Origin of the sequence: Erythrobacter sp. R86502 (assembly GCF_042466465.1) — a bacterium.
In the GTDB taxonomy this organism is placed as follows: domain Bacteria; phylum Pseudomonadota; class Alphaproteobacteria; order Sphingomonadales; family Sphingomonadaceae; genus Erythrobacter.
The window spans coordinates 115,344-173,014 of the sequence record NZ_JAXHCJ010000001.1 but is presented as its reverse complement, the minus strand read 5'-3'; the positions used below and the strand labels follow the sequence as shown (position 1 = coordinate 173,014).

Below are 57,671 nucleotides of genomic sequence, written 5' to 3'. Positions count from 1 at the left end.
GTGCAGCGCAGGTGTTTCGGTCTTGAGCGCGATCAACCTGGCGATAAGGTCTGCATGCTTACCCTCGCGCCACACGATCGGATCACGTTCAAAGAACTTGAGCATCCGGTCATTGTCGGCTTCCTGTCCATTGTAGATCAGCGGCAGGCCGAGACCCGTGAAGGACAGCGCCATTGCCGCTTCATACGCCGGGCCGTAAATCTCGGCCGCCACCCCGTCCCACGAATTCTGGTCGTGGTTTTCGGTATAGACCATGCGCATTGCTGCGTGCGGCCAGGTTTCGGACTGTCCGGCGTAATAGCCGCGCATCGCGCCTGCCCCGCTGCCGTCTTTGACCAACCGCTGCATCGCCTCCTTCCAACCCCAGCCATAGGTCGCATCGAAGGCGCGGTGATGCAGATCGCGCTGTTCCCATTCGGCAAGCATGAAGACAGGCTTCACCTTGTTCAGTTCGGCGCGCGCGGTGTTCCAGAAATCGGTAGGGACATAGCCCGCCACATCGGCGCGGTATCCATCCACCCCGAATTCGCGCACCCAGTAGACGAGGCTTTCGGTCATGTATTGGCGCAAGGCAGGCTGGCTGTAATCCAAGTCGGCCACATCCGACCAGTCGGTGCCCGCCGGGCTCATCAGCGCGCCTTCGGGCGTACGGGTGTACCATTCGGGATGGGTTGTGGTGAGCGGATTGTCATAGGCCGAATGGTTCGCGACCCAGTCGAGGATGACCTTCAGCCCTAGTCGGTGCGCTTCGTCGACGAAGGCGCGAAAGTCCGCTTCGGTGCCGAATTCGGGATTGACGCCGCGATAGTCGCGCACGGCATAGGGGCTTCCCAGACTGCCCTTTCGGTTTATCTCTCCGATGGGGTGGATCGGCATCAGCCAGATGATATCCACACCCATCGCGGCAAGCCGTGGCAGTTGCTTTTGTGCGGCGGCGAATGTGCCTTCGGCGGTGAATTGGCGGGTGTTGAGCTGATAGAGCACCGCGTCCGCTGTCCATTCGGCGTTCTGCACTTCGATCACATTGCGCGGGGTGTAGTCCGGCGCGGTATGGTCCGCCTCGGCCAACGCGGGCGCGGCGGCGAAGCTGGCGGCCAGCAGGACAGCAGACAGGCGCATCATGCCTGCTCCGCCCGCAGCGCATTTGCGCTTGCCGCCTCGTCATCCTTTACCAGCAAGGTCGCTGCTGCTGCCAGCACGAAGCTGATCGCTGCAATCACCATCGCGTAGATCGCCTGCCCCCCGAACAGGTTGGTGACGAGAAAGCCCAGCAGCGTGGCCGCGAGCAGTTGCGGCACCACGATGAAAATGTTGAACACGCCCATGTAGATACCCATTTTTTCGGCCGGGACGCAGCCCGCAAGGATCGCATAGGGCAGCGACACGATCGATGCCCAGGCGATGCCCAGCCCGATCTGGCTGACCCACAGCAGCGCCGGGTCGCGGATCAGCAGCATCGCGGCAAAGCCTGCTGCGCCAAGGCACAGGTTTACAGCGTGGAGCCGCGTGCGGTCGATTTTTGCGGCCACCACAACAAACCCAAGCGCCGCAGCCGCAGCAAGACCGTTGCGCACCGATCCCATCAGGCTCCACCAATCGGCCCCGTCCTGATAGGCGGCGCTGGCAGCATCGGTGGCGCCGTAGTGATATTCGGTCACGCCCGGCGTCCCGTAAATCCACAGCGCGAACATCGCGAACCAACTGAAGAACTGCACCACGGCCAGCTGGCGCATGGTGCGGGGCATCGCGTAAAGATCGCTTACCACTTCCATGAAGCCGCTGTCGTTGCGCCCCTGCTGGCGCAGGCGAGCGGCAAAAAGCTGGATCAGGCCGAACCCTGCAACCAGTGCGGCCAGCACGTAGAGTTCCTGTGCAACTTCGATTTCGCCGAGAAATGCAGGGCGGTTATCGCCGCGGGCACCGGCGACGATTACCGCTATCACCGCGCCGGCAATAATCCACGTCGCACTGCCGCGGGCGAATTGCGCGGCGCTGCGCAGTTGCCGCGCGCCGGCGCCTTGCGCCGTGCGTCCGCTGGCAGCTTCAAACCCGGCAAGCTGTTCGGGCGAATATTCTTTCGTCGAAAACACCGTCCAGGCGACCGCGGCCAGAAGCGCCGCCCCGCCGATATAGAACGCCCAGCGCACCGTTTCGGGAATCTCTCCCGCAGGCGCGACATTGCTCAGGCCCATCCAGTTGGTCATCACCCACGGCAAGGCACCTGCCAGCACCGCACCAGTGCCGATGAAGAAACTTTGCATCGCATAGCCCATGGTGCGCTGACGATCAGGCAGATTGTCACCCACAAAGGCGCGGAATGGCTCCATCGTGACATTGAGCGAGGCGTCCATGATCCACAGCATCCCCGCTGCCACCCACAGCGCGGGCGCATTGGGCATAACGAATAGCGCAAGGGTCGCGAGCAGCGCGCCGACGAGGAAATAGGGTCGCCGCCGACCATAGCGCGGGCTCCACGTCTTGTCGGACAAGTGCCCGATGATCGGCTGCACGATCAGCCCGGTCATCGGCGCAGCAATCCACAGGATCGCCAATTCCCCCACATCTGCGCCAAGCGTCTGGAAGATACGGCTGACGTTGCCGTTCTGAAGCTCAAACCCGATCTGGATTCCCAGGAAGCCGAAGCTCATATTCCAGATCTGGCCTGCGTTCAGCGCAGGCTTATGGGCGGCGTGGGTCATCTTTGTATCATCCCTCTCCCCCGCGTATCACCTGTCGAGGCACAGCGCGGCTTTCGGCGCGGTACAGGCGTACGGATCTTTTGCCCGATCACGGCCCTAGCTGCGCAATGCCACAGTCTGGACAGCTTGCAAAAATTTGCAAGAAACTTTCCCAAAATCTCCGTGAAAATTGCGGATGGTTTCCATTTCGCGTTCAAATCTGCCCCACTATCAACATCTTGTTCCGTTCTTTCCTGTGGTAGTTTGCTTTCTACAAAGATTTGCAAAACGCTTTGCTTGATGGCAGAAACGGCGTGAGAGGGAGTTGGGAAATGACGCAAATCTTCGTGGGGATAACGGCTGCGCTATGGGCCAGCACAGCCTGCGCCTCAACGGTGCATGCAAGCGGGCCAGTCGCAGCCGACACAGCCGTTTTCCCGGCACAACCTGCACCCATCCTTGAACGCGAGCGGGAAGATGAAATCATCTATTTTGTCCTGCCCGATCGTTTCGCCAATGGCGACCCGTCCAATGACCGCGGCGGCCTGAAGGGCGGCCCGCTTCAGCATGGTTTCGATCCCACCCACAAGGGTTTCTACCACGGCGGCGACCTCAAGGGTCTGACCGCCCGGCTCGATTACATTCAGGGCATGGGCGTGACCGCGATCTGGTTTGCGCCGATCTTCAAGAACAAGCCTGTTCAGGGCAAGCCGGGTGAGGAAAGCTCGGGTTATCACGGGTATTGGGTGACCGATTTCACGCAGGTCGACCCGCATTTCGGCACCAATGCCGAATTCAAGGCCTTCGTCGATGCCGCGCACGCACGCGGGATGAAGGTCTACATGGACATCATCACCAACCATACAGCCGATGTGATCGACTATGTGGAGGGTGAAGCCACTGGCTACACCTATCGCAGCAAGGGCGCATATCCCTATTCGCGGCGCGGCGGGCCAGATGGCGCGCCGATCAACGAAGGCTTTGCAGGCGACGACAACGCCGATCCTGCCAACTGGGCCAAGCTGACCGATCCGACCTTTGCCTACACCCCCATGGTGCCCGAGGCCGAGCGTAACGTTAAGGTGCCCGCGTGGCTGAACGATGTGACGCTGTACCACAACCGCGGCAATTCGCACTGGGTGGGCGAAAGCAGCGTCTATGGCGACTTTTCGGGGCTGGACGATCTGGCGACCGAGAATCCCCGTGTGGTCAGCGGGATGATCGACATCTTTGGCCAGTGGATCGACGATTACGGTATCGACGGCTTCCGCATCGACACCGCCAAGCATGTAAACCCCGAATTCTGGCAGGCTTTTGTGCCCTCCATGCTCACCCGTGCCCGAGCCAAGGGGATCGATCACTTCCACATTTTCGGAGAGATCGCCTATCAGGAACCCACCGCCACGCTCGCCGCGCAGGTCATGACGCAAAGCGGTCTGCCCTATGCGCTCGACATGGGCTTTGCCGTCGCGGCACAGATGGTCGCCAGCGGCAAATCGTCCCCGCGGCTGATGGCTGAATTCCTGCAACAGGACGCGATCTATCCGGGCGGCGCGAAAACTGCGCTGGGGCTGCCGACCTTCCTTGGCAACCACGATTTCGGCCGGTTTGCGATGTTCGTACGCGACATGAGCGGTTCGGAAGAGCCTGATACGCTGCTTGCGCGGGTCAAGCTGGGCCATGCGATGATGTTCCTGCTGCGAGGCGTGCCCACGGTATATTACGGGGACGAACAGGGCTTCATTTCCGACGGCAATGACCAGCTGGCGCGTGAGGACATGTTCCCGAGCCGTGTGGACGCCTATAATGACAACACGCTTGTCGGATCGCGCGTGACCACCGCGCAGGACAATTTCGACACCGCGCATCCGCTCTACCGTCTGATTGCCGACCTTTCGGCTGCCCGTACCGCCAGCCCGGCGTTGCGCCGTGGCCTGACCGACGTGCGCGCCTTTGCCGAAGATGCGCCCGGCCTTCTTGCCGCAGAACGGCATGATCCCGAAACCGGACAGCGTGTGCTTGTCCTGTTCAACACCAGCGCTTCGGCGCTTTCGCAGGCTGTCGAGGTAAGCTACCGCACCACTGGTGTAGCGCCGTTGCTGGGTCAATGCCCGGCTGCGCTTGCTGCACCCGGTTCGGTTCGGGTCACGCTGCCCGCATTCGGTTTTGCCGCCTGCATTTTGGAGACTGACGACTAATGGCAACAGCCCCGTCCGTTGCTGGCCCGGCCGCGCAGGCCGCTGCGGCCACAGCCGAACCGCTGACATGGTGGCGCGGTGCGGTCATCTACCAGATCTACCCGCGGTCATTCCGCGATACCAACGGCGATGGCATCGGCGACCTTGCCGGCATTGCCGATGCGTTGGACTATATCGCCGATCTGGGCGTTGACGGCATCTGGATTTCGCCGTTCTTCACCTCGCCGATGAAGGATTTCGGGTATGATGTGGCCGATTATTGCGGGATCGATCCCAGTTTCGGCACCTTTGCCGATTTCGACCGGATCATAGAAAAGGCGCACGCGCTGGGCCTGAAGGTCATCATCGATCAGGTCTATTCGCACACGTCGGACGAACATGCGTGGTTTCAGCAAAGCCGCGCTGACCGCACCAATCCCAAGGCAGACTGGTACGTGTGGGCTGACCCCAAGTCTGATGGGTCGCCGCCATCCAACTGGCAATCGGTGTTCGGCGGCTCTGCGTGGCAGTGGGATGGTCCGCGCAAGCAGTATTACCTGCACAATTTCCTGACCAGCCAGCCCGATCTCAACGTCCACAACCGCGCCGTGCAGGACGCGCTGCTGGATGCGGCGCGGTTCTGGCTGGACCGGGGCGTGGACGGCTTCCGGCTCGATGCACTGAACTTCTCGATGCATGACCCCGATCTGCGCGACAATCCGCCTTCGGGCGTGACGATGGACGCGGTGACGCGGCCATTCGATATGCAGGTGAAGCAATACAACCAGTCGCACCCCGACATTGTCGCCTTCCTCGAACGTATTCGCGCAACGATCGACGAATATGCGGGCCGCTTTACCGTCGCCGAAGTCGGCGGGCCGGAGCCGCTGGCTGAAATGAAGGCCTTTACCGAAGGTGGCAAGCGGCTGGATTCGGCGTACAATTTCGACTTTCTCTACGCGCCCCGCCTGACCGCTCCGCTGGTCCGCGCCAGCCTTTCGCAATGGGATGGCACGCCGGGTGAAGGTTGGCCAAGCTGGGCGTTCTCGAACCACGATGCCCCGCGTGCGGTGACGCGCTGGACGCTGGATGGCGACATGGCGCGCATGGCACGCCTGAACCTGCTGCTGCTGCTGGCCCTTCGCGGCAATCCGATCATCTATCAGGGTGAAGAACTGGGGTTGCCGCAGGGCGAGGTCGCGTTCGAAGATCTGCTTGATCCCGAAGCGATTGCCAACTGGCCGCACACGCTGGGCCGTGATGGCGCACGCACCCCGATGCCGTGGGAAGCCCATGCGCCGCAAGCAGGCTTTTCCAGCGCAAACCGCACCTGGCTCAAGCTCGATCCGGTGCACGCCGGTTTCGCGGTCGACCGGCAGAACGAAGACCCCGCCTCCACCCTCGCGTACACGCGCCAATTGCTCGCGCTGCGGCGGGACTATCCGGCGCTGGTACATGGCGACATTACGCTTCTGGATTCGGCCGATGATGTTCTGGCCTTCCTTCGTCATGGCGAAAGCGAAAGCGTGCTGTGCGTGTTCAATCTTGGTGAAGCGCCGGGCCATTGGTCTGCGCCCGACGGGATCGGCACCTTGCGCCTGATTGCCACGCAGGACGCTGTGGGCGGCGATAGCGCGCCCCCCGAAGCCTTGGTGCCGGGCAGCGGGTTCTGGGCTAGTGTGACAGCTGGCTGAGCGCAGATGCCCGAAACCACCATTTCCGCGCGCCGCAGCGCCACGCTGGAAGACATCGCGCGTGAAGCGGGGGTTTCGATTTCGACCGTCAGCCGCGCACTGAACGACAGCCCTTCGGTCAAACGCCGGACCAAGCAGCAGATCTGGCAAATTGCGCGCGCGCATGATTATGAATTCCGCCCGTCGATGCCCAGCGGTCCGATTGGCGCCGATGCCACGATTGCGGTGGTCGTGCCCGCCCCGCAAGCGCGTGACAGCCGGGTGTCGGACCCCTTCTTCCTTGAACTCCTTGCGGGCATTGCCGAGGCAGCACGCGAACGGAACGCCGATCTCATCATCAGCCACCTGAGCCCGCGTGCTAGCGGTGATCTTGATTATGCCATGTCCACCAGCCGGGCGACGGGCGTCATTTTCATCGGACAGTCCTCTCTCCACCGCGAATTCAACGCGCTGGCTGATCGCGACAACCGGTTTGTTGTCTGGGGCGCTGAATTTCCCGATGCGCAATATTGCGTGATCGGATCGGACAATGTCGCAGGTGGGCGGCGTGCCACCGCCCATCTTGCGCGGCTGGGCCGGCAACGCATCCTGTTCCTTGGCGATACCGAAGCGCCCGAAGCCGAACAGCGTTTTCGCGGCTACCGGCAGGCGCACGATCAGGCCGGGCTTACGCTTGACGATGATCTTATCGTGCCAGCCCATTTCGAGGTTCACTCTGCCGAAGCTGCGATGCGCAGCGCGATTGCGCGGGGGCTGCGCTTCGACGCGGTTTTCGCCGCAAGCGATCTTATCGCCATCGGCGCGATCCGGGCGTTGACCCGTTCGGGAATGCGGGTGCCCGATGATGTCTCGGTGGTCGGATACGACAATATCCCCGCCGCACGCCTCGTCACTCCGCAGCTCACCACCATCGACCAGGACGCCAATCTGGCAGGCCGGATGCTGGTGTCCAAACTGATCGACAAGGGCGATGGTCCGGCAATCTCGCAGCGGCTTGAAACCAGCTTGCTGATCCGCGAAAGTTGCGGCGGATGACCAGCGCACCTGCCCCCCTGAACACGATCGTGATCGTGGGCGGTGGCTCGGCCGGCTGGATGACCGCAGCGGCGTTGTCGCACGCCGTTGGCAACACGTGCAAGATCACGCTGATCGAGAGCGAGGCGATCGGTACGGTCGGCGTTGGTGAAGCAACGATCCCGCCGATCCGGCATTTCAACCAACGGCTGGGGATCGACGAGACGACGTTCGTGCGCGAGACGCAGGGCAGTTACAAGCTGGGGATTGAGTTCGTTGACTGGGGGAAGCTGGGGCACAGCTACTTTCACCCCTTCGGCCAGTACGGCGCCGAGTTCGATCAGGTTCCCTTCTACCACCACTGGATGCGCGAACATCTGGCCGGGCGCACCGATGGGCCGATCGATGACTTTTCGATGTGCTGGGCCATGGCAAAGGCGGGCAAGTTCGCCCACCCCTCCCCCGACAGGCGCCTGATCCAGTCGACGTTCGATTATGCCTACCACTTCGATGCCGGGCTGTACGCCGCTTTCCTGCGACGCTTTGCCGAAGCGCGGGGTGTGACACGGATCGAGGGAAAGGTTGTTGATACCGCGTTGCGGGCCGAGGACGGGTTCATCCAAGCTGTCGCACTCGACAACGGCATGCGGATCGAGGGTGAGCTTTTCATAGATTGCTCGGGCTTCCGCGGCTTGTTGATCGAAGAGGCTCTGGGCGCAGGCTACGACAACTGGCAGCACTGGCTCCCCTGCGACCGTGCGGTGGCCGTCCCTTGCGAGCGCGGCGACTTTACCCCCTACACCCGCTCCACCGCGCGCGAGGCCGGGTGGCAATGGCGCATCCCTCTTCAGCACCGCACCGGCAACGGCTATGTCCATTGCAGCGAGTTCATCTCGGAAGACGAGGCCGCTGCGACCCTCCTTTCCAACCTCGACGGCAAGGCCCTCGCCGATCCGCGCACCTTGCGCTTTGTCACCGGAAAGCGCCGCAAGTTCTGGGACAGGAACTGCGTGGCCATCGGCCTTTCGGCAGGCTTCATGGAGCCGCTGGAATCGACCTCGCTCCATTTGATCCAATACGCCATCTTACGGCTTATCGCGCTGCTGCCCGATAACAGCATGTCGCCCTTGCTGGCACGTGAATACAACGCGCAGACCACGCTCGAATACGAGCGCATCCGTGATTTCCTGATCCTGCATTACAAGGCGACCGAACGGCAGGATTCCGATCTGTGGCGCTATTGCGCGGCGATGCCGGTTCCTGACAGCCTGCAATACAAGATCGACCACTTCCGCACCAACGGGATGCTGGTGGCCGACGAACGCGAACTGTTCGCCAATCCCAGCTGGATAGCGGTTTATCTGGGTCAGGGCATGCTGCCGGCCCGCGCCCCGGCGCTGGCTCATATGCGGGAGGGCGTGCCGGTGGCTGAGCGGCTGGCGCAAATCCGTACCGCCATGCAAGAGGCGGTCGCCGCCATGCCATCGCATGATGCGTTCATTGCCCGGCACTGCGCCGCGCCGCCCATCGCTGCCTGAGCGTTCTGCTCCCGTCTCCCCCGCGTGTTGGAGACACTTGAGACACTGTCCAGGAACGAAAAACATTCCGGCCCTGCGCGCGGGCCGTGAAAATGATGGCCGGCGTGCGATGAAGGCGTTGTCATGCACGTCTGACTGACAGCGCGGCGCGTTGTAGGAAAGCGGCCGCATCCCCGCCTCCCAACAGAAAGGGCTCGCCATTGCTGGCGAGCCCCTCCTTGCTACCCCCAGTGCGACCCGAGGGCGTTAGCCGATCAGAATGCCTTGCGCAGCGTGAACTGGAAGGTGCGGCCGTACTGTTCGTAACGGCTCGGGAAAGCCCCGATCGTTTCGGTGTCAGCCGCGTTGCGCAGCGCGTTCTGGGTCACGAAGGGTTCATCGGTCAGGTTGAACACTTCGGCCAGGATCTGCACACCATTGAGGAAGCTGCCTTCCTTTTCGAAGGTGTAACCAAGCTGGGCGTCAAGGATCGTCTCGCTCTGCGCTTCAGCCCCTTCGAGCCCGCCCGAGAAGTTGGGCACTTCCGACAGGAACGCACCGCGGTAGCGCGCAGCCAACTTGGCGCGGAAGCCGCTCTTTTCGTAGAAGATATCGCCCGACCAGGTCAGATCCGAATAGCCCGGAATGGCGATCGGATTGGTGCCCGGAGGGGTGATTTCCGCGTCCGAATAAGTGATCGAGTAGAACCCGCCGAACCCGTCCAGCGTGTCGCTGAAGTCGCCGAAGTTCACGCGCACCGTGCCTTCAATCCCGGTGATCTTGCCATCCGAGAAGTTCACGGGGCCGTTAAACTGGCCGATCGCCAATTCGGGGTTGGTTGCAAGAATGCCGCCGAAGCCCGCATTGTTGATCTGCTGCGTCAGATCGAAGGTTTCCCCCAGATTGACGATCCAGTCCGACAGATCCTTGTGGAACGCAGCAACGATAATCGCGGTGCCGGGCGAGAAGTACTTCTCGAAGGAGATGTCATAGGACGTCGAACGGTAGGGCTGCAGGAACGGGTTGCCGCCGCCAAGGTTGAAGCAAACCTGCGCAGGCGGGTTGAACGCACCCGGAACCGCCGCATCGGGGATCTGGTCGTTGTTGGTGTCCTGACAGACCAGATTGTTCACCGACAGGTTCTGGTTTGCTGCCAGCTGATCGAGCCGCGCGCGGGTGATCGTCTTGGCAAAGGCCACGCGGATGAAGGTGTCGGGCATGACCTCAAAGCTGAGGTTCGCGCTCGGCAACCAGTTGTCGTAGCTGGTGCTGACATCGTTGACCGCGCCGCCGCTGAGTGTGCCGGTCGAGCTTTGCGACGTATCGACATAACGCAGACCAACGTTGCCGCGCACCGGCACGGGGCCCAGATCGCCGTCAATATTGGCCTGGATGTAGAAGTTGTGAATCTTCTCCTTCACCATCCATTCGGTATCGTCGGTTGCGCGTTCCTGCACATAGGTGCCGTCGGTCAGCAGCGATGACGGGTCATAGGCCACGATATCGAGCCCGATGCTGCCGGAATTGCTGGCGCCGATCACGATGTCACCCGGAATCGGACGGGCACCGCCTGCAAAGCCGTTGCCTGCACGCAGGAATATCCCGTTGTTGTCGAAATCCTTCTCGCGGTTGGTGTAGAGCCAGCCGGCAACGATACGGTCGATGAACCCGCCGTCGAATTCCCAGAAGGTTTCGGCACGCAGCTGGTGCAGTTCGTCGTTCGTTTCCGGCACGCGCAGGAAGCCGACCTGACCCCAGCCGCCCGGATCGACCAGCAACAGATTGCTGGGATCGGTGTAATCGAGCTGGCTGTCGATCGTGTAGGCACCGTCCTGCGGGAAGGTGAAGGTCAGCGTATCGGCAGGACCGCTGCCGCCAGGGCCGGTGCTGGCATAGGATTCGTAGTCGACATCATTGCGGTTCAGCGTCGAATAGCCGTAGTCGACGACGAAGCCGAGATTGTCGGTCGCCTTCCATTCGAGATTGCCGCCGATGGCGAAGATTTCCGAATCCGCGCCTTCGGTGTCGGTACGCAGGATCGGGTAGACGTTGGAATAGGTCGCGCTGTCGGCAAAAGGCCCACTGCCCGTGACCTGTTCGACCTGCGCGCCGCCATTGGCGCTCCACGATGCGATCGGGGTTTCAGTGCCGCGGAAGATGCCTTCATCTTCGGTCTTGGTGTAGAAGGAATCGATCGTCAGCGAGAAGCTGTCGGTGGGCTCGAACTGCAGGCTGCCAGCGACCGAGGTGCGCTTGAATTCGCGACTTTGCGAACCCTGACGCGGGTTGTCGCGCGGAAAGATCACGCCATCTTCCGTGCGTGCGATCTGGCCGTTGTTGGTCTTCAGCTCGCGCTGAACGATCTGGGTCGGGATCGACTGCGTCGTTGCACCCAGCGACCAGCCCACCGTGCCGGCATCGTTCTGGTCGATATAGCTGGCAAAGAAGCGATAACCGTCCGCACCGAAATCGGGGTTGAGCGAACCTTGATCGTTGATCGTGTAGGTACCCGACACGGTGATCTGGCGCTTGCTAGAATCGAGCGGCTTGACGGTGCGCAGGTCAACCGCGCCGGCGATGCCGATGGCCGCCAGCTGCGCATCACCGGTCTTGTAGACGATACCCGTGCCGATCAGTTCGGACGGGAACTGGTCGAATTCGATCCCGCGGTTGTTACCCGCCGAAACGACTTCGCGGCCATTGAGAAGGGCAAGGGAGAAATCCGGGCCAAGGCCGCGGATCGAAACCTGCTGCGAACGGCCGCGCACGCGCTGGGCAGTAACGCCGGGAAGGCGTGCCAGCGTATCGGCGATCGAAAGGTCGGGAAGCAGGCCCAGATCTTCGGCGGTGATCACTTCGACGATCGAGGTCGCGTTGCGCTTGGCATCGAGCGAGGACTGGATCGACTGGCGGATGCCGGTGACGACGATGGCGTTTTCATCCGCCTCTACGGCTGTTGCTGCGTCCTCGTCAGCGGCGTCCTGCGCCATAACCGGCGCACCGGTAACAGCCAGCGCCAAAAAGGTCGCGGCCCCGCACAGCAGGCGCGCGCTTGCATTCATCCCGTTCGTTTTCATCAGAAGTCCCCTCCCGCAAGCGCCCCTCAATGTGCGCTTTTGCAGTTTTTTTCATAGCCCAACATGAACCTCGGGTAAATCGGGAAAAGCGGCCGTCGGGGCGACTTGCCGGATTTCAATGAGACTTCCCTTATATCAACGTGTTGGCTTGCTTTTGATAACGTTATCAATCGACTGGGAGCGGGAATTTCAGGCAAAATGTTGCCAGATTGACACAGTTTTGGCGGCAGGTTCCGCGATTATTGGCCGAGGTACGAAGACGGTGGTGCCGCGCGGGCTTCGCCGTGAGCTATCGTGTTTTTTATTCATATAGATCAGATGGATAGGTATTGCATATGGACTGGCTGCAGGAGTTTGATAGGCTTTTGCGGATGGATCAGATCCCCCAACCCGCGCTGCTTTCGCCGCCTTCTGGCTGGAATATTGCCCCTGAAAACGCGTCCCGGTCGGGTTTTTCGTCATGTAATCACACGCTTATCAGCGTCGATGACTTTCTGGAGACTCCGGACCACGTCATTTCTCAGACAAGTTTGCAAAGTTTTGCAAAAATCTCGCCGCAATATCCCGGGCTGCGCTCTCCGCTTGATCCTGCGGTCTGCCGCGCCTGGTTGGCGCAACTGTCGCCGTGGCTTGATCAGTGGTTCGGCGTGCAGCGCGGCGGGTGGACCATGCAGGGCTGGTATTCGATCGTGACCACGCGTCCTGGCGATCTAGCCCCGATCCAGCGGTTGCCGCATGTCGACGGCACCGACCCCGATCAGATCGCGATGATGCTGTATCTCCATCGCACCGGCCACGGCGGTACGGCCTTCTTCCGACACCGCACGACGGGGCTGGAGGCGCTGACCGCGGCGGATTTCCCGCGCTATGCCGAGGCGTTGCAGGCCGATGTTCGGCGCACCGGATTGCCGCCCGCAGCCTATCCCACCGACGGCGGACCGCATTTTGACCGGGTGCACACCGTGCCCGGCGCTTTCAACAGCGCGGTGTTCTACCGCGGAAACATCCTGCACAGCGGGGTGATCGACAATGCGGCGCCGCTGTATGCTGATGCGCACAGGGGCCGCCTGACCATCAACGCTTTTTTTGGCCCGGCAGCAACGTAGGGGTTAAAGGGACAGATGATGCAACAGCCCGAAGTCAGAAAGCTCGTCATTGTCGGCGGCGGAACCGCGGGGTGGATCACCGCAGCCGCCTTTGCCCGGTTGCTTGGCGGAAGGCTGGCGATCGAACTGGTCGAAAGCGAGGCGATCGGCACGGTGGGCGTCGGCGAGGCGACCATTCCGCAAATCATTCGTCTGAATACGATCCTCGGCATCGACGAGAACGCGTTCCTGCGCGCCACGTCGGGCACCTTCAAGCTGGGGATCGAGTTTGTCGATTGGGGCAAAAAAGGCAGCCGCTATCTTCATACCTTCGGTGATACGGGGATGAATCTGGGCAATGTCGCCTTCCACCACTATTGGCGGCGCAGCGTCAGCGGACAGGCTTCACCCGATCCCAAGGGTTTGTGGGACTATTCGCTGCATCAACAAGCGGCGGATCAGGCGCGGTTCGGGAAGCTTGAACGGGTAGGCAACACTGCGATGACGGGGCTGGCCTATGCCTATCATTTCGACGCCAGCCGCTATGCCGTGTTTCTGCGCGCCTATGCCGAACAGCGGGGCGTAACGCGCACCGAAGGCGTGGTCGAGACGGTCCTGCGCGATGGCGAAAGCGGCGATATTACCGCCATTGCGCTGGCCGGTGGCAAGCAAGTCACAGGCGATTTCTTCATCGATTGCACCGGGTTCCGGTCGCTGCTGCTGGGGCAGGAATTGGGTATCGGCTACGAGGATTGGTCGCGCTGGCTGCCATGCGATCGTGCATTGGCGGTGCCGAGCGAGCGGTTGCCCACGCTAGTCCCCTATACCCGTGCCACGGCGAAGGATGCCGGCTGGCAGTGGCGCATTCCCTTGCAGCACCGCACCGGCAACGGCCATGTCTATTCCAGCGGCTTCACCACCGATGACGCGGCAGCCGATACTTTGCTGCGCAGTCTTGAGACAAAAGCATTGGGCGATCCGCGCCCGATCCGTTTCACCACGGGGCGGCGTGAGGCATTCTGGGCACACAATTGCGCGGCCATCGGCCTTTCGAGCGGTTTCCTCGAACCGCTGGAATCGACCAGCATCCACCTTATCCAGTCACATGTCAGCCGGTTGATCCAGCTGTTTCCGCGTGCAGGCAATCCCGCAGCCATGCGTGACGAATACAACCGCCGCTGCACCGCCGAGTTTGCGCAGATCCGCGATTTCCTGATCCTGCACTATAATCAGACCGCGCGCGACGATTCGGAATTCTGGCGGTATTGCAGGAACATGGATGTCCCCGACAGCCTGCGTTACAAGCTGGATCTGTTCGCCGCATCAGGCCGTGTGGGCCGCGACGCCGATGATCTGTTTCGCGATGCCAGCTGGGTGCAGGTGATGCTGGGCCAAGGCATCACCCCGGCAGATTATGATCCGATGGCTGACCAGATTGCACCCGCGCAGCTTACCGAATTTCTTGCAAACCTTCGCACGTTGATCGGGCGCGGGGTTGCCAGCCTGCCAACGCATGAAGACTATCTGAGACAGCACTGCGCCGCCGATGCAGATTTGATCGCTGCCTGACGCGGAGACGCAAGACGGCCCTACCCGCTTGCGTCGCATCAGGCCGAACCATGAAAAAGGGCGGCACAGTCAACCTGCGCCGCCCCTTCATCCGAGCCCGAGGGCGCGATAATTACTTCGACTGGGCTTCCAGATAGGCGACCAGATTGGCGCGCTTCTGCGCATCCTTGACACCGGGGAAGGCCATCTTGGTGCCGGGCATGAAGCCCTTGGGATCTTCGAGATATTCAAACAGAACGTCGGGCGTCCATGTCACGCCGCTGTTCTTGTTGGCATCCGAATAATTGAAGCCCGGGACCGAGCCCGAGGGACGACCAACGACCTTGTGGAGCGACGGGCCGACGCGGTTCACGCCTTCGTCGAACACGTGGCAAGTCCGGCAAGCTGCAAACACCTGCTCGCCAGCGGCGGCATCGGTGGTGAAGCTAGCGTATTCAAGCTTTTCGCCAGCGGCAGCGGCAGGTGCTGCAGCCGGGGTTTCAACGGCCATCGCCGTATCTGTGGCAGTTGCAGCAGGTGCTTCTGCCTGGTTGTTGTTGGCACCGCCACAAGCCGAAAGAGTCATCAGGCTTGCCAGCGCTGCTGCGCCCATCAGGAAATTACGCTTCATGGTCTCTTGTCCTCTGAACAACTTGTTCCTCCCGCATCCCAGCGGGACATAAACCAGATTTTCTGGCATGGAAAGCGGGACTTCGCGTGAAGCAAGCCCTCCCCCCGGCTACCGTAAGCCTATAATGCACAGCCAGGCAAAGTGTTTCCCGGGAATGTTCATTTCGCCATCATGGCCGCGCTCGATAGCTGGGCTCGCCCTCGATCAAGAACGATTGCCTTGTTGACGCGCGGCGTTATGACTGCAGGCATGACAAACACGGCCCGACACACCAAGATCGTCCTTGCCTTGCTGGCGTTTACCTTGCTTTACTTCGCGATTGCGGCGTTTGGCACGAAGATCGGCCTATGGAGCTGGCAATTCGGCCTTATCACAATGACGCTGGGGGGCGGTATGTTCGTGCTGGGGGCGACGGCGATTGCTGCACTGGTATCGCTTGTTATCGCCGCGCGCGCGACGCCGCGTCGTAATGGCGCATTGGCCATCGCGATCGTGGGCCTGCTGGTGCCGGGCGCTGCGCTGATCATGTTCCTGACCGCTGGCAGCAGAGCCGATCAGAACCCGGTGCATGATGTGGCAACCGATACTGCCGATCCGCCGATGTTCTCTGCAGAGACCATGACCGCGCGCGAAGAAGCGGAGGCCAATGCGCTGAGCGATTACCAGACCCCGCTGGGCGAACTTGCCCTGTATGAAGGCGCTGCGCCCGAACTGGCGATCAAGTCGCACGCGCAGATCATCACCGATCGTTACGCCGACCTTGCGCCGCTGCCGCTGGCCGGGGCAAGCCGCGCCGATGCTGTTGCTGCAGTCGCTGCAGCGATGGGCAACATGGGCTTCGAAGACATTCGCACCGACGTTACCACCGGAATGGTGGAAGGCACATCGACCAGCTTCTGGTTCGGATTCACAGATGACGTGGTTGCGCGCATCAGCGAAAACGAGATCGATTTCCGCTCGGCCAGCCGGGTGGGCCGCAGCGATATGGGCGTGAACGCCGATCGGATTGCGGAACTGCGCGAATTGGTGGCCGGCCAGATCGGCCAGCGGTAAGGCTGTTTCCGGGCGTTCAGTCCCGGAACGCTGACACCGCCATCGCGCTGCGCTGAAACACGGTCAGCAAGCACAGGCCCGCATAGGCATAGGCGATAACGCCGAACCACGCGGGCCACAAACACATGGCGATAAACACCGCGATCGTTTCGGCGCCTTCGGCAAGGCCGGTGGAATAGAAGAAGCTTTTGCGCCCGTGCGCATCGGTTTCGGCCCCGCGCTTGCCCGCGATCACTGCAAAGGCAAGGAAGCTGACCCCTGTCAGCACGAAGCTGGCGATCAGCGCCGCAGCGGGTAGCGCGTTGGCCGCATTCAGAATGCCGAAGCCCAGCGGAACGCTGACGTAAAAGGCAAAGTCTGCGACAATATCGAAATAGCCGCCAAGATCCGATGGCCCGCGCGCCCGCGCGACCGCGCCGTCCAACCCGTCAGCCAGCCGATTGGCGACAATCAACGCCAATCCCCAACCGACATGCCCCAGCGCAATTGCGCCTGACCCGCCAAGGCCAAGCGCAAGCCCGGTGAAGGTCAGCGCATTGGCTGTGACCCCCCACCCCGCCAACGCAGCGCCTAGCCGGTTCAGGGGCGGATCGATCAGCGGGCGAAGGCGCGCATCCAGCACCGCTTCAGACGCCCCAGCTTACCAGGCCGATCCACGCCCCCGTCATCGCGCTGGCAAGGTTGCCCGAAACCCAGCTTTTCATGCCCAGCGATGCCGCCTCGGCGCGGCGTTCGGGGCAGAGCGTGCCAATGGTCGATACCAGCAGGCCGACACTGGCAATATTGGCGACCCCGCACAGCGCGTAGGTAACGATCAGCATGCTGCGCGGGCCCAGCGTTCCGGCAGGCAGCGCGGCAAGTTCGAGGAAGGCGACATATTCGTTGAGTACGGCCTTGGTGCCCATCAGCGCGCCTGCTGCCTGCGCCTCGGCCCAAGGGACGCCGAGCAGCCACATGAACGGTGCCAGCAGCCAGCCCATCAGACGCTTCAGCGTCAGGGGATCGCCATCGATCATCGGCAGCAGCGCTAGCGCCATGTCCACGAGCGCGACCAGCGCAAACACCGTGATGATCACCGCGATCACGGCGAGGAACAGCTGCATCCCATCCATGGTGCCCTTGATAATGGCATCGATGCTCGATTCGTACCGAAGGCCGCCGCCAGCGTTTTCGCCGTCGACCTCGGTTGCGCTGTCATCCGCGGTTGCTGGCACCATCAGCCGCGCAACCAGCAGCGCGGCGGGGAGCGAGATCAGCGAGGCGGAAATCATGTGCCCGACCGCATCGGGCACGGTGTCGCGCAGGGTGGTAGCGTAAAGGACCAGAATTGCACCGCTGATCGTCGCCATCGTCAGCGTCATGATCTGGAACAGTTCGGTCCGGCTGATACGCGCAAAATAGGCGCGAGTGACAAGCGGCGCTTCGACCACGCCTAGGAAAATGCTCGCACCGCCGGAAAGGCCGACGACGCCCGATACGCCAAGACTGCGGCGCAATGCGAAGCTGAGGCCATTGACGACCCATCGCAGCACGCCCCAATGCCACAGCACGGCGGCCAATGCGGAAAAGACGATCACCAGCGGCAGAATCTGGAACGCGATGACCAGCGGCGGCTGCGCGCCGTCTCTCAAGGCGAAGGGGAGTTCAGCCCCGCCCAGATAGCCGAACATGTAGGACGAGCCCCTGAGCGTCGCCGTCTCCACTGCGCTCACCGCATCATTGACGAGGCCCACCGCCGCCCACACCCAAGGCACGCGCACGATCAGAACCGCCAGCACGCCCTGCAGCAGCAAAGCGCCCGCGATCCAGCGCCAGCCCGGATGCCGGGCACGGTTTTCGCTGATCGCCCAGGCTATCGCAATCAGCACCGCAATGCCGATTACGCCGCGCAATTGATCGAACAGTTCCACCTCGCTCTAGCCCCGCATCCAGCCGTGATAGCGTTCAACCCATTTCAGCAGACCTTCGGGCTTGTGCGCCTTCTTCCAGTTGCCTGCGGCAAACTTGTTGGCTTCGGCCATGGTGGGGTAGGAATGGATCGTGCCGAGGATCTTGTTGAGGCCGATCCCGTGCTTCATTGCCAGCACATATTCAGCCAGCAATTCGCCCGCGTGCGCACCAACGATGGTGACACCGAGCACCTTGTCCTTGCCCGGCGGGGTCAGCACTTTCACGAAGCCCCGCGTCTCACTTTCGGCAATGGCGCGGTCAAGATCGTCGAGATCATAGCGCGTGACTTCCACCGCGATGCCCTGTTCGGCCGCCTCACGCTCATTCAGCCCGACGCGGGCGAATTCGGGGTCGAGGAAAGTGACGGCGGGGATGACGCGGTAATCGGCCTTGAACTTGCGGAACATCCCGAACAGCGCGTTCACGCTGGCGTACCACGCCTGATGGCTGGCGACGTGGGTGAACTGGTAGGGGCCAGCCACATCGCCCGCTGCGAAGATATTGGGGAACTTGGTAGCGAGAAATTCGTCCGTGGTGACGGTCTTGCCCGTATCGACGCCAATATCCTCAAGCCCGAACCCTGTAAGCCGCGCCTGCCGCCCCACCGCAACCAGCAGCACATCGAAAGGTATGCGCACCTCCTCCCCGCCGCTTTCGGCGATCAGTGTCTGACCCTCGATCCGCACTGCCTTGTGACCCGTGAGCACGCGCACGCCGTCTTCCTGCAGGACAGCGCGGGCCAGATCGGAGACTTCGGTATCCTCGCGCCCCAGCAGCACATCGGCCATTTCGATTTGCGTGACCTGCGATCCCAGCCGCACCATCGCCTGTGCCAGTTCGCATCCGATCGGCCCGCCACCCAGCACCGCAACCTGACGCGGCGCTTCGTCCATCTGCGCAAAGGCGTCCCACATCGTCTCGCTGGTAAGGTAGCCGCTGCCCTCGATCCCGGGGATTGGCGGCACCACCGGCTGCGCACCGCTGGCGATTACGATGCTACGGGTGGTAAGGCGGTGTGTTCCGCCATCATGGCGTGCAATCTCGACCGTCCACGGGTCGATGATGTTCGCGTAGCCCTTCACCACGTCGACACCCAGATCGGTGTAGCGTTCTACCGAATCATGCGGCTCGATGGTTTTCACCGCGCCCATCACGCGGGCGATGACACCGCGAAAATCCACGTCCGGTTCGACCGGGCGGATGCCATAGGTGCCGCCTGCGCGCATCATCGCGGCGACCTTGGCGCTTTTGATCAGGGCTTTGCTGGGTACGCAGCCGGTGTTGAGGCAATCGCCCCCCATGTCTTTGGCCTCGACCAGTGTCACCTTGGCCTTCACCTGCGCCGCGATATAAGCCGACACCAGACCGGCCGAGCCCGCGCCAATCACCACCAGATTGCGATCGAACTTTGCAGGGCGTGTGAACCCGGCATAGACCTGGCGGCGGCGCACCGCGCCAATCACCAGCTTGGCCAACCACGGCGCGATCCCGAGCAGCACAAAGCTGCCGATCACGCCCGGTGACGCAATGCCCGAAAGGCTTTCGATCTGCACCAACTGCGTACCGGCGTTCACATAGACCGCGGTCCCCAACAGCATCCCCAGTTGGCTGACCCACACATAGGTCCAGATGCGAATGCGGGTCAGGCCCATCACCAGATTGACAACAAAGAACGGGAAGGCCGGGATCATCCGCAGGCTGAAGAGGTAGAACGCCCCATCGCGTTCGACACCCTGATTGATCGCCTTCAACCGCTCGCCAAACCGCGCCTCGATACTGTCACGCAGCACGTATCGCGATGAAAGGAAGGCAAGCGTGGCCCCCACCGTTGAGGCGAAGGAGACGAGGATCGTGCCTGTAACCAGACCAAACAAGGCCCCAGCCGCCAACGTCATGATCGCCGCACCCGGAAGCGACGCTGCCGTCACCGCGACATAGGCAGCAAAGAACGCTGCCAGAACCGCTACCGGGTTTTCGCCGTAAAACGCCTCCCATTGACCGACGGCCTGCTTGATCCCGTCCAGCGTCAGGTACCGGCCCAGGTCGAACACATAATAGGCCGCGATCACGGCGGCCAGTGCGGCAAGGATGATGATTTTCTTCACGCGCTCTCCTTGCCTCGCCTTTCGGTCAATGACCACACGCGGTTACCGTTTTTGGGCAAGCTGCGCATATTTCGCAATCCAGCGCCGATCGATAGCGTGTTTGAGCGCGAGCACCCAGCGACCCTCTGCGGCCAACGGCCCATAGCTTCCAATCGCGCTGCCATCCCCGGTGTTCATCAGATATAGATTGTTCCAGCGCGGCCGATAGGTCGCTGCCGGAGCCTTGCCCGCTGCCGCACGGCGCAGGTTGGCCGCCAGAACCGGGCCGGCAAACACTGCATGAACGCCCGAATGGGGCAGGTCGCGATCGGTTCGCGCCGCCACGTCGCCTGCGGCAAAGACAAAGCGATGCGATGGGGATTGCTGATACGCATTGACCGCCAGATAGCCCGCCTTGTCGGTGGCCAGACCACTGTCGCGCACCCATCCGGGCGCGGCGCTGCCCATGGCCGCAATGATGCAGTCGGCAGGTTCGATGGCCCGTGCGCCTGCGATCAGCACGCCATTGTCCAATCGCGCATCATCAGAAATCACAGCAATGCCTTGCCGGGCCAGCGCCCCGGCAGCAAGGCGCTGCACCGCAGGGGCGAACCCTGCCAGCAGCCCGGCCTTCCCTGCGATCAAAGTCACCGACGGGCGCGCAATGGACCCGGCCCGGTTGCGAAGCGCAAAGGCAAGCTCGACGCCGCCGGCTCCCCCGCCAATCACCACGACATTCTGCGGCGCGCCGATATTGGCGACCTGGCGCACGAATGCACCGATGGGTCGCACATCGATCAAGCGCGGGTCATTACCAAGCTTTTGCACCGCCTGCCCCTCCCCCCCGGTGTCAATCGAGACGATAGTGAAACGCAGCGTGCCGCCCGATGCCAGGCGCACCGTGCGCGTTTCGGGGTCAAGCCCGACACAGCTATCGGACACAAGTGTTACGCCCGCCCGCGCCGCCAATCCGGCCAGATCGACCAGACCATCATCAATCTTGTGTTGGCCTGCAATCCAGCCGGGCACCATGCCCGAATACCGCAAGACAGGCTCGGGCGTGAGCAGCACCGGATGAAGCTGCCCCGGCGCGCCCTTGCGGATCCAGTCGGCCAGCACTGCAACATGGGCGTGGCCCCCGCCCACCAACAGCAGCACGAGGTCCGTGTCAGCAGGTAAGATTGTCTGTCCAGTCATCCCGCATGTCATCGCGGTTGGTTCAGCTATCCGCAAGCTTTGACCGCTAACGGCGCTTTACATGACAGTCGCTCGCAACAAGCATCCTAACTTAATATCTTCAAGAAGTTGCAGCTGTCTGGATAGGTGGGAACTGTCCTTGGATTGGAAGATTGGTCGCCAGCGGCGCAGAAATGGTGCAACAGATACCCTTGCGTTCGGGCACGCAATATCCGACGGGACGGCGCACAACTTGAACACGGGTTTCGGACGGAAAAACTGTCATGGCAAGTGAAGGCCAACATTACGGCTCGCGCATTTCTCTGGTGAAGTTCTTCAGGATTTTCTTTGAAATCCTGAAACCGGAGGCGAATTTCTATTGGTTGGCCGCGGTGTATGGTATCGGCATCAGTCTGTTGAGCCTGGCAACGCCAATCTCGGTGCAGATGCTGATCAACACCATCGCCAATACCGCGCTGACCGCTCCGCTCGTGGTGTTATCACTCAGCCTGTTCGGGCTGCTGCTGATTTCCAGCCTGCTTTACGCCTTGCGTGTGCATTTGATGGAGATTTTCGCCCGCCGGTTCTACGCCCGGATGGTCGCGGAAATTTCACTGATTTCGGTGTATGCCCAGAACCCCTTCTTCAACGACGACAAGCGCGGGGCGCTGTTCAATCGCTATTTCGATGTCGTCTATGTCCAGACCGCCATCCCGATCCTGTTCATCGGCGGCTTTACGACGCTGCTCCAGATTGCGGTCGGGTTCGTGCTTGTGTCGCTCTATCACCCCTATTTCCTTGCTTTCACATTGATCATGATCGCGATCATCTGGGTGGTATGGCTGACTTGGGGCAGCCGGGCCCTGCGCACGGGCATCGATGTCAGCCATGCCAAGCATGCAACCGCCGCATGGCTGGAATCGATCGGGGGGTCGAACGGCTTCTTCAAGTCACAACGCCGGATCGACTATGCGTTGGACAAGACCGACGATTTCACCGGCACCTATATCATGCAGCGCAAGCGGCACTTTCGCCATCTGTTTTCGCAGACTATCGCCTTTCTGGTCATGTATGCTGCCGCCAGTGCGGCCTTGCTGGGCCTTGGCGGATGGCTGGTTATCCAGAACCAGTTGACCCTTGGTCAGTTGGTCGCAGCCGAACTGGTTCTGTCCGCGGCATTTTTCGGCGTGGCGCAGCTGGGCAGTTATCTTGGCTATTTCTACGATCTGTTCGCGGCGGTTGAGGAAATCTCGCAGTTCTACGATGTCGAACAGGAACAGCCCAAGGATGCCGATCCATTCATGGGCCCCGATCACACGATCGTTTTCAAGGGCGTGCGCGGCACAGCACGGCATCAAGAGGCCCAGTTCGATCTGGAAATTCCGTCTGGTTCGATCATTATGGCCGCCGCCAGCCAGCATGGGGTGCAGCGGCTTTTCACCAATCTTCTCAAGCTGCATGTCCTGCCGCAATCGGGGTTTGCCACGCTTGGCGGCGTCGACATGAAAGCGATCGAAGCGCACCACCTGCGCAAGAACGTCCACGTGCTCGACCGGCCCAGCATCGTTGAAATGACGATCCGCGAATATCTGGCGCTGTCCTGCCCTGACACCGCCCCCCAGCGGATGATCGGTGCGCTTGAAACGGTGGGTCTGGCGGACATGGTCTCGACGCTGGAAAAGGGTCTGGACACACCGCTGGCGGCCACCGGCTATCCGCTTTCGGCGGTCGAACTGCAGCAATTGAAGCTGGCCAACGCGCTGCTTGAACGTCCGCGCATTCTGGTGCTCAGCCGGTTGTTCGACCTGATCGATCCCGAACCCATTGCGCGTGCGGTGACTGAACTTCGTGCGCAGGCCTATTCCACCGTGATCTATTTTTCCAACCGCCGTATCGATCTGGGCTTCGACCGCTTCCTTTATCTGGAAGCCGATCGGCAACGCTATTTCAGCACCTTCGAGGAGTTTTCTGCCGCCATGAACCGGCCCGGGCCCTACACCGGCGAAACGCTCCACACAGGGGGCGCGTGACCATGGCGACGCTTAAGGAAGACATGGCGCATTTCACCGCTTTGGCGGCGATCAAGACGCCCCGCGTGATGCGCGCAGTCTTTTTCATGTTGCTGGTTGCGATCGTGGCGTCGATCGCGTTTCTTATCTATGTTCCGTGGGTCCAGACCACTTCTGGCCGCGGCGTGGTGACGACACTCAGCCCCAATGAACGCAAGCAGGACATCAACGCTTTGGTGCCCGGCCGCATCGAGGAGTGGTACGTGCGCGATGGCAGTTCGGTGAAGAAGAACGATCCGATCGTGCGGATTGCCGATATCGACCCCATGTTGCTGGATCGATTGCAGGCCGAACGCGGACAGATGGAACTGCAGTTGCAGGCAGCCCAATCGGCCTTGGCCACCGCGCAGATCGACGAGCGCCGCAGCCGCGAGCTGTTCGAAGCCGGGCTTGCCGCACGGCGCGATTACGAGCTGTCGCAGATCAAGGTGGCCGACATGCAGGGCCGCGTGGCCGCTGCGCAGGCCGATCTCAACCGCGCCGACACCAACATCGCGCGGCAATCCGAACAGATCGTACGCGCACCGCGTGATGGTTTCATTCAGAGCCTCAACGCCGGCGACGCGGCAACTTACATCAATGCCGGCGACGTTCTGGCGACCTTTGTGCCCGAAGGCGCTGAACGCGTCATCGAAATCTTTATCGACGGGCGCGATGTCGCGCTGGTTCGACCTGGCGACAAGACCCGTGTGCAGTTTGAAGGCTGGCCAGCGGTGCAGTTTTCCGGCTGGCCTTCGGTCGCGATCGGCACTTTTGGCGGTAGGGTCATCGCGGTCGATCAATCGGCGCAGATCAACGGCCGCTTTCGCGTGTTAATCGCCGAAGACAAGACCGAAGAATACCGCTGGCCCGAAGAACGCTATGTCCGCTTCGGCGCGGCGGTGCAGGCCTGGGTGCTGCTCGAAACCGTGCCCGTCGGTTACGAAATCTGGCGTCAGCTCAACAACTTCCCGCCCGAACTTCCTGCAGATCAGGCCACCGGGTCGGCGAACTGACGATGAGACGATACCGGGCCTTTGATCGGCTGGGCATAATGTTCGGCTCTGGTGCCATCGCGGCTGCGGCGCTGATCGCTGCTGCGCCGTATCCGGCCACCGCGCAGGATATTGCGCCCATAGGCGACCCACTCGACCAGACGCTCACCACCGGGCCGCTGCTGCCATCCGAAGTGCTGCGATCTTCGGCGCTGACGTTCCCGTCGATCCTCGAAGCCTTCGAACGTGAGGCCGCAGCCCGCGCCGATCAGTTGGCGGCGGACGGTGCTTTCGACCTGATGCTCAAGGGCGAATATTACGACCGGCTTACCGGGTTCTATTCGGGTGGTTTCGGCAAGGTCGAAGCGCGCCAGCCACTTCGGCCTTACGGCGCGGAGCTGTTCGGCTCCTACCGCGTGTCGGATGGCACTTTTCCCACGTACGAAAACTACAACTACACCAACGCGCTGGGCGAAGCGAAGGTAGGCGCGCTGTTTTCGCTCCTGCGCAATCGCGACATCGACAGCCGCCGTTTTGCGATCGAGGACACACGGCTTGCCGCCAGTCAGGCGCGGCTTGATGTGTTGCTGGTGCAGCTCAACGTGCAGCACGAAGCCTTGCGATCCTATTGGCGGTGGGTGGCCGCAGGCGAAGAAATCCGCGTTTTCGAAGAATTGCTCGAAATTGCAGAAGCGCGCCAGATCGGGCTTACCCGCGAAGTTAATGAAGGTGCCCGCGCGCGCATCGCCTTGACTGAGAACGAACAAAACCTGCTGCGCCGTCGATCTTTGCTCGAAGAAGCCCGCCGCAACCTGCAAACCGCGGCCAATTCGCTTGGCTTTTACCTGCGCGGCGTTGACGGGCAAATGGTCATCCCCACGCGGGCCATGCTGCCCGATCTGTCCAGTCTGGGGCCGATCGCCCCGGTGCAGCAACTCGTGGCCACGCCTGTGAGCGAAGTGATCCAGACCCGGCCCGAATTGCAGAACTTCCGGGTGGCGCTCGAACGGGCGACCAACAAGGTGGCGCTGCGCCGTAATGATCTGGAACCGTCGCTGGACGCCAGTGTCGAATTGTCGCGTGATTTTGGCCAGATCGGTCCGGGGGGTGAAGGGTTCGATTCCACCGATACCGTGGTGGGTCTGACATTTTCCGTGCCCCTGCAACGCCGCACCGCACGCGGCGCGGTGCAGCGGGCCGAAGCGGAACTGCGCGAAACCGAATTGCGCCAGCGCCGCATTGCCGACCAGATATCGACCGAGGTCAGCAACATCCTTGCCAACTTGACCGCCGCGCGCAAACTTGCCGATCTGGCCGATGCCGAAGTTCGACAGGCAAGCCAGATGGTACAGGCCGAACGCACCCGGTTCCGACTGGGCGCGGGCGATTTCTTCCTCGTCAACGTGCGCGAGGAAACCGCTGCCAATGCCCAGATCAGCGCCATCCGCGCTGAACTTGCCGGGCGGTTAGCCGAAGCGAGCTTTAACGCAGCAACGATGAACCTGCGTGCGTTGGGGCTGGAGTAGCGCATCCCGAAATAGTTCACGTAAGCACTGATTTTCCTTGCGAATTCATTTCGAGTCGATAGACAGAAATCGAATCTATGGAGCAGGGGCGTTATGAAGAAATTACTTTGGCTAGTTTGGGCAACTTGTACGGTATCGGGTTGCGCGTCGGTGCCAAATAACTATGCCCCGATCACGACATAAATAAGCGAGCCAGCCCTCAACGAGGTCCATGAGGTGACGCTTGGTGAACAGATGCTCCGACAAGGGACGGCGACTCTAACTCAGGGTGTTTTTCTACCTCAGCAGAACAATATCAAAGGTTTCATTCTAAGCCCCGGCTTCTATCCGAAGAGCGGTGAGGAAAAAGGGAGAATTTTTACTGGTTTCGATACTAGAAACAATGGTTTCGAAACGGGTTATGTTTCTCTTGATAATGGATTGTTTGGTCAGGTTGTTTTGCCACGCGCTATCCGCTTTGATCGAGAGAAGCAGGAAACTTGCGTGATGGCGCCAAACCTGTATGGAATTGTGCAGCCAGTTTGCGATACGGAATTTCCATATCAATTCACCGAAAAGCCCTTTCGATCGGCAAATGATTTTCAACAAACTTTGATCTATAGCGGGCGAGTTGGTGATAAAATCAAAATTAGTTATCGAGAGTTTTCAAATAGTATGGCACGCGACGCTTTTACGAATGATGCCGAATATGATTTATCAGCATCTAATGTAATTGCATATAAGGGAGCAAAACTGGAAGTAGTGGAGGCGGATAACGAGAAGATCCGATACCGCGTTATATCAAATTTCAATTTATCGAATTAACTTTGAGGTAATTGAAAATTAGTTTGATCGGAGGGCGCTAGCGTCAGAATCGACCCCGCAGCGCCTGATAGGCCGCTGCGGTGGCAGTGTTCGCCAGATTGAGCGACCGGATCACATCTGATCGCATTGGCAGGTGGACGACACGGTCAGGGTAACGGTCGATTACGCTCCGCGGAATGCCGGTGGTTTCCCTGCCGAAGACCAGCATGGCATCGTCCGGGTATTCCGGTTCGTAGAAACTACGACTGCCGAATTCCTCGAACAGGAACAGCTGGTCCTCCCGCGGGGCGCGGGATGCGATGAAGGCATCCCAGCTGTCAAATTCGGCCAGCTGGACATGCGGCCAATAGTCCAGCCCGGCACGCTTCACACGGGTATCCGTAATTTCGAAGCCAAGCGGGTGGATCAGGATCAGTTCCAGATCCAGCGCGACGCAGGTACGCCCAATGGCGCCGGTATTACCGGGGATTTCGGGCTGGATAAGGACGATGGAGACGCGGGGGGCGATCATCGGCCGCGGGCGAGGCCCCACAGGAACACCGCCCAGCCGATCAGCAGGCCGAGGCTGGAGCCGATCACGATAATGGTGACTGTGACCTCCACCGGCGGGCGGGCAGCGAATCCGCTTCCTGCGATCGGCAGGGCCTCGCTCGCCCCGGTTATCGCCGCAAGCGTGATGCCGACCCACAGGCCGACCATGCCGGTAGCCAGCGTCCACCACGTGAGCCGCTCGGCGGCGGGTGCCAGGCGGAGCGATGACCAGAAGGCGGCGGCGATCATCACCGCCATCCCGCTCTGCACTGCATCGAGATGCGCGGACAAAGCCATGCGGGGATTGGGGAACTGATCGACGACGAGCCCTTGGAACAGCCCTGCAAGGAACAGAGCGCCCCCGACCACGGCGAGTTTGCGGCCGGCGGTCGACAGGGTCATCACCCCAGCTTGCCCTTGAGCAGTTGGTTGACCACGGCCGGATTGGCCTTGCCCTGCATCGCCTTCATCGTCTGGCCGACGAAGAAGCCGAAGAGCGCTTCCTTGCCGGCGCGGTATTGTTCGACCTTGTCTGCGTTGGCGGCGATGATCGCGTCGACGGCGGCTTCGATCGCGCCGGTGTCGCTGACCTGCTTTAGCCCTTCGGCGTCTGCAATTTCAGCGGGATCGCGGCCGGTCTTCAGCACAATTTCGAAGATTTCCTTCGCTTGACCGCCGCTGATCTCGCCCTTGTCGGCCATCGCGAGGATCGCGGCCTGTGCGGCGGCGGTGGCATTGGCGAGGTCGGCGTCATCGCCCAGCGCCTTGATCACGCCGGGCGCCACCGACAGCGACCAGTTGGCGACCTGCGTGGCGACAGCGGCGTCATCCTTGCCAGTGGCCTTGGCGGTTTCGGCCAGCAGCGTCTCGAACCGCGCGAAGGTCTCGACCTCGGCGGTGAGTTCGCGCGCGTTGTAGGGGGTGAGGCCGAGCGTTTCGACATAGCGCTTGCGCTTGGCGTCGGGCAGTTCGGGCAGGCTCGCGCGGCATTCGGCGAGGAAGTCGTCTTCCAGCACCAGCGGCAGCAGATCGGGATCGGGGAAGTAGCGGTAATCATGCGCGTCTTCCTTGCTACGCATCGTGCGCGTGGTGCCGGTGCCGGGATCGAACAGGCGGGTTTCCTGCACAATTGTGCCGCCGCTTTCGATCACATCGACCTGACGCATCGCCTCATGCTCGATCGCCTGCATGACAAAGCGCACCGAGTTGACGTTCTTGGTTTCAGTCCGAGTGCCCAGCTCATCGCCGACCTTGCGGACGCTGACATTGACGTCGGCGCGCATCGAGCCTTCTTCCATGTTGCCATCGCAGCTGCCGACATAGCGCAAAATTGCGCGCAGCTTGCGCAGGTAAGCCCCTGCTTCGGCGGGCGAGGCCATGTCAGGGCGCGAGACGATTTCCATCAGCGCGACGCCCGAACGATTGAGGTCAACATAGGACATGGTCGGGTGCTGATCATGCATCAGCTTGCCTGCGTCCTGTTCGATGTGAATACGCTCGATCCCGATGATCTTGTCTTCGAGGATGCCCGCCTTTTCGTCCGCTTCGATCAGCAACTGCCCTTCGCCCACGATGGGGTGGTAAAGCTGGCTGATCTGGTAGCCTTGTGGCAGGTCAGCGTAGAAGTAGTTTTTGCGATCGAACCGGCTCCACGCATTGATCTGCGCTTCGATCGCCATGCCTGTGCGCACCGCCTGCCGGACGCATTCCGCATTGGGCACGGGAAGCATCCCCGGCATCGCGGCATCCACCAGCGACACCTGTGAATTGGGCTCAGCCCCGAACGCAGTGGCGGAGCCCGAGAACAGCTTGGACTGCGAAGTCACCTGCGCATGAACTTCAAGGCCGATCACGACCTCCCATTCACCCGTGGCACCCTGAATGCGGTAGTTGCTCATTTTGTTTCCTCGTCACTCTCGCTGGCGTCACGCGTGTCGAAGCGCATTTCGCCGTGATCGACGTTTTTCCTGATCCAATTGGCGACCATGAAGGTCAACGGCACCGCGAGGGCGATGCCGATACCGGCAAGCCACAGCGCGGGATCGGCGTTCACCACCACTTATCGGGCTTAGCGGTGAAACCAGCGCGCTGCTGGATCGCAAGGCCTGCATTCAGGACACCCTGCTCGTCAAACGGGCGGCCCACCAATTGCAAGCCGAGCGGCAAGCCATCGGCGTTGATCGTGGCGGGCACGCTCATCGCGGGCAGGCCGGCGAGTGACGCAGGCACTGCGAACACGTCGTTCAGATACATCGTCAGCGGATCTTCGTTCATCGATCCCAGCGGGAACGACGCCGTCGGCGTGGTGGGCGCAAGGATCACGTCGCATTGTTCGAAAGCCCGCTCGAAATCGCGCGCGACCAGCGCGCGCACCTTCTGCGCCTGCGTGTAATAGGCGTCGTAGAACCCGGCCGAGAGCACATAGGTGCCGATCAGGATGCGGCGTTTGACCTCGTCCCCGAATCCGGCGGCGCGGGTGGCGGCATACATGTCCTGTAAGCCCGAACCGTCCGGCAGATCGCGCAGGCCATAACGCACGCCATCATAGCGAGCGAGATTGCTCGACGCCTCGGCCGGCGCAATGATGTAATAGGCGGGCAGCGCGTATTTGGTGTGCGGCAGCGAGACATCGACGATCTCGGCGCCTGCGTCTTTCAGCCACGCCTTGCCCTGCTCCCACGAATCGAGGATCGCCTGATCGGTGCCCTCCATCCGGTATTCGCGCGGGATGCCGACCTTCTTGCCGCGCAGGTCGCTGTTCAACGCCGCTTCCCAATCGGGAACGTCCATCTTGAGGCTGGTCGAATCCTTTGGATCAAACCCGGCCATCGCGCCCAGCATGATCGCGCAATCCTCAACCGAGCGCGCCATCGGGCCGGCCTGATCCAAGCTGGAGGCAAAGGCGACCACGCCCCAGCGCGAGCAGCGTCCATAGGTAGGCTTGATCCCGCAGATGCCGGTGAAGGCCGCTGGCTGGCGGATCGAACCGCCGGTGTCGGTGCCAGTTGCCGCGGGCGCGATACGCGCGGCAACGGCTGAGGATGAACCACCCGAAGAACCGCCCGGCGACATCGCTGCATTACCGCCAGCTTTGCGCCACGGTGAGGCGACATTGCCGAAATAGCTTGTTTCGTTCGACGATCCCATCGCGAACTGATCAAGGTTCAGCTTGCCCAGCATCCCTGCGCCCGCTTCCCACAGCTTCTGGCTGACGGTCGATTCGTAGCGCGGCGTAAAGCCTTCAAGGATATGGCTGGCCGCAGTGGTCTGCACGCCGTTGGTGGCGAACAGGTCTTTCATGCCAATCGGCACGCCCGCCATCCGGCCAAGCGCTTCCCCCGCAGCGCGCTTGGCGTCGACTGCTTCTGCGGCGGCAAGGGCGTGGTCGGGGGTGGTAACGATGAAAGCGTTGAGCGCAGCTGCATCGGCAACGGCGGCGTTGAAACGTTCCGCGACTTCACGGGCAGTGAAGTCGCCCTTTGCCACGCCGTCACGAATATCTTTTACGCCGAGAGAGGTAATTTCAGTCATGCTATTCGATCACTTTCGGAACACCGAAGAAGCCGTGCTCGGCGGCAGGCGCGTTGGCGAGGACATCGCCCTGACGGCCCCCGCCTGTGAGCGGATCGGCGTCAATCACGTCATCGCGCAGGCGCAACGTGTTGGGGATCACCGCCGCCATCGGCTCAACCCCCGTCACGTCCACTTCGGCCAGCTGTTCGACCCACTGGAGGATGCCGTTCAATTCGGGCACCATCTGTTCGAGCGCGGCGTCATCCATCCGGATACGCGCAAGGCTGGCGATCTTGGCTACGGTTGCCTTGTCTACCGACATGGTCCGGCGCCCCTTACTGGCCGGGCTGAGGAGCGGGTGCAGCGCCCTCAGGACCGCCCGGTGCGCCGCCCATCTGCGACTGCATGGTCTGCTGCAGAATCTGCAGGTTGCGGTCGAAGGTTGCCCGGGTCATGATCTCGGTTACTTCGATCTCGAACTCCAGATCGGCGTTGGGCGGGATCGGGCTACCCGGAGGCGGGGTTGCGCCATAGGCCTGATCGGCAGGGATGAAGAGCGTGTACTTGCCGCCCTTCTGCACCTGCTGAAGACCTTCATAAAAACCGGGAATGGTCGCGCCTTCCTCCACAGGGAAGGGATTACCTTCCGGGAAAAGGCCTTGCACCGGAAGCGGGATATTCTGCGATTCGTCAAACACCGTACCATCAGCCGCGAGCGACCCCTTGTACTTGACGAAGACGACATCGCCCTTGGATGCGGTCGGCCCCGTACCTGCCACCAGCGTGTCGAGGTTCAGCCCGCGCGGTACGGCAGCCCAAGCGAGCCCTGCCCCTACCAGAATCGCCAGGATCACACCGATCCACAGCTTGGTCAGCGAACCCTTGGCAACAGGTTTGATCGGCACGCGGGTAATCTCGGTCATGGGTACGATCCTGATGGGCGCCTGTGCGCCGGAGAACGACGGCAAAAGGGCGCGGGAATTAGCCGCGCCCTGATGGCTGATCGGAAAGGGGGATTCAAGCAGTTCCGGTCACGGAAAGCTGCTTTGTGACGGGATTATTTGCTCCCGTCACGCTCCATCCGCTTGCGCTCCATCTTGCGGGCGCGGCGAACCGCAGCAGCCTTTTCACGGGCGCGCTTTTCGCTGGGCTTTTCGTAGTGGCGACGCAGCTTCATTTCGCGATAAACGCCTTCGCGCTGCAGCTTCTTCTTGAGCGCGCGCAGAGCCTGATCGACATTGTTATCGCGAACCATGATTTGCATAAACGACGACTACCTTAATTTTTCAAAACGCCAGAGCCCGCCCGAATCATGCGGGGATACGCGGTGAATTGCCTGTGAAACACCAATGATACGCGGGCGATTCCCTTGCAGGACCGCCCACCAAACCGCGCCCCGATAGTCCAACGCCGCGCCAAAGGCAAGCCGTAGCCGTGCGGTGACAGGCGCAAACGTTCTCCGGCTGCGCTAGGCAGAACGGCCTGCCATCGCTATGGCCGCGCCATGTCCGGTGAAATTTCCCCTCTTGTAGCCAGCCTCAATGTCGCTGTCGGCGGTGCTGCCGGTTCGGTGCTGCGGTATCATGTCGGGCGCGCAGCCAGCGGACTGGCTGGTCCTGCCAATGCCTTTCCCTGGGGGACACTGGCGGTGAACATCATCGGCAGCCTTGCCATGGGCGCACTGGTGGGCTGGATGGCCCGCGGCAGTCTGGCCGACACCAGCGCAGAATCGGCCAGACTTCTGATTGGCGTCGGGCTGCTTGGCGGGTTTACCACGTTCAGCGCCTTTTCTTCCGAACTTGTCACCATGCTCCATCGCGGCCAGGCGGGGATGGCCGCAGGCTATGCCGCTGCTTCGCTGATCGCAGGCATGGCGGCAGTTATCATCGGCCTTGTAGCCGCACAGAGTGTTCAATGACCGAGACCCCAATCGATACCCCGGCTGACAATGTCCGCCAATTCACCGTGAGCGAGGATGACGACGGCATCCGGCTGGACCGCTGGTTCAAGCGCAACCTGCCCCAAATCGGCTTTGCCACCGTGTCGCGCTGGGCGCGCACCGGGCAGATCCGCGTCGATGGCAAGCGTGCCAAGCCTGAAGACCGACTGGAACAGGGCCAGGTGCTGCGCGTGCCACCCGGAGGCGAAGACGCGCCTTCCGCCAAGAAGGCCGCGCCGCGCGTACGCGTGCTCAGCCCCGAACAGATCGCCGAAGCGAAGGCGATGGTCATTCGCGAAACCGCCAGCGCGATCGTGCTCAACAAGCCCCCCGGCCTTGCCACGCAGGGTGGCAGCAAGACCACCAAGCACGTTGACGGGCTGCTTGATGCGTTTGTCGAAACCGAAAAGACCCCTCGCCCGCGCTTGGTTCACCGACTGGACAAGGACACTTCAGGCGTCCTGCTGATTGCGCGCACACCGGGCGCTGCTGCCAGCTTCTCCAAACGTTTTGCCGGTCGTTCGGCGCGCAAGGTCTACTGGGCGCTTGTGGTTGGAAAGCCGCAAATGGCCGAAGGCGTGATTGACGCGCCGCTCGCCAAGCAGCCGGGCACCGGCGGCGAGAAAATGCATGTCGACGAAGAAAACGGCGCAGCCGCCAAGACCCGTTATCGCGTGGTCGACAGCGCCGGGCAGCGTGCGTCGTGGGTGGAACTGGAACCGCTGACCGGTCGCACCCACCAGCTGCGCGTCCACATGGCGGCGATCGGCCACCCGATTGTGGGCGACGGCAAATATGGCGGGCCGGACAGCTTCCTCACCGGCGCGGTCAGCCGCAAGATGCATCTGCACGCCCGCCGCCTCATCATTTCCGAACCCAAGACCGGTGAAGGAACTGGCGGCAAGCTGGACGTGACCGCCGAATTGCCCCCGCATTTTGCCATGAGCATGGAAGTGCTGGGTTTTGATGAAAGCCTGTCCGATGCCTCGCCGATGGGTGATGAGGCGCCGGAACGCACGGGCGAGGAAAAGAAGCAGGCGGCCCGCCGCCACTTCAAGCAGGCGCGCAAGGAAGCCCGCGCCCCGCGCCGTGCCCGCGGTGATGCGGCGGTCAAATCGAAGTCCAAAACCAAAGACAAGGGTGCCAAACCCGCGGGCAAAAGCAAGCCGCCCACCAAGGGGCCCGGCCGGAAGCCTGCGCGCTGATGCATCCCAATCCGCTTTTCCGCAGCGATGATCTGGCGGCCGAAGCCCGTCTGGTGGAACAGATCGGCTTTGGCATGGTCATCGCTGCCACCCCCGATGGTCCGCGCGTGGCGCATACGCCGCTGCTGATGGGCGAGACAGGAACCGTGCAATTCCACCTTGCCCGCAGCAACGCGATCACCCGTCATCTTGAAGGCGCCAAAGCGCAAATCGTGGTCAACGGTCCGGATGCCTATGTGTCGCCGCGTTGGTACGATGATCGCAACACCGTGCCGACCTGGAATTATGTGGCGTTGGAACTGGAGGGCCCGGTGCGGCGGATGGCTGATGCGGAGTTGGAAGGGTTTCTTCGCGCCGCAATTGCCAAGCATGAAGCACGCCTTGGCGGGGAACCATGGCGCGCGGAGGAATCGTCCGACGCCATGTGGGCGAGCCTGTTTCGCGGCATTGTCGGCTTTGAACTGACTATCACGGAAAGGCGGCCCACCTACAAAATGTCGCAGAACAAGATGCCGGAGACGCGCGCCCGGATCGCGGATGGACTTGCAGCGGCAGGCGCTAGTGCGATGGCTGACTACGTGCGAGGCGTTACGGCATGAAGCTGGCAGTATTCGATTGCGATGGCACGCTGGTCGATGGACAGGCGGATGTCTGCTGGGCGATGGAGCGGGCTTTCAGCCGAGCCGGATTGGCCGCGCCGGATCATCAGGCAGTTCGCCGCATCGTAGGGCTGAGCCTGCCTGCCGCGGTGCGCAGCCTTGCCCCCGATCTCAGCGACGATCAGAACCGCGCCGTTACCGAATTCTACCGATCCAGCTTCCGTGCGCGGCGTGAAGAAGGCCTGCTGGACGAACCGCTTTATGATGGCATTGCCGCCATGTTGCACGATTTGCGCAGCGCCGGGTGGAGCCTGGCGGTCGCCACCGGCAAGTCCGATCGCGGGCTGGCCGCCTGTCTTGCCACCCACGGTATTGCCGACTTATTCGTCTCGCTTCAGACCGCCGATCGGCATCCCTCGAAACCCAATCCTGCGATGCTGGAAGCCGCGATGTTCGACGCAGGCGCATTGCCGGGTCAGGTGGTGATGATCGGTGACACCAGCTTTGACATGCTGATGGCGCGCGGCATCGGTGTAGCCGCGATCGGGGTCGGATGGGGTTATCACAATACGCCCGAACTGCTTGCCAGTGGTGCGGCGCGCGTCGTCGATACGGCCGCCGCACTGTTCAATGCACTTCAGGAGACGCTGCCATGAGCCTGTCCGAACGCGGCCATAGCGATGCACGGGCGCGCAACCGCTTCATCATCATCAACGCCGTCCGGTTCGGCGGAGTGGCGATGGTCATGCTGGGATTTGCCATTGTGCGCGGGCTGATTGAGTGGCCCTACGCTGTCGGTGTGGTCATCGTGTTGGCAGGCTTCTTCGAGGTATTTTTCCTGCCGCGCTTTATCGTGCGCAGCTGGAACGCGGGAAACAGGAACTCCAGATGATCCGCAGGTTCTATGAGGATGTAACGCTCGCCGCTGTGGCAGGTGGGTGGCAAGTGCAGCTCGACGGGCGCGGCGTGAAGACGGTTGGCGGCGCTGCGCAGATTGTCCCCACCCAGGCTCTGGGTGAAGCGTTGGCGGCCGAATGGCGCCGACAGGGCGAGAAAATCGACCCGGCCAGCTTGCCGATGCGCGACATGGCCGATTACGCGATCGATGTGGTCGCTTCCGATCCGGCGGCAACCGTGCAGCGTCTTGTCGTCTATGCCGAAACCGACACGCTGTGTTACCGTGCCGATCCCGACGCCCCCTTGTACAAACGCCAACAGGAGGTGTGGGAGCCTTTGCTGACCGCGTTCGAAAGCGCGCACCGCACTGCCTTCGTACGGGTCAGCGGTGTGGTGCACCGCCCTCAGCCAGCCTCTGCGATGGTCGTGCTTCAGGAACGGCTGCGCGTCCTTGATCCATTTGTTCTGGCCGCTGCGGAAACAATGACGACGCTTGCCGCATCGCTGATCACGACGCTGGCTGCACTCGACGCCAGCCATGAGGACGAGCCCCGCGCGCTGTGGCAGGCGGTGTGCCTCGAAGAAGAATGGCAGGCCGATCTGTGGGGCCGCGACGAAGAAGCCGAAGAACGCCGCGCACGGCGCGAGGCCGATTTCCTGCGCGCCTTCGCCTTTGCCCGGCTGGCGCGGAGAACCTAGCCCGCTGAAACCCAGTCGGCGATATCAGCCGCCACTGTGTTGGCCGCACTGTTCAGCGCCGTCCCCACCGCGCGGGTTTCTGCGATCACGCCGCTTTCGCGCGCTTCAAAACGGCGGGTGACGACAGCGCCGTCCCTGCCGATCCGCACCGCATCGAACCGCACCACCGCCGATGATGTCTGCGCATCATATCCCATGTCGATCAATGTGCCCTGCAAGGTCACGGTCGACAGCGTGGCGATGTCGTCATTATCAACCACCAGCGCCGCACCGCGGGCACGGATGGTTTCGCCCACCAGCCGGCGGAACAACCGCGAAGGTTTTTCCACCCAGAACGCTTCTTGCAGATAGGCCAGTTCGGTGTCGCTGACCGCAACCGGGACACGCAATACATCAAGTTTGGCCGGGGTATCGAACGGAAGCACCGCGATCACCGGGCGGGTGTCGCCCGGTGCCACGCCGGGGCCCGCAGGCGTGCTGGCCGCCGGGCTGAGCGTCAGAAGACTTGCAGGTGGCTCACCCCCCAGACTGATGCAGCCGGACAAAGCCAGCAACAAAGGCGCAACCAGAAACGGCCGGGTCATCATGGTCATCGAAACGGTCATCCTCATTTCGGCTCGTAATCGGGAAGCGACTGGCCGCCAACCAACGCACCTGCGCCTTCGCTTTCGATCTTTTCGGTGATCGAACGCAGCGCCCGGCTGGTGGCTCGCAAATCCTGAAGCGTGGCTTCGGCTGCTGGCAAGGTGGTGGTACGCAATTGGCGTGCAGCGGGCCGCGTGTCTTCAAGCGTGGCGGACAGCGACGTCAGTGCCGCGTTGGCAGATACCAGTGTCGCACGCAGTTCCTTGGCCAAAGGCTCGCCTTCCTTGGTCAGCACGCTGTCGGTCGTCAGTGCCAGTTTTTCGTAGGCATCCAGCGTTTCGTTGAATTCGGTCATCGTGGTGCGGAACGCCTTGAGATTGGCGGTCAGTTCCGGGCTTGCATCGGCAAGACCGCTGGTCAGGCGGTTGCTGTTGCGCAGAATGCCCGCCAGCTCCTTCTGGTTGTCGGGACCCAGAATGGTGTTGAGCTGTTCGGTCAGCGTTGCCAGCCGTTCCAGCAACAGTGGGGCATTGGCCACGATTTCGCCAAATCCGCCGCGGCCGGGGGGGATTACCGGGCGCCCTTCGGGACAGGCGGTGGTTGCGCAGGTAATCGCTGGATTATCCTTGCGCGCACCATCCAGAAGGATCGTGGAAACGCCCGTAAAGCTCGCCTGGATCGTCGCCTGCGTACCGACAAGGATCGGCACGTTTTCACCAACCTTGATGCGAACGCGGACGAATTCGGGATTGTTCTTGGCCAGTGCGATTTCCGTGACCTGACCTACAGGCACCCCGGCGAAGCTGACCTGACTGCCCTTGGCAAGGCCCGAGACAGACTGGCCGTAGAAGATGTCGAATTCATCCTGCTTGCCTTCGCCCAGCTGCGCGATCCACACGATGAACGCAGCCAGCGCCGCCAGCAAGACCAGCGTCACCGCACCGACCCACAGATGATTGGCTCTGGTTTCCATATGCGTTTCCTATGCCGCCCCGCAGGTGCGGATGTCCAACAGTCTCTTGCGGTCGGCCAGGATCATGGCTCACCCCGCACATGCGCTTCATGCGCGCTGCGACCACGCGGGCCGCCAAAATATTCCTCGATCCACGGATGACCGGTCGCGATCAGTTCGGGGATCGTGCCCACGGCAATGATCTTCTTTTCCGCAATCACCGCCACACGATCGCAGATTTCGTAAAGCGTATCGAGATCATGCGTTATGAGAAACACGGTCAGGCCAAGTGTCTCTTTCAGCTCGCGTGTCAGACGATCGAATTTCGCTGCGCCGATCGGATCAAGCCCGGCGGTGGGTTCGTCGAGGAACAAAAGCTCAGGGTCCAGCGCCAAGGCACGGGCGAGCCCGGCGCGCTTTTTCATGCCGCCCGAAAGCTCGGACGGGTATTTCGCCACCGCACTATCAGGCAGGCCCGAAAGCAGAACTTTGTAACGCGCGATCTCGGCCCGCAGCTTGGGATCGAGATCGGGATAGAACTTCTTGATGGGGACTTCGACGTTCTCACCCACGGTAAGTGTCGAAAACAGCGCGCCGCCCTGAAACAGCACACCCCAGCGCCTGCGCACACCGGTTTCGCCGTTGGGGTCCTGATCGCTCAGGTCGCAGCCAAGCACTTCGATCCGGCCTTCCTGCGGACGCTGAAGCCCGATGATCGATCGCATCAAGACCGACTTGCCGGTGCCTGACCCGCCCACGACGCCGAGAATTTCGCCTCGCTTGACGGTCAGATCGAGGCCATCATGCACCGCAAAGTCGCCGAAGCTGTTGACCAGCCCTTCGACCACAATGGCAGGGCTACTGTCATCGGGATGATCGTTCATCCGCATGCCTCAGCCCCACCCAATTTCTGTGAAGAACACTGCGAAGAACGCATCGATCACAATGACGGCGAAAATGGCCGAAACCACTGCCTGGGTGGTGCGGCGCCCGATTTCTTCGGAGTTACCGTGAACCTGCATCCCGTGATAGCAGCCGGCGAGGGCCACGATCAGCCCGAACACCGGCGCCTTTATCAGGCCCACCCAAAGATCGTGGACCGGCACGACTTCCTGTATCCGCATCAGAAAGGTGATGAAGGGGATACCCAGTGTAACATCGCCAACCACAGCCCCGCCGATAATCGCCATTGCCGATGCATAAAAGCCTAGCAAAATCATCATGAAGGTCGCAGCGAGGATGCGGGGGATCACCAGCACCTCAATCGGCGAAATGCCAATGGTGCGCATCGCGTCGATTTCTTCGGTCAGCTTCATCGTGCCGATCTGCGCGGCAAAGGCACTGCCCGACCGGCCAGCCACCATGATCGCAGTCATCAGCACGCCCAATTCGCGCAAGGTGATCCGGCCTACAAGGTTCACCGTCAGCGATTCCGCTCCGAACTGTTCAAGCTGGACCGAACCTTGCTGCGCAATGACGATACCGATCAGGAAGCTCATCAAGCCGATGATCGGCAGCGCAGAAATGCCGACCAGCTCCATCTGGTGGACCAGCGCCTTGATCGGGAAACGGCTGGGATGGCGGATAAGCTTGACCCCGCCAATCAGGATTTGGCCAAAGAAGCCGATCACACCCACCGCGCCGTCACGCGCTCCGTAAACCTTTTCGCCCAGTGCCGCAGGCACGCGGGTCCACACCGGCATACGCCGCGCCCGTATATCGCCGCCTTCATCAATCCCGCGCACCGCGGTCAGCAAACGTCCGGCCGCTGGGCTGGCTCCGGTAATGGCGCTGTCGTGGGTGCGCGCAAGACGGCACACCACGTACGCGCCCACGGTGTCGATTTCTTCGACGCCCGAAAGATCGATGGTGTCCACAGGACCGGGAATTTGCGTCAGCGCCTGTTCCAGCGGCCCGATATGCGCCAGCGTCAGATGGCCAGACAACGCCAGACGATCCGTCCCGGCACTTCCTTCTGCATCCACATGTTCAAGATTGTATTGCGCCGCACTCTGCATCGGGATCAGGCTATGGGGTGATTTTCCCGCCCTAGCAAGACTCTCGCGGTAAAGCGCAAGTTTGGCCGCGCATCGGTCCGTCATTGCATCGCAACATTGGTGCTGGCATGGCGCGAACATTATGCCGGACACCATCAACCCCACCCTGCCCACCACCTTCGACCCCGCTGAGATCGAGGCGCGCTGGTATTCCCACTGGGAAACGAACGGATGCTTCCGTCCCGAACGCCCCGATGCCGAAGCGTTCACCATCGTCAATCCGCCGCCGAACGTAACCGGCAGTCTGCATATCGGCCATGCACTCGACAACACCTTGCAGGACGTGGTGATCCGTTATGAACGCCTGCGTGGGCGTGACGCGCTGTGGGTGGTCGGCACCGACCACGCCGGGATCGCAACGCAGATGGTGGTCGAACGCCAGATGGAAGCGCGCGGCGACAAGCGCAGCAATTACAGCCGCGACGATTTCATCGCCAAGGTGTGGGAATGGAAGGCCGAAAGTGGCGGCACCATCACCAATCAGCTGCGGCGACTGGGCTGTTCGATGGATTGGAGCCGCGAGCAGTTCACCATGGACCCGCATTTCACCCGCGCGGTCACCAAGACCTTCGTCGATCTGTATAACGACGGGTTGATCTACCGCGACAAGCGGCTGGTGAACTGGGACCCCAAGCTCAAGACCGCGATCAGCGATCTCGAGGTCGAGACGCGAGAGATCAAGGGCAGCTTCTGGCGCTTCCGCTATCCGCTGGCCGATGGCGTGCTGACCGCCGATGGCGCCGATCACCTGATCGTCGCGACCACGCGGCCGGAAACGATGCTCGCCGATATGGCCGTGGCGGTGAACCCGGCGGACGAACGCTATGCCAGCGTCGTGGGCAAGCACATCGTGCTGCCGATCACCGGCCGCCGCATCCCGATCATCGCCGACGAGCACGCCGATCCCGCGCTGGGATCGGGCTGCGTCAAGATCACGCCGGGCCATGACTTCAACGACTTCGAAGTCGGCAAGCGCGCCGGGATCGCGGCGGGCGAGATGCTCAACATGCTCGATGCCGATGCGGCGGTGGTGCAGGTGGCAGACGGCCTGATCCCGGCGGAGTTCGTCGGGATGGACCGCTTCGATGCGCGCAAGGCCGTGGTCGAGCGGTTGAAGGCCAAGGGGTTCCTCGTGCCCCACGTCACCCGCGACAAGGACGGGGAGGAAACCCACCACGACGCCGAACCGCGCGTGATCCAGACCCCGTATGGCGACCGCGGCGGCGTGGTGATCGAACCATGGCTGACCGACCAATGGTATGTGAACGCAGGCGAACTTTCGAAAAAACCGATCGAAGCCGTGCGCTCGGGCGAAATCGGGATCGTGCCCAAGACCTGGGAGAAGACCTTCTTCAACTGGATGGAGAACATCCAGCCGTGGTGCGTGTCGCGCCAGTTGTGGTGGGGCCACCGCATCCCGGCATGGTTCGCCGATGATGGCCGCTGCTTCGTCGCCGAGGACGAGGCCGCAGCGCAGGCGCTCGCCGGTGACGGCGTCACGCTGCGCCAAGACGACGACGTGCTCGACACGTGGTTCTCGTCGGCGCTGTGGCCCTTCGCCACGCTTGGCTGGCCTGACGATGGCGCGCCGCTCCTGAACAAGCACTTCCCAAACAGCCTGCTTATCTCCGGCTTCGACATCCTGTTCTTCTGGGACGCGCGGATGATGATGATGGGCTATTACACCATGGGCCAGAAGCCCTGGGAGACGCTCTATCTCCACGGCTTGGTGCGCGCGGCGGACGGCGCGAAGATGTCGAAGTCCAAGGGCAATGTGGTCGATCCGCTGGGCCTGATCGACCAGTACGGCGCCGATGCGCTGCGCTTCTTCATGGCGGCGATGGAAAGCCAGGGCCGCGACATCAAGATGGATGAACGCCGCGTCGAGGGTTACCGCAACTTCGCCACCAAGCTGTGGAACGCGGCGCGGTTCTGCCAGTCGAACGGGATCGGTGCCTCGGCCAGCGTCAAGGCTCCGCAAGCACGCCTCGCCGCCAACCAGTGGATCATCGGCGAAGTGGCCGCCTGCGTGACCGAAATCGAGCGCGCGATGGCCGATCTGCGCTTCGATGCGGCGGCCAACGCCATTTACCAGTTCACGTGGAGCAAGTTCTGCGACTGGTATCTCGAACTGATCAAGCCGGTGTTTGCAGGCGTTGCCGACAGCCCGCCTGCTGTGGAAACCCGCGCGGTGGCCGGCTGGGCGCTCGACCAGATCCTCGTCATGCTGCACCCCTTCATGCCCTTCATCACCGAAGAGCTGTGGCACAAGCTGGGTGAGCGGCCCTACGAGCTGATTGTGGCGCAGTGGCCCAAGCCGGAAGCCGAAGTGAGCAAGGAAGCGACCGATGCGATCGACTGGGTGATCGACCTCACCACCAGCACCCGCTCCGCCAAGAACGAACTCGGCATTCCGCCGGGTGCCAAGCTGGCGGCGTGGCTCGCTTCGCCTTCGGACGTCGCCGCCCGCACTGTCGAGCGCTCAAGCGCCGCAATCGAACGCCTCGCACGCCTTACACCGGTAACCATAGGCGAGCCCCCCGCTGGCCCCGCGATGCAGGTGACCGCAGGCGAGGATGTGTTCGTCATCCCGCTTGAAGGCATCGTCGACATCACGGCCGAAAAGGCCCGGCTGGAAAAGGCGCTGGCGACCTCTCAAAAGGAAACCAAATCTCTCGAAGGGCGCCTCTCCAACCCGGCCTTCGCCGAAAAGGCCAAGCCCGAGGCGGTCGAGAAGGCCCGCGGCGATCTCGCCCATCATCAGGGTGAAGTGGAACGCGTGACGGCGGCTCTTGCCCGGTTGGGATAAGCGCCTGTCACTGCCGCAAAGATGAGGCGCTGACTGTCCGCCTTGGTATTTGTGCCTAGCAGATAAAGCCGCCGGATTCAGATCTTGGCGCTATCCCCGCAGTGGGAACGTGCTGCTTTTGACGGGTGCGACGCTTGTCGCACGGCTTGGACCATTTGATGACACTTCGATCTGCACACATCGCCTTTAGGGGCAATAGGGCAGAACCCTGCGGCGTCCATGCCGCGGGCGGTTGGGTTTGTTCATTGCTGCACCAGTTCCGGCACACTGAGGCCAATGGAGCATCATCCAATGACAAACCCCACCCTTGCCGAACGTCTGGAATATTATGGTTTGGACGCGCATGACCCTGATTTCAAAGGCGTAGCTGCAGCAATCAGGCGTTATATCGAACCGACGCTGAACGGATTTTACCGCGAACTCCAAACCCGCAACGAACTTTCCGCAAAGTTTACCGATGCGACCTCGATGGAGCGGGCGCGGCGCGCGCAGGCGAAGCACTGGACCGGCGCCTTTACCGAGGGGCTGGACGAATCCTTCCTGACGCGGTCGAACCACATCGGCGAAGTACACGCTCGCATCGGTCTCGAACCCAAGTGGTATATTGGCAGCTACGCCCGCATCCTCAACGACCTTCTGCTGCAAATGATCGCGCCGGGCTGGAAACGCTACCTGCCTTGGAAACGGGCCGAGGCGCGACGTATCGCGGCGCTTGTGAAGGTTTCGCTGCTGGACATGGATGTGGCTCTGTCATCGTACTTTCTGGATGTGAGCAACAAGGTCAATTCGCTCAACGCCGTGCTGGGCGATGCCCTAGCAAAGCTGGCCAACGGCAAGCTCGACATTGCGGTGGTCGATCTACCGCCCGAATATGCCCGGGTCGCGGCCGATTTCAATTCTACGGTTGCAGCGCTCCACGACACCATTAGCACCGTGGTCCAGGGGGTGAATGCCATTTCATCGGGCTCAAACGAGATCCGGGTCGCATCCGACGATCTTGCGCATCGCACCGAAGAGCAGGCAGCCAATCTCGAAGAGGCTGCCGCGGCGGTCACGGAGGTGCTGAAACAGGTTCAGCAGACCCGCGAAGAAGCCAGCATCGCACAGCAGACCATCCGCGAAAGCAACGCCACCGCCGACGAAGGTTCGCAGGTCGTGACCCAAGCGGTCCTAGCCATGGATCAGATCGAACGGTCCAGTCAGAACATCGCCAACATCGTGAGCGTGATCGAGAGCATATCTTTTCAGACCAATCTGCTGGCGCTGAACGCCGGGGTCGAGGCTGCACGTGCGGGAGAAAGCGGCAGGGGATTCGCCGTGGTCGCCAATGAAGTGCGCGCGCTTGCCTTGCGCTGTTCCACGTCCGCTGAAGAGATCAAGTCGCTGGTTTCGGCCACCAGCGAACATATCACCTCGGGCGTCAGTCTCGTCACCAGAAGCGGCAGTTCCTTTGCCGCCATCACACAGGCCATCGCCGCGCTGACCAAAGCTGTGGAGAGCATCGCCGCATCCACCGAAGCCCAGTCGGATAGTCTGGCGCAGATCAACAAGGTCGTGGGCGATATTGACCGATCGACGCAGCAGAACGCCGCCATGGCCGAACAATGCAACGCGGCGGCAGCCTCACTCGCACGGGAAGCTGACGGGTTGCGCGGAACGGTGAACGCCTTCGAGGTGGGCAACACCCACCGCGACGGACGGACAGCGCTGGCCGCAGCGCAGATGCAGCGCTCCCATGAATTTCAACGCGGTGCGAAGGGACCCAATCTCGCGGTGGTTGGCGGCTGACCAGCTTGCCTTGCTGAAAATTTCCCAGCGGGGGAAATCGTGGCATAGGGCCGGCATATGAACCTTACGCTTGCCACCGACGACACCGGAGCGCCGGAGATTTTTGCCTCGCTGCAAGGCGAAGGGCCGAGCATGGGGGTGCCGGTCGCCTTTGTGCGTTTGTCGCGCTGCAACCTTGCGTGCGTGTGGTGTGACACGGCGTACACCTGGCGGTTTGAGGGTGATAACCGTCCGCACCGTGACGGCGTGACATTCGATCGGAAGGCCAATCAGGTGGTTCTCTCGGCGCAGGACACTGCCGCGCGGATTGCGGCGCTCGGCCAGAGACGTCTTGTCATAACCGGAGGCGAGCCTTTGCTTCAAGCAGGCGCGCTTGCAGAGATACTCACCCACCTGCCCGATATCGCGGTCGAGATCGAAACCAACGGCACGGTCGCGCCGCCCGCGCGGCTTGATGTGCGGGTCGATCAGTACAATGTCAGCCCCAAGCTCTCGCACAGCGGCAATCCGGCCGATCTGGCGCTGCTGCCTGCAAGGCTCGACACTTGGGCGGCCGATCCGCGCGCTTTTTTGAAGTTCGTCATCGCTACGCCCGAGGATGTGGATGAGGTGCTGGCGCTCCAACGCCGCTATCGTTTCCGCCCCGAACGTGTGTTCCTAATGGCCGAAGGCACGACCACAGCAGCGCAGCGTGAACGGCAGGCGTGGCTTTCCGACCTATGCCTTACGCACGGTTTCCGCATGAGCGACCGGCTTCACATTCACCTTTATGGCGATACCAGAGGAACTTAAATCCCGCCCGCGACCCCCCAGGCAAGCGGGAGGAGGAAAGTTTGGCGCTGATACCCCCTCCCGCCTGCGCGAGGGGCCGGGGCGGGATACTTAACCTTGTGATCTCCAGCGCATTACGACGCGCTCGACCAGTTCCTGTTCGCCGCCATCCTTGCTCCACAAGTCGGCAAAGCTCGGATCTTCCGAGGCAGGCCGCTTGTGTTCTTCGAGATTGTCGAAGCTGACGCGAATGGGGATTGATACGCCTTCGCCGCAGATGATGCATTCGCGGTTGCGCAAGGCCGGGATAGAATCGAGGAACCCGCGCGCGCCTTCGGGCATCGCGGCGCGCACGAAGGCCTGGTCGCGATCATTGTTGAGTCGCATCGAAATGATGGTGCCGCATTGCGACAGCACGCCTTCGGCTAGATCGGAAGGGCGCTGTGTAATGAGACCCAGACTGATCCCGTATTTGCGGCCTTCCTTTGCGATGCGGCTGAGTATCTTGCCCACTGACGAACCATCGGCGTTCTTTTCATTGGGTACGTAACGGTGCGCCTCTTCGCAGACCAGCAGCACAGGCCGGGTCTTTTCTTCGCGCCCCCAGATGGCAAAATCGAACACCAAGCGGCTGAGTACGGCGACCACGGTAGACGTGATGTCTGATGGCACGCCCGACACATCGATGATCGAGATCGGGCGACCGTTTCCGGGCATCCGGAAAATCTTGCTGATGAAATCTACCATCGTGTCGCCCACCAGCATGCCCGAGAACATGAACTGGTAACGTGGATCGGCCTTGATCTCGTCAAGCTTGCCCTTGATCCGCATGAACGGTGCCGACGAAGTTGCCTTGTCCAGCTTGCCCATTTCATCCTGCAGGATGTTGCCGAAATCGGACAGCAGGTAGGGGATCGGCGAATCGACAGTGATCTTGCCCATGGTTTGCGCCAGACGGTTTTTCGACCGTGCGGCCAGCAAGCATTTGGCCAGAATATCGGCATCGACCTGACGGTCATTGCCGCTGCTCGACAGCAATACTTCGCAATGTTCTTCGAAGTTCATCAGCCAGTAGGGCATCTGAAGGTTCGATACGTCGAGGATCTGACCCGTGGTGCGGAAGGCGGCCGAATATTCGCCGTGCGGATCGATCATCACGATGTGACCCTTGGGCGCAGCTTCACAGATGCGGTGCAGGATCAGCGCGGCGCTGGTTGATTTGCCGGTTCCGGTTGAACCCAGCAGCGCAAAGTGCTTGCCCAGCATCGCGTCGATATAGAGGCCGGCGCGGATGTCTTTCGTGGGGAACACCTTGCCAATCGTGATGCTGGCGCGGCCATCGCTGGCGTAGATCTGTTCCAGATCCCTGGTGGTTGCCGGGTAGATCATGGCCCCCGGAACCGGATAGCGCGTCACACCGCGTTTGAACCCGTGGATGCGGCCTGTCAGCTTTTCTTCGGACCCTTCGCCCAGAAAGTCGATATGTGCGATGATCCCGCCTTCGGTGCGGCGGTCCTTTCGCTGGTCGCGGACGTTGGCGAGCAACCAGGCATCGCCGACACGAATCTTGATCTGGCTGCCGACCTGCCCGGCCAGCGCAATCGATGGATCGGCGTCTTCCATGCATTCATTGAGCCGCTGCATGTCCAGCGCGATCTGCGAGCCGGAACCCGATATTTCGAGCACCACCCCGATCGGCAGACGCGCGTTGTCATGGCTACCGGCATAAGCCGATGCCAATTCTTCCGCCCCTGCCGGGTTGGGCCCGGTGAAGCGTTCAAAATCCTGTCTGCCGTGATCGCTCATTAGCGCCTATTCCCCTGCGCGCCCGGTAGGGCTGCATGGCGTTACCGCGATTGGAGTTAAGATCGGGTCAACGCCCTGGGTTGCCCGGGAGCGCAATGGGTTCAGCCGCGCGCGAACAGTCGCCCTGCCATCCAGCCCATCGCCAGCGAAAGCGCAATCGCGCCCAGACCGTAAAGGAACGAATTGCGCTGCGATGCTGTCACCACGCGGCCTTCCAGACCGGCTTTTACCACTTCGATCCGGGCGGTGGCGCTGGTCAGCACCCGTCCTTGGGCAATCGCGAAGGTTTCTGCGGTGTAACGCCCCGTCGTCACATTGGACGGCAGATCGATCCGTGCCTGATACAGCACCTTTTCCGCGATGCTGACGCCTCGCGGGTTTTCCTGATACAATCCCTGCCGCCGCCTCAGTTCGACCAAACCCTGGGCATACCGCAATTGTTCTTCGGGATCGATCTGACCCGAAGGAGACAGCTGGATAAAATCGGTTCCCAACTCATAGATTGCCGCTGTGCGTTCATCCACAATCTGCCCCACGGGACGCGACGATGCGACTGCGAAGAAAGCGGGGGCGGATCGAAAATCGCTGGAACCTGCGTTCATCCAGATGCCTGCCAGGCGATCCTTTTCGCGAATGCGCACTGGTTCGGTCGGGCCTTTGAGAACCACAACGATGTCGTAATTGCCCGCCCGCCCTGCGCCAGCGGGATCGATTACCGCGCCATACAGCAGCAGCCGTGCGCCCGTGAAGCCCTGTCGCACCTCGATCCGCGACTGGCTGACCGCAGGCACCAATACAGGCTCGCGCTGCGCAGATAGCGCGGCCCATGCAGTCAGCAGCAAAACAAGCCGCCCCGTCAAAGTCACAGGCCCGCCCTCACAGCGGAACCACGGTGTAAATTTCGTCAGGCTGAACGCCGAGCCCGTAGAGCATTCGCAAGGCGATAAGCAGCACCAGCGCAGCCAGGGCAAGGCGCAGATATTCAGGCCGGGCTTTCAGCGCGATCTGCGTGCCGAACTGCGCGCCCAGCACCGATCCCAGCAGCAGCAACGCCGCCAGCACGAGATCCACCGCCTTGGTCGTCAGCGCATGGGTCATCGTTGTGACCATCGTCACGAACAGAATCTGGAACAGCGACGTGCCGACCACGACATTGCCGCTCATCCCGAGGATATACAGCATCGCAGGCACCAGCAGGAATCCCCCGCCCACGCCCATCAGCATCGTAAGGATACCCACCAGCATTCCCAGGATCGCGGGAGCCAAAGGCGAAATGTACAGGCCCGACGCATAGAACCGCCAGCGATAGGGCAGGCTGGCGACAAGCGGGTGGTGGCGGCGTTTTTTGGCTTGCCCCCCCGCCTTGCCCAGCAGGCCGGGCCGCAATGCGCCAACGGCTTCGCGCATCATTAACGTCCCGATCGAACCGAGCATCAACACGTAAAGGATCGAGATCACGACATCGATCTGGCCAAGCGATTGCAGCGCGCTGAACAGACCGGCCCCGATCAACGCACCCAAGATCCCGCCGCCGACCATCACACCGCCCATGCGGTAATCCACGCCCTTGCGACGCGAATGGGCCAGCACGCCAGAAACGCTCGCGCCGGTCACCTGCGTCGCGGCCGAAGCCGCCGCAACTGTCGGCGGGATACCGTAAAAGATCAGCAACGGCGTCGTCAGAAATCCGCCACCCACGCCGAAAAGGCCGGACAAGATACCCGTCAGTCCGCCCAGCAGCACAATGAAGAGGCCGTTGACCGAAAGATTCGCGATGGGCAGATACACGTCCATGGCGCTGGCCTAGACGAGCGCGCACGGCGATGAAAGCCGCGGTGTTTGCCCATCCACTTTATCAGCGATCAGGCGCGGTTCCGGCGTCCGCCCGCGCTGGCGAATTCAGAAACGCGTCGATAACGTCGCCGCCAAACCTGAATCCGGAGCGGCATCGCCGCCGACCCGTTCACGCCAGTCGATCGACAGGCGCGCAGGCACGGTCCCGATGGTCGTATCCAACCGCAGGCTGGGGCCCACGTCGATCCGTTGAGCGTCCTTTTGTGCGCCGCCCCACACCGTTGCGGCCAGACTGACACGCAGCGCATTGTCCGTGAGGCGAGCGATGTGGCGTACTTCGCGTGTCACGCTGGCCTGTCCATCGATAAATCCGGTTGCATCCGGTCCCCCGACCCAGCCGGCTTGACCATAGGCTTCAAGCTGCGCCCCATATGGCAACGTTGCCGGAGCCAGTTCAGTGACAAAAAACGCCGAAGGCCGCCAACTATCACGAACGTCGCCATCCGTATAACGCACCTCTCCCGCCATTCGCAGCGGGATGTCCGCCAGGGGGCGAAGCGAAGCGCCCAACGCGGCTTCGCTTTCGCCGCGGCGCACCAGGGCGCGATAGGCACGGGTGTAAAACCGCGGGTCGTGTGTAGACGCAGGGGCGATCCGATATTGCAGCACTGCTCCGGTCTGGCTTGCGCCGTAGATCGGCACGCGCCCTTGCGACACGGGCGAGGCATCGGACTCCTGCCGCCAGAATGCCCAGGCATCAACCGACCAGCGATCCGCAGCAGGCGCCATAACTGGCGGCGCAAAAGGCCGCGTGCCTTCGTTCGATACAAGACCGGTCGGACTTTCAACAGCGGAACGGTCGCCAATCTCAGCGGAACGATCAGGCGCAGTCAGTGGCGCCATGCGATACGCGAGGCCATATGGCGCAGCGCGGCTAGTACGGCGCAGCACCGCTTGCCGTGTCGCTAACGATCGATGCGAGATCACCGCGGCGAAACGCGCGCCCGCCTCAATGGCCGGTGACGTGGCGACGAATGGCGCCATCCCGACTGTTCCGGCTTCAACAACGGCCGCAGCCAATGGAGGCGCGAGCGCATTGCCCAAGGGCGCGAACGGATTTTCCCACCACATCGCCCGCGCACCGGCCCATCCCGCGATCAATAGCACAAGCATCGCAAGCGGACCGCCCCGGAAACCGGTCCGGGTGCGGCCCGCGGTCACGATTGCACCGCCTGCATCAATCCCGGATTGGCAGGGTGCGCATCGTGGTCGGTCTTGTCCCACCTTGCGGCGGCACCCAAAAGCGTGCGGGCATAGGCAAACACGGCACGGCGCCCTGCGATGATCGTGATGACATTGGCCAGCGGCAGGCGCGCCACAGCCCACACTCCTTCGCGCCAGCCATATTCCCGGGTGGTGAAGGCAAAGCGCATCATGATGCGCCACGCGAAGGCCGCGGCGTTGGTAATCAGAACACATCTCAGGAGCGGGGACAGTGGCACAGGATCAGCGACGCCCGTCGCCACCATCACGCCCATGATCCCCGTCAGCACCACCAGCACATAGCCGACCATCAATACCAGCGCAGTCAAAGGTCCACGACGGTCCCGCGCGCGCATCCAGTATTCGGCCAGCCCGCCATTCCATCCCACTCTGTCCCAACCAAGCAGGGCAATACCCAGAACCCAGCGGCTTTTCTGTCGCACCACGGTGTCAAAGCGATGCGGGAAATAGGCGCGGGTGGCAATCAAGCGGCCATCTTCGCCGCGCGCCCGGACAAAGCGGCAGCGTCCGCCGGCCGCTGCAATCGCCAGACCCAGTTCGTAATCTTCAGTCAGCGAATCGCTGGCAAAGGGCATGCTGCCAGCACCGTTCCCGCTTGCCCGCGCAACCAGTCGATCCAGCGCACGGCGGGACGTGGCACATCCCACGCCCGCTCCCGGCACACCAGCGCCGAGGGCGTCACGCACCACCAGCCCCTTGCCATGCGCTTCGGCGAATTCTTCGCAGTAATGGCTGGCAAGATGCCGCGCGGCCCACCGCCGGGGATAGGGCACCAGCGGTTCCACCGGCAGCTGGACAAAATCGGCCCCGCCCGCAATCGCTTCGTCAAGCAGGCCAAGCGCGCCCGGATCAACCATGTCTTCGGCATCGTGAAACACGACAGCGCTGAAGCGTTGGCCCGCCCGTTCTTCGTCCAGAGCGAGCGCGGCATAAAGACGGTTGAGGCAATCGGCCTTGGTGGTGGGTCCGGCGCGATCGAGAATGACAAGCCGCAGACGCGGATCGTTGCGCGCTGATGCGACGGCCACGCCCAGCGTGTCGGGATCATTGCGATAGCAGCCGACATAGACGCGCACCCCCGGCTGCGGCCAGGTTTCGAGCAGGTGGCGGATCGTCTGGCCAATCACGGCCGCTTCCTGCCAGGCCGGAATAAGCACCGCGACGGGTCCGGACAGGCTCCGATGTTGAAGCGCCCTGCGGCTGCGCTGCTGCGTCATCGCGCGGCCCGTTACCCGCAGCCAAAGCCACACGGCATCAAGCGCCAGATCATCGATCGCGCCAATCAGGAAAAACACCCCGGCAAACAGCAACAGTTCGTGCTGCAGCAGCGCCAGGCACTGCCACACCCCAGGCTCGATTACGGACAAGGCGACCCCCCACCCCCAAATGGACCATCACGCTAACGCGCCCGGTCGCGTCATGCAACCGGGCCCGTAATTTTAATGGTTTACACAAGGTTTATATCGTCCAGCGCCGTGTCGGGACGTTCTTCTAGCTGCAAGTAGAGGGCATGCTGACCCATCGTTCGGCGGGGATTACGGCATGACGAAATCTTGCCAATGGCCCATCCATTCAAAATCAGTTCATCGTCAGCAATGCACAATTCGTCGCATCTATTTGTCGATTGGGGAAGATGGAATGGCCGGACATGATGCGCAAACGCCGAAAACGGAAAGCCCTGCGCTGCGCGATCCTTCAACGGTGCGATGGCTTGGGGCCGCTGCGATTCTGGCCACCGGCATGATTGTGGGCGGATACTTGCTTGGTGACGGCTTGCTGCGTGCCAAGGATGCGGAACGCGCAGTCACGGTGCGCGGGCTTGCCGAACGCGATGTCACCGCTGATCTCGCCACCTGGACGATATCCTACTCTGCGACTTCTACAGACCTTGCTGAGGCGCAAACCAAGGTGCGCGGCGACACAGTCAGTATCGAACGGTTCTTCGGAGAGCTCGGCTTTCCGGCTGACGCGTTGCAGCCAACCGGTGCCAATGTGACCAGTTTTACCGCCGACGGTATCACTACTTACACGGTTCGTCAGCGGCTCGCGCTACGCACCACAGATATTGCCCGCGCTCAGAAGGCGGTGGCCCGCCAGTTCGATCTGGTCGGGCGCGGAGTGTTCCTCGAAGAAGGGTCGGGCATGGCCTACACCTTCACCAAGCTCAACGACATCAAACCGGAAATGGTTGCCGAAGCGACCAGAGACGCACGTGCATCCGCACAGCAATTTGCCGAAGATTCCGATTCCGGCGTTGGCAAGATCAGGGACGCGACCCAAGGGTATTTCGAAATCGCCGCGCGCGATGGGGAAACAGGCGGATGGGGCATGGCTGATAGTCCCTACAAAAAGGTCAGGGTGGTCACGACTGTCAGTTTCACGCTCGACTGATTTAACGTTCGCGTCGTTGGACGATAATTCCACACCGCCTGCCGCGCGTGCCGGGGGTTCATGGCACGGTCACGTTGCCGCACTTATGAACCCGCTCCTGCTGCGACAGCCCAGCATTTTGCAGCTCTTCTCACCCCCATTGATGAAGGCCGCACAACCGGACTATTGCATCGCCCATGCTTCAAAGATTGCGCGACTTTTTCAAACCATCCCCGCCGCCCAAACTCCCTGCCGTGCCGCCGGGTACGCGCTATTACGCGATCGGCGACATTCACGGCCGACTTGATCTATACGAGGCCTTGATCGGTGCGATCGAAACCGAAATTGCACAGGCCCCCGAATACGATCATCATGTTATCGTGTTGGGCGATCTGGTAGATCGCGGGCCGGACAGTGCGGGCGTGGTCGAGCGGACGCGGATCTGGCAGCAGACCGGCAACGTCCAGGTTCTGGCGGGCAACCACGAGGAGATGTTTCTTACCGCTTTCACCAAACCCGAAGCCTTGCGCCATTTCCTCAAGCACGGCGGAACCGAAACGGTGTTGAGTTATGGATTGTCGCGCAAGCAACTTGCGACGATGGATCTGGACGAGATCTTTGCGCGGCTACCAGAAATTGTTCCGCAATCGGTGCGCGATTATATCGCCGGGTTCGAAACGATGGTGCGCACCGGCGATTATGTTTTTGTCCATGCTGGCGTCGATCCTGCCCGGACGCTGGCTGATCAGCAGCGCAGCGACCTGTTGTGGATTCGCGAACGTTTCCTGAACCACGTTGGCCCACTGGAAAAGGTGGTCGTACACGGCCATACTATTTTTGAAACCGTTATGGATTGCGGCAACCGTATCGGAATCGATACTGGCGCTTTTCGTTCCGGTGTGCTTACAGCTTTGGTGCTCGAGGGCGACCGGCGGCGGGTCCTTCAGGCCCGTGCGGCCCAAGGAGAGTCACCTGCGGTGTTCCACGGCGACCGACCTCACTGATTGCGCGGTTCGCTGCGCGGTCGGTGTCAACTTCTCGCGTAGGGGCAGTGGTTCATGAAGATTGCGATGGTGGGTTCGGGCTATGTCGGGCTCGTGTCGGGGGCGTGCTTTGCCGATTTCGGGCATGACGTGGTCTGCATCGACAAGGATCAGGGCAAGATTGACCGGCTCCATGCAGGCGTGATGCCGATCTACGAGCCGGGTCTCGATGCCCTGGTCGACACCAATGTGAAGGCGGGCCGCCTCAGCTTTACCACCGATCTGGGCGAAGGCATTGCCGGGGCTGACGCGATCTTCATCGCGGTGGGCACACCCAGCCGCCGCGGCGATGGCCACGCGGATCTCACCTTCGTTTACGAAGTCGCACGCGAAGTGGGCGAAAAGCTGAACAATGACGCGGTGGTCGTCACCAAGTCGACCGTCCCCGTCGGCACCGGCGACGAGGTCGAGCGGATCATCCGCGAGACCGGCACACAGCACAAATTCGCCGTCGTCTCCAACCCCGAATTCCTGCGCGAAGGCGCGGCGATCGGCGATTTCAAGCGCCCCGACCGGATCGTCATCGGCGCCGAGGACGCGTTCGGCCGCGAGGTGATGCGCGAGGTCTATCGCCCGCTGTTCCTCAACGAAAGCCCGATCCTGTTCACCTCGCGCCGCAGCAGCGAGCTGATCAAATACGCCGCCAACGCCTTCCTCGCGACCAAGATCACCTTCATCAACGAAATGGCGGATCTGTGCGAGAAGGTCGGCGCCAATGTGCAGGACGTCAGCCGCGGAATCGGGATGGATGGCCGCATCGGATCGAAGTTCCTGCATGCCGGGCCGGGCTATGGCGGATCGTGCTTTCCCAAGGATACGCTCGCGCTGCTCAAGACCGCTGAGGATTACGACAGCCCGGTGCGGATCGTCGAAGCGGTGGTCAAGACCAACGACACCCGCAAGCGCGCGATGGGCCGCAAGGTCGTCGATGCGCTGGGCGGCTTCGAACAGGCGCGCGGCAAGAAGGCGGCGCTGCTCGGCCTAACCTTCAAGCCCAACACCGACGACATGCGCGACAGCCCGGCGATTGCGGTGGCGCAGACGCTGATGGATGCGGGCGTTGCAGTGGCCGCCTATGATCCCGAAGGCATGGAACAGGCGCGCCCGCTGCTGCCCGGCGTTACGATGTGCGACAACGCCTACGACGCAATCGCAGGCGCGGACGTAGTCGTGATCGTCACCGAATGGGACGCCTTTCGCGCCTTGGATTTCCGGCGCGTGAAAGAGCTCGCCAAAGCGCCCGTGCTGGTTGACCTGCGCAATATCTACAAGCCCGATGACATGGCTGCCGCTGGCTTCACCTATGTCAGCGTGGGGCGGTCTTAAGCGCCAAGCCAAAGGCGGCGATTGGCCGGGCGTGCCAATTGCCACAGTGTGATGACCAGCACCAGGATGATGCCGCCAGCCGCGGCCCAGCCCACGGTGGGGAAGCGCTGTCCGCCGCTCGCATGAATTGCGATCAGCGCCCAACTGAAGACCAGCCCGAATAGCGGCGCGCCCCGCAGCCGCGCGGCGGCCAGGGCGGCGATGGCGGACCCCACAAGCACCATACAGGTTGCCATCATGGGATTGGGATAGGGCTGCAACACGCCGTAAAACCTCAGCGTCGCTGAGATGTTCACAATGCTTGCCGCGGTGAGCCATGCCGCGAGCGCGGTAAAGGCCGGGGCAACAAACCAGCGTTCGCCGACCGACAGGGGCTGCGTTGCCACGAGATTGCGCACCACGATGAATAGTCCAGCCAGCGACACCAGAATGATGACCACGGACACCGCAGTAAGGTTGGCGATCTGGGTATAGGCCGACCAGATACCCTGCGCGCCCAGCGCCACCGCAGCGGGCCAGGCAATGCGGTTCAGCAGATCACTGCTGCGCTGTGCGGGCAGTGCCTGCCACACAGCAAACAGGATCGAGAGCGCAAACAAGGGCCCCCAGATGGCGAAGGCCCATCCTGCCGGGGTAATGAGCGTGCGCACAGCGTCCGAACGTTCGCCGATGGGTTCGCCGATACCTAGCTGCGGAAGGAACCCTGCTCCGATCTGCACCATCACGGCCAGAATGACAGCAATGCGTTGGATGGGTGAGCGATGGGCAACGTTGAGATCGTTCATCATGCCAGCTAACCCCGAGCCACCGGGAAAGTTCCGTCTGCGCGGCAGATCGGTGATCGTGTCAGGGGACCATCATAAGCCGGGTTCTGTATCCCGGGACTGTATCCTTGCGGACGGGCCCCGGGTAGCAGCCATTCATCTGGTCGCCGGATTGCTCCGGCGCTCTAGCAGCCAACCCGGGCCGCTCGGGGCGAAACTCCCCTACCCTGCCATTGCTGACGGGCGCGCGGCCCCTATTCGGCCTTGCTCCGGGTGGGGTTTGCCATGCGGCGACTGTTGCCAGCCCCCCGGTGCGCTCTTACCGCACCCTTTCACCCTTGCCTGTCCCCCGCAAGCGGGGCCATCGGCGGTTTGCTCTCTGTGGCACTTTCCCTTGCGCGCCTGAAAGGAGCGCCGGCGGGCGTTACCCGCCACCCTTGTTTCGTGGAGCCCGGACTTTCCTCGCGTCTTGCGACACGCGGCTGCCTCAGGCCCCCTGACGCCCAGCGCCATAGGCCGGACCCAACCAAAATGCTAGCGCGTCCGCCCCTGATCGCGATCGAGCAGCAATTGCCACAGGATCGCGGCAATTTCGCCATCGGGCACCCCGGCGATATGTTCAGGCCGCCAGCGCCGTTCAAAAGCCTCCACCGCCTTCACCTGATCGGTAATGTCATAGCCGAAGCGTTCGAGTGCGAGGAAGAAGGCCCCGTCATTGTGGAACGGATTGCCAGCCGCCAGCGATTGCGGGCGCGGCAGGCACAGCTTGTACCGCGCCAATCGGTCCCATGGAAACAGTTCGCCCGGATCCACCTTCCGCATCGGCGCAACGCAGGAGTGGCCCACCACGTTGGCGCGCGGGATGTCATACTGCTTCACGATCCGCGCCAATAGCGGCACCAGCGCATCGATCTGCGCATCGGCAAAGCCGCGATAGCCGCCATTTTCGGGCGCATGGCCTGGATGATCCAATTCGATCCCGATGCTGGCCGAATTCACATCGGGTACGCCGCGCCAGTAACTTGCCCCTGCATGCCAGGCGCGGCGATCTTCAGGCACCAGGCGAATAACTTCGCCTTCTTCGGTGATGCAGTAATGCGCGCTGACCGACGCTTGGGGATCGCACATCCGTTCAATCGCCGCGTCAACCGGCTTCATTTCGGTATAGTGGATGACCACCATCGAAATGGCCGCCGTACGCTCCCCATGATTGGGCGAGCGCACATCGCGGTGAACCAGTTCGTCGCCCCCCGGCATTGCTGCGGCCCTAGCCGATCATGCCTTCGGGTTCAGGCAATACCGCGCCCAGCACCAGCGCCCCGTCACCCAACTTGTATTGCAGGCCGCCTTCCATCTCGGCCGCCAGCACCGCGATCATGTGCGCAGCGGCGGTGCGACTGGTGATTTCGCTTTCAGCCAGGTCGCCCTGCAATGCGCGGCCGATGGTTTCATCAAAGGCGATCCGATCGCCGCGCGCCCGCGCCACGATTTCAACCGCGCCGTCGCGCCGCTCAGCCCCGATGTCGAGCGTGCCGCCCCGCACCAGTGCATCCAGTGCAATCTGCGCAAGGTTGAGCAACACCTTGACCGCTGGCTTGGGCAGGCTGGGTTCCGCAATCGCCCAGTTGACCTCGACCCGCTTGGCATCCGAAGCGAGCGCATCGATCACGGTCTTGGCTTCGTCGACCGGGATCGCTTCGCCAAAACCGCCCGCCGCGCCAAAGGCAAGGCGGAAGAACTTCAGCTTATCGGTGCTGATCCTGGCGGATTGTTCAAGCAGTTCCATGCAGCGCGCACGCATCTGCGGGTCTTGTTCATCGGCAAGCAATTCCAACCCATTGGCGAGCGCGCCGACAGGGGACAGCATGTCGTGGCACAGGCG

Annotated in this window: 51 protein-coding genes and 1 other RNA gene (2 of these 52 cut by a window edge); 23 read left to right on the top strand and 29 right to left on the bottom strand. The window is 61.9% G+C overall.

The window, feature by feature from the left end:
* A protein-coding gene (locus SJY33_RS00810) for an alpha-amylase family glycosyl hydrolase (RefSeq protein WP_379920599.1) crosses the window boundary here: on the bottom strand, positions 1-1,122 show its 5' portion. 261 nt of this gene lie to the left of the window's left edge; the window shows 1,122 of its 1,383 coding nt (coding positions 1-1,122); the start codon lies at positions 1,120-1,122; the stop codon falls past the left edge of the window.
* Positions 1,119-2,699 carry an MFS transporter gene (locus SJY33_RS00805; protein WP_379920597.1) on the bottom strand — a complete coding sequence of 527 codons (1,581 nt, stop codon included), beginning with the start codon at positions 2,697-2,699 and terminating at the stop codon, positions 1,119-1,121. Before SJY33_RS00805 ends, SJY33_RS00810 begins: the two co-directional genes overlap by 4 nt.
* A 311-nt stretch (positions 2,700-3,010) precedes the next feature.
* Between SJY33_RS00805 and SJY33_RS00800 the strand changes: the two genes are divergently transcribed.
* The 4 genes from SJY33_RS00800 to SJY33_RS00785 are packed head-to-tail and all read left to right on the top strand — an operon-like array spanning position 3,011 to position 9,101.
* Positions 3,011-4,876 carry an alpha-amylase family glycosyl hydrolase gene (locus SJY33_RS00800; RefSeq protein WP_379920596.1) on the top strand — a complete coding sequence of 622 codons (1,866 nt, stop codon included), beginning with the start codon at positions 3,011-3,013 and terminating at the stop codon, positions 4,874-4,876.
* Entirely contained in the window at positions 4,876-6,549 is a 1,674-nt protein-coding gene (locus SJY33_RS00795) for an alpha-glucosidase (RefSeq protein WP_379920595.1), read from the top strand. Before SJY33_RS00800 ends, SJY33_RS00795 begins: the two co-directional genes overlap by 1 nt.
* A gap of 6 nt (positions 6,550-6,555) precedes the next feature.
* On the top strand, positions 6,556-7,584 hold the full coding sequence (locus SJY33_RS00790) for a LacI family DNA-binding transcriptional regulator (protein WP_379920594.1): 1,029 nt from the start codon (positions 6,556-6,558) through the stop codon (positions 7,582-7,584).
* Positions 7,581-9,101 (top strand): tryptophan halogenase family protein, encoded by a 1,521-nt coding sequence (locus SJY33_RS00785; RefSeq protein WP_379920592.1) that lies wholly within the window; start codon positions 7,581-7,583, stop codon positions 9,099-9,101. The genes SJY33_RS00790 and SJY33_RS00785 overlap by 4 nt, the downstream gene beginning before the upstream one ends.
* A 254-nt stretch (positions 9,102-9,355) precedes the next feature.
* Here SJY33_RS00785 and SJY33_RS00780 read toward each other — a convergent pair whose 3' ends face one another.
* Positions 9,356-12,157: a TonB-dependent receptor gene (locus SJY33_RS00780; protein WP_379920591.1), complete on the bottom strand. Its 2,802-nt coding sequence runs from the start codon at positions 12,155-12,157 to the stop codon at positions 9,356-9,358.
* 371 nt (positions 12,158-12,528) lie between these two features.
* Between SJY33_RS00780 and SJY33_RS00775 the strand changes: the two genes are divergently transcribed.
* Positions 12,529-13,263 (top strand): DUF6445 family protein, encoded by a 735-nt coding sequence (locus SJY33_RS00775; protein WP_379920590.1) that lies wholly within the window; start codon positions 12,529-12,531, stop codon positions 13,261-13,263.
* Positions 13,264-13,278: 15 nt separating this feature from the next.
* The gene (locus SJY33_RS00770) at positions 13,279-14,811 is read left to right on the top strand and encodes a tryptophan halogenase family protein (protein ID WP_379920589.1); all 1,533 of its coding nucleotides are present in this window, start codon (positions 13,279-13,281) and stop codon (positions 14,809-14,811) included.
* A gap of 112 nt (positions 14,812-14,923) precedes the next feature.
* Here SJY33_RS00770 and SJY33_RS00765 read toward each other — a convergent pair whose 3' ends face one another.
* Positions 14,924-15,421: a c-type cytochrome gene (locus SJY33_RS00765; RefSeq protein ID WP_379920588.1), complete on the bottom strand. Its 498-nt coding sequence runs from the start codon at positions 15,419-15,421 to the stop codon at positions 14,924-14,926.
* A 249-nt stretch (positions 15,422-15,670) separates the two neighbouring features.
* On the opposite strand from SJY33_RS00765, the gene SJY33_RS00760 reads away from it, so the two are divergent.
* On the top strand, positions 15,671-16,474 hold the full coding sequence (locus SJY33_RS00760; protein ID WP_379920587.1) for a DUF1499 domain-containing protein: 804 nt from the start codon (positions 15,671-15,673) through the stop codon (positions 16,472-16,474).
* A gap of 16 nt (positions 16,475-16,490) precedes the next feature.
* On the opposite strand, the gene SJY33_RS00755 is transcribed toward SJY33_RS00760, so the two are convergent.
* The 4 genes from SJY33_RS00755 to SJY33_RS00740 are packed head-to-tail and all read right to left on the bottom strand — an operon-like array spanning position 16,491 to position 21,705.
* Positions 16,491-17,096: a CDP-alcohol phosphatidyltransferase family protein gene (locus tag SJY33_RS00755; RefSeq protein WP_379920586.1), complete on the bottom strand. Its 606-nt coding sequence runs from the start codon at positions 17,094-17,096 to the stop codon at positions 16,491-16,493.
* A 4-nt stretch (positions 17,097-17,100) separates the two neighbouring features.
* The gene (locus SJY33_RS00750; protein WP_379920584.1) at positions 17,101-18,384 is read right to left on the bottom strand and encodes a NupC/NupG family nucleoside CNT transporter; all 1,284 of its coding nucleotides are present in this window, start codon (positions 18,382-18,384) and stop codon (positions 17,101-17,103) included.
* A gap of 6 nt (positions 18,385-18,390) precedes the next feature.
* Positions 18,391-20,529 (bottom strand): FAD-dependent oxidoreductase, encoded by a 2,139-nt coding sequence (locus SJY33_RS00745; RefSeq protein WP_379920583.1) that lies wholly within the window; start codon positions 20,527-20,529, stop codon positions 18,391-18,393.
* A 42-nt stretch (positions 20,530-20,571) separates the two neighbouring features.
* On the bottom strand, positions 20,572-21,705 hold the full coding sequence (locus SJY33_RS00740; protein ID WP_379920582.1) for an FAD-dependent oxidoreductase: 1,134 nt from the start codon (positions 21,703-21,705) through the stop codon (positions 20,572-20,574).
* Between the two features lie 263 nt (positions 21,706-21,968).
* On the opposite strand from SJY33_RS00740, the gene SJY33_RS00735 reads away from it, so the two are divergent.
* From SJY33_RS00735 to SJY33_RS00720, 4 genes are all read left to right on the top strand, one after another.
* Positions 21,969-23,714, top strand: a complete 1,746-nt coding sequence (locus tag SJY33_RS00735; protein ID WP_379920581.1) for an ABC transporter transmembrane domain-containing protein — start codon at positions 21,969-21,971, stop codon at positions 23,712-23,714.
* Between the two features lie 2 nt (positions 23,715-23,716).
* Positions 23,717-24,748 (top strand): HlyD family secretion protein, encoded by a 1,032-nt coding sequence (locus SJY33_RS00730; protein ID WP_379920580.1) that lies wholly within the window; start codon positions 23,717-23,719, stop codon positions 24,746-24,748.
* A 2-nt stretch (positions 24,749-24,750) separates the two neighbouring features.
* Complete coding sequence (locus SJY33_RS00725) at positions 24,751-26,253, top strand: TolC family protein (RefSeq protein WP_379920579.1); 1,503 nt, start codon at positions 24,751-24,753, stop codon at positions 26,251-26,253.
* Positions 26,254-26,469: 216 nt separating this feature from the next.
* Positions 26,470-27,057, top strand: coding sequence for a hypothetical protein (locus tag SJY33_RS00720; RefSeq protein ID WP_379920578.1), 588 nt, complete (start codon positions 26,470-26,472; stop codon positions 27,055-27,057).
* 43 nt (positions 27,058-27,100) lie between these two features.
* On the opposite strand, the gene SJY33_RS00715 is transcribed toward SJY33_RS00720, so the two are convergent.
* From SJY33_RS00715 to rpsU, 8 genes are all read right to left on the bottom strand, one after another.
* Positions 27,101-27,568, bottom strand: a complete 468-nt coding sequence (locus tag SJY33_RS00715) for a tRNA (cytidine(34)-2'-O)-methyltransferase (RefSeq protein ID WP_379920577.1) — start codon at positions 27,566-27,568, stop codon at positions 27,101-27,103.
* On the bottom strand, positions 27,565-27,990 hold the full coding sequence (locus SJY33_RS00710) for a hypothetical protein (RefSeq protein WP_379920575.1): 426 nt from the start codon (positions 27,988-27,990) through the stop codon (positions 27,565-27,567). The genes SJY33_RS00715 and SJY33_RS00710 overlap by 4 nt, the downstream gene beginning before the upstream one ends.
* Positions 27,990-29,486, bottom strand: a complete 1,497-nt coding sequence (gene gatB / locus SJY33_RS00705) for an Asp-tRNA(Asn)/Glu-tRNA(Gln) amidotransferase subunit GatB (protein WP_379920574.1) — start codon at positions 29,484-29,486, stop codon at positions 27,990-27,992. Before gatB ends, SJY33_RS00710 begins: the two co-directional genes overlap by 1 nt.
* Complete coding sequence (locus SJY33_RS00700; RefSeq protein ID WP_379920573.1) at positions 29,483-29,644, bottom strand: glutamyl-tRNA amidotransferase; 162 nt, start codon at positions 29,642-29,644, stop codon at positions 29,483-29,485. The genes gatB and SJY33_RS00700 overlap by 4 nt, the downstream gene beginning before the upstream one ends.
* The gene (gene gatA, locus SJY33_RS00695) at positions 29,638-31,119 is read right to left on the bottom strand and encodes an Asp-tRNA(Asn)/Glu-tRNA(Gln) amidotransferase subunit GatA (protein WP_379920572.1); all 1,482 of its coding nucleotides are present in this window, start codon (positions 31,117-31,119) and stop codon (positions 29,638-29,640) included. The genes SJY33_RS00700 and gatA overlap by 7 nt, the downstream gene beginning before the upstream one ends.
* A gap of 1 nt (position 31,120) precedes the next feature.
* The gene (gene gatC / locus SJY33_RS00690) at positions 31,121-31,423 is read right to left on the bottom strand and encodes an Asp-tRNA(Asn)/Glu-tRNA(Gln) amidotransferase subunit GatC (RefSeq protein ID WP_379920571.1); all 303 of its coding nucleotides are present in this window, start codon (positions 31,421-31,423) and stop codon (positions 31,121-31,123) included.
* A gap of 13 nt (positions 31,424-31,436) precedes the next feature.
* The gene (locus SJY33_RS00685) at positions 31,437-32,024 is read right to left on the bottom strand and encodes an FKBP-type peptidyl-prolyl cis-trans isomerase (RefSeq protein ID WP_379920570.1); all 588 of its coding nucleotides are present in this window, start codon (positions 32,022-32,024) and stop codon (positions 31,437-31,439) included.
* Between the two features lie 134 nt (positions 32,025-32,158).
* Positions 32,159-32,365 (bottom strand): 30S ribosomal protein S21, encoded by a 207-nt coding sequence (rpsU, locus tag SJY33_RS00680; RefSeq protein WP_017664771.1) that lies wholly within the window; start codon positions 32,363-32,365, stop codon positions 32,159-32,161.
* A gap of 240 nt (positions 32,366-32,605) precedes the next feature.
* Here rpsU and crcB point away from each other — a divergent pair, with 240 nt between their 5' ends.
* Genes crcB through SJY33_RS00650 form a run of 6 tightly spaced genes read left to right on the top strand, consistent with a single transcriptional unit; the run spans position 32,606 to position 36,440 of the window.
* The gene (gene crcB / locus SJY33_RS00675; protein WP_379920569.1) at positions 32,606-33,019 is read left to right on the top strand and encodes a fluoride efflux transporter CrcB; all 414 of its coding nucleotides are present in this window, start codon (positions 32,606-32,608) and stop codon (positions 33,017-33,019) included.
* Positions 33,016-34,245, top strand: a complete 1,230-nt coding sequence (locus SJY33_RS00670) for an RluA family pseudouridine synthase (RefSeq protein ID WP_379920568.1) — start codon at positions 33,016-33,018, stop codon at positions 34,243-34,245. Before crcB ends, SJY33_RS00670 begins: the two co-directional genes overlap by 4 nt.
* The gene (locus tag SJY33_RS00665; RefSeq protein WP_379920566.1) at positions 34,245-34,844 is read left to right on the top strand and encodes an FMN-binding negative transcriptional regulator; all 600 of its coding nucleotides are present in this window, start codon (positions 34,245-34,247) and stop codon (positions 34,842-34,844) included. Before SJY33_RS00670 ends, SJY33_RS00665 begins: the two co-directional genes overlap by 1 nt.
* Positions 34,841-35,500, top strand: a complete 660-nt coding sequence (locus tag SJY33_RS00660) for an HAD-IA family hydrolase (RefSeq protein WP_379920564.1) — start codon at positions 34,841-34,843, stop codon at positions 35,498-35,500. Before SJY33_RS00665 ends, SJY33_RS00660 begins: the two co-directional genes overlap by 4 nt.
* Positions 35,497-35,736: a hypothetical protein gene (locus SJY33_RS00655; RefSeq protein ID WP_379920563.1), complete on the top strand. Its 240-nt coding sequence runs from the start codon at positions 35,497-35,499 to the stop codon at positions 35,734-35,736. Before SJY33_RS00660 ends, SJY33_RS00655 begins: the two co-directional genes overlap by 4 nt.
* Positions 35,733-36,440: an ATP12 family chaperone protein gene (locus tag SJY33_RS00650; RefSeq protein WP_379920562.1), complete on the top strand. Its 708-nt coding sequence runs from the start codon at positions 35,733-35,735 to the stop codon at positions 36,438-36,440. Before SJY33_RS00655 ends, SJY33_RS00650 begins: the two co-directional genes overlap by 4 nt.
* On the opposite strand, the gene SJY33_RS00645 is transcribed toward SJY33_RS00650, so the two are convergent.
* From SJY33_RS00645 to SJY33_RS00630, 4 genes are all read right to left on the bottom strand, one after another.
* Positions 36,437-37,033, bottom strand: coding sequence for an ABC-type transport auxiliary lipoprotein family protein (locus SJY33_RS00645; protein ID WP_379920561.1), 597 nt, complete (start codon positions 37,031-37,033; stop codon positions 36,437-36,439). The genes SJY33_RS00650 and SJY33_RS00645 overlap by 4 nt on opposite strands.
* Positions 37,034-37,047: 14 nt before the next feature.
* Positions 37,048-37,998 carry an MlaD family protein gene (locus SJY33_RS00640; protein ID WP_379920560.1) on the bottom strand — a complete coding sequence of 317 codons (951 nt, stop codon included), beginning with the start codon at positions 37,996-37,998 and terminating at the stop codon, positions 37,048-37,050.
* Positions 37,999-38,060: 62 nt separating this feature from the next.
* Positions 38,061-38,861, bottom strand: coding sequence for an ABC transporter ATP-binding protein (locus SJY33_RS00635; RefSeq protein ID WP_379920559.1), 801 nt, complete (start codon positions 38,859-38,861; stop codon positions 38,061-38,063).
* Positions 38,862-38,870: 9 nt separating this feature from the next.
* Positions 38,871-39,995 (bottom strand): ABC transporter permease, encoded by a 1,125-nt coding sequence (locus SJY33_RS00630; RefSeq protein ID WP_379923489.1) that lies wholly within the window; start codon positions 39,993-39,995, stop codon positions 38,871-38,873.
* 121 nt (positions 39,996-40,116) lie between these two features.
* Here SJY33_RS00630 and SJY33_RS00625 point away from each other — a divergent pair, with 121 nt between their 5' ends.
* The 3 genes from SJY33_RS00625 (at position 40,117) to SJY33_RS00615 (ending at position 45,423) form a co-directional block, all read left to right on the top strand.
* Entirely contained in the window at positions 40,117-42,843 is a 2,727-nt protein-coding gene (locus SJY33_RS00625) for a valine--tRNA ligase (RefSeq protein WP_379920558.1), read from the top strand.
* 291 nt (positions 42,844-43,134) lie between these two features.
* Positions 43,135-44,631 carry a methyl-accepting chemotaxis protein gene (locus SJY33_RS00620; protein WP_379920557.1) on the top strand — a complete coding sequence of 499 codons (1,497 nt, stop codon included), beginning with the start codon at positions 43,135-43,137 and terminating at the stop codon, positions 44,629-44,631.
* Positions 44,632-44,688: 57 nt separating this feature from the next.
* On the top strand, positions 44,689-45,423 hold the full coding sequence (locus SJY33_RS00615) for a 7-carboxy-7-deazaguanine synthase QueE (protein WP_379920556.1): 735 nt from the start codon (positions 44,689-44,691) through the stop codon (positions 45,421-45,423).
* Between the two features lie 90 nt (positions 45,424-45,513).
* Here the strand turns inward: SJY33_RS00615 and SJY33_RS00610 are convergent, their stop codons facing one another.
* The 5 genes from SJY33_RS00610 to SJY33_RS00590 form a co-directional block, all read right to left on the bottom strand.
* Complete coding sequence (locus SJY33_RS00610) at positions 45,514-47,208, bottom strand: ATP-binding protein (RefSeq protein ID WP_379920554.1); 1,695 nt, start codon at positions 47,206-47,208, stop codon at positions 45,514-45,516.
* Between the two features lie 101 nt (positions 47,209-47,309).
* Positions 47,310-48,074: a TIGR02186 family protein gene (locus SJY33_RS00605; protein WP_379920553.1), complete on the bottom strand. Its 765-nt coding sequence runs from the start codon at positions 48,072-48,074 to the stop codon at positions 47,310-47,312.
* 10 nt (positions 48,075-48,084) lie between these two features.
* Entirely contained in the window at positions 48,085-49,002 is a 918-nt protein-coding gene (locus tag SJY33_RS00600; protein WP_379920552.1) for a sulfite exporter TauE/SafE family protein, read from the bottom strand.
* A 105-nt stretch (positions 49,003-49,107) separates the two neighbouring features.
* Complete coding sequence (locus SJY33_RS00595) at positions 49,108-50,223, bottom strand: hypothetical protein (RefSeq protein ID WP_379920551.1); 1,116 nt, start codon at positions 50,221-50,223, stop codon at positions 49,108-49,110.
* On the bottom strand, positions 50,220-51,653 hold the full coding sequence (locus SJY33_RS00590; RefSeq protein WP_379920550.1) for a glycosyl transferase family protein: 1,434 nt from the start codon (positions 51,651-51,653) through the stop codon (positions 50,220-50,222). The genes SJY33_RS00595 and SJY33_RS00590 overlap by 4 nt, the downstream gene beginning before the upstream one ends.
* A gap of 271 nt (positions 51,654-51,924) precedes the next feature.
* On the opposite strand from SJY33_RS00590, the gene SJY33_RS00585 reads away from it, so the two are divergent.
* The 3 genes from SJY33_RS00585 to SJY33_RS00575 all read left to right on the top strand — a co-directional run bounded on the left by SJY33_RS00585 (position 51,925) and on the right by SJY33_RS00575 (position 55,025).
* Positions 51,925-52,677, top strand: coding sequence for an SIMPL domain-containing protein (locus tag SJY33_RS00585; RefSeq protein WP_379920549.1), 753 nt, complete (start codon positions 51,925-51,927; stop codon positions 52,675-52,677).
* 176 nt (positions 52,678-52,853) lie between these two features.
* A complete protein-coding gene (locus tag SJY33_RS00580) occupies positions 52,854-53,660 on the top strand; it encodes a metallophosphoesterase family protein (RefSeq protein ID WP_379920548.1) in 807 nt (268 codons plus the stop codon).
* 54 nt (positions 53,661-53,714) lie between these two features.
* Positions 53,715-55,025, top strand: coding sequence for a UDP-glucose dehydrogenase family protein (locus SJY33_RS00575; RefSeq protein WP_379920546.1), 1,311 nt, complete (start codon positions 53,715-53,717; stop codon positions 55,023-55,025).
* Here SJY33_RS00575 and SJY33_RS00570 read toward each other — a convergent pair.
* From SJY33_RS00570 to SJY33_RS00555, 4 genes are all read right to left on the bottom strand, one after another.
* Entirely contained in the window at positions 55,022-55,813 is a 792-nt protein-coding gene (locus tag SJY33_RS00570; RefSeq protein WP_379920545.1) for a hypothetical protein, read from the bottom strand. The genes SJY33_RS00575 and SJY33_RS00570 overlap by 4 nt on opposite strands.
* Positions 55,814-55,869: 56 nt before the next feature.
* Positions 55,870-56,287, bottom strand: an RNA gene (rnpB, locus tag SJY33_RS00565) — RNase P RNA component class A.
* 36 nt (positions 56,288-56,323) lie between these two features.
* On the bottom strand, positions 56,324-57,046 hold the full coding sequence (locus SJY33_RS00560) for an N-acetylmuramoyl-L-alanine amidase (protein ID WP_379920544.1): 723 nt from the start codon (positions 57,044-57,046) through the stop codon (positions 56,324-56,326).
* 10 nt (positions 57,047-57,056) lie between these two features.
* Positions 57,057-57,671: the 3' portion of a histidine phosphotransferase family protein gene (locus SJY33_RS00555; RefSeq protein ID WP_379920543.1), read on the bottom strand. Its footprint extends 39 nt past the window's final position; the window shows 615 of its 654 coding nt (coding positions 40-654); its start codon lies off the right edge, out of view; its stop codon occupies positions 57,057-57,059.

Coding starts and splice junctions, on each gene's coding strand:
- SJY33_RS00735 (WP_379920581.1), top strand. CDS start 21,969: ATGGCAAGTGAAGGCCAACATTACGGCTCGCGCATTTCTCTGGTGAAG.
- SJY33_RS00710 (WP_379920575.1), bottom strand. CDS start 27,990: ATGACCCTGTCGACCGCCGGCCGCAAACTCGCCGTGGTCGGGGGCGCT.
- SJY33_RS00560 (WP_379920544.1), bottom strand. CDS start 57,046: ATGCCGGGGGGCGACGAACTGGTTCACCGCGATGTGCGCTCGCCCAAT.
- SJY33_RS00640 (WP_379920560.1), bottom strand. CDS start 37,998: ATGGAAACCAGAGCCAATCATCTGTGGGTCGGTGCGGTGACGCTGGTC.
- SJY33_RS00670 (WP_379920568.1), top strand. CDS start 33,016: ATGACCGAGACCCCAATCGATACCCCGGCTGACAATGTCCGCCAATTC.
- SJY33_RS00625 (WP_379920558.1), top strand. CDS start 40,117: ATGCCGGACACCATCAACCCCACCCTGCCCACCACCTTCGACCCCGCT.
- SJY33_RS00570 (WP_379920545.1), bottom strand. CDS start 55,813: ATGATGAACGATCTCAACGTTGCCCATCGCTCACCCATCCAACGCATT.
- SJY33_RS00635 (WP_379920559.1), bottom strand. CDS start 38,861: ATGAACGATCATCCCGATGACAGTAGCCCTGCCATTGTGGTCGAAGGG.
- SJY33_RS00575 (WP_379920546.1), top strand. CDS start 53,715: ATGAAGATTGCGATGGTGGGTTCGGGCTATGTCGGGCTCGTGTCGGGG.
- SJY33_RS00760 (WP_379920587.1), top strand. CDS start 15,671: ATGACAAACACGGCCCGACACACCAAGATCGTCCTTGCCTTGCTGGCG.
- rpsU (WP_017664771.1), bottom strand. CDS start 32,365: ATGCAAATCATGGTTCGCGATAACAATGTCGATCAGGCTCTGCGCGCG.
- SJY33_RS00600 (WP_379920552.1), bottom strand. CDS start 49,002: ATGGACGTGTATCTGCCCATCGCGAATCTTTCGGTCAACGGCCTCTTC.
- SJY33_RS00765 (WP_379920588.1), bottom strand. CDS start 15,421: ATGAAGCGTAATTTCCTGATGGGCGCAGCAGCGCTGGCAAGCCTGATG.
- SJY33_RS00740 (WP_379920582.1), bottom strand. CDS start 21,705: ATGACTGGACAGACAATCTTACCTGCTGACACGGACCTCGTGCTGCTG.
- SJY33_RS00790 (WP_379920594.1), top strand. CDS start 6,556: ATGCCCGAAACCACCATTTCCGCGCGCCGCAGCGCCACGCTGGAAGAC.
- SJY33_RS00795 (WP_379920595.1), top strand. CDS start 4,876: ATGGCAACAGCCCCGTCCGTTGCTGGCCCGGCCGCGCAGGCCGCTGCG.
- SJY33_RS00645 (WP_379920561.1), bottom strand. CDS start 37,033: ATGACCATGATGACCCGGCCGTTTCTGGTTGCGCCTTTGTTGCTGGCT.
- SJY33_RS00620 (WP_379920557.1), top strand. CDS start 43,135: ATGACAAACCCCACCCTTGCCGAACGTCTGGAATATTATGGTTTGGAC.
- SJY33_RS00580 (WP_379920548.1), top strand. CDS start 52,854: ATGCTTCAAAGATTGCGCGACTTTTTCAAACCATCCCCGCCGCCCAAA.
- gatB (WP_379920574.1), bottom strand. CDS start 29,486: ATGAGCAACTACCGCATTCAGGGTGCCACGGGTGAATGGGAGGTCGTG.
- SJY33_RS00585 (WP_379920549.1), top strand. CDS start 51,925: ATGGCCGGACATGATGCGCAAACGCCGAAAACGGAAAGCCCTGCGCTG.
- SJY33_RS00650 (WP_379920562.1), top strand. CDS start 35,733: ATGATCCGCAGGTTCTATGAGGATGTAACGCTCGCCGCTGTGGCAGGT.
- crcB (WP_379920569.1), top strand. CDS start 32,606: ATGTCCGGTGAAATTTCCCCTCTTGTAGCCAGCCTCAATGTCGCTGTC.
- SJY33_RS00655 (WP_379920563.1), top strand. CDS start 35,497: ATGAGCCTGTCCGAACGCGGCCATAGCGATGCACGGGCGCGCAACCGC.
- SJY33_RS00800 (WP_379920596.1), top strand. CDS start 3,011: ATGACGCAAATCTTCGTGGGGATAACGGCTGCGCTATGGGCCAGCACA.
- SJY33_RS00615 (WP_379920556.1), top strand. CDS start 44,689: ATGAACCTTACGCTTGCCACCGACGACACCGGAGCGCCGGAGATTTTT.
- SJY33_RS00610 (WP_379920554.1), bottom strand. CDS start 47,208: ATGAGCGATCACGGCAGACAGGATTTTGAACGCTTCACCGGGCCCAAC.
- SJY33_RS00730 (WP_379920580.1), top strand. CDS start 23,717: ATGGCGACGCTTAAGGAAGACATGGCGCATTTCACCGCTTTGGCGGCG.
- SJY33_RS00780 (WP_379920591.1), bottom strand. CDS start 12,157: ATGAAAACGAACGGGATGAATGCAAGCGCGCGCCTGCTGTGCGGGGCC.
- SJY33_RS00660 (WP_379920564.1), top strand. CDS start 34,841: ATGAAGCTGGCAGTATTCGATTGCGATGGCACGCTGGTCGATGGACAG.
- SJY33_RS00770 (WP_379920589.1), top strand. CDS start 13,279: ATGATGCAACAGCCCGAAGTCAGAAAGCTCGTCATTGTCGGCGGCGGA.
- SJY33_RS00725 (WP_379920579.1), top strand. CDS start 24,751: ATGAGACGATACCGGGCCTTTGATCGGCTGGGCATAATGTTCGGCTCT.
- SJY33_RS00630 (WP_379923489.1), bottom strand. CDS start 39,995: ATGCAGAGTGCGGCGCAATACAATCTTGAACATGTGGATGCAGAAGGA.
- SJY33_RS00805 (WP_379920597.1), bottom strand. CDS start 2,699: ATGACCCACGCCGCCCATAAGCCTGCGCTGAACGCAGGCCAGATCTGG.
- SJY33_RS00715 (WP_379920577.1), bottom strand. CDS start 27,568: ATGATCGCCCCCCGCGTCTCCATCGTCCTTATCCAGCCCGAAATCCCC.
- SJY33_RS00775 (WP_379920590.1), top strand. CDS start 12,529: ATGGATCAGATCCCCCAACCCGCGCTGCTTTCGCCGCCTTCTGGCTGG.
- SJY33_RS00685 (WP_379920570.1), bottom strand. CDS start 32,024: ATGACCGAGATTACCCGCGTGCCGATCAAACCTGTTGCCAAGGGTTCG.
- SJY33_RS00785 (WP_379920592.1), top strand. CDS start 7,581: ATGACCAGCGCACCTGCCCCCCTGAACACGATCGTGATCGTGGGCGGT.
- gatC (WP_379920571.1), bottom strand. CDS start 31,423: ATGTCGGTAGACAAGGCAACCGTAGCCAAGATCGCCAGCCTTGCGCGT.
- SJY33_RS00665 (WP_379920566.1), top strand. CDS start 34,245: ATGCATCCCAATCCGCTTTTCCGCAGCGATGATCTGGCGGCCGAAGCC.
- gatA (WP_379920572.1), bottom strand. CDS start 31,119: ATGACTGAAATTACCTCTCTCGGCGTAAAAGATATTCGTGACGGCGTG.